This window comes from Pseudomonas sp. S4_EA_1b (assembly GCF_016307435.1).
GTDB classification, from domain to species: domain Bacteria; phylum Pseudomonadota; class Gammaproteobacteria; order Pseudomonadales; family Pseudomonadaceae; genus Aquipseudomonas; species Aquipseudomonas rhodesiae.
The window spans coordinates 1-57671 of sequence record NZ_JAEILC010000009.1 but is presented as its reverse complement, the minus strand read 5'-3'; the positions used below and the strand labels follow the sequence as shown (position 1 = coordinate 57671).

45 protein-coding genes and 4 pseudogenes (1 of these 49 running past the window's edge) are annotated in these 57671 nt (G+C 56.4%); 21 read left to right on the top strand and 28 right to left on the bottom strand.

Annotation, left to right across the window (positions count from 1 at the left end; genetic code table 11):
• Positions 1-241: the beginning of an NAD(P)H-dependent oxidoreductase gene (locus tag YA0848_RS02535; protein ID WP_033981973.1), read on the bottom strand. The gene continues 518 nt to the left of window position 1, outside the view; only the first 241 of its 759 coding nucleotides appear in the window; its start codon is at positions 239-241; its stop codon lies beyond the left edge, outside the window.
• Between the two features lie 79 nt (positions 242-320).
• Between YA0848_RS02535 and YA0848_RS02530 the strand changes: the two genes are divergently transcribed.
• Positions 321-692, top strand: coding sequence for a winged helix-turn-helix transcriptional regulator (locus YA0848_RS02530; RefSeq protein ID WP_033981971.1), 372 nt, complete (start codon positions 321-323; stop codon positions 690-692).
• A 140-nt stretch (positions 693-832) separates the two neighbouring features.
• Here YA0848_RS02530 and YA0848_RS02525 read toward each other — a convergent pair whose 3' ends face one another.
• Entirely contained in the window at positions 833-1504 is a 672-nt protein-coding gene (locus YA0848_RS02525) for a LysR substrate-binding domain-containing protein (protein ID WP_232910609.1), read from the bottom strand.
• On the opposite strand from YA0848_RS02525, the gene YA0848_RS02520 reads away from it, so the two are divergent.
• A complete protein-coding gene (locus tag YA0848_RS02520; RefSeq protein ID WP_198712515.1) occupies positions 1499-1861 on the top strand; it encodes an MFS transporter in 363 nt (120 codons plus the stop codon). The two genes, YA0848_RS02525 and YA0848_RS02520, sit on opposite strands and share 6 nt — an antisense overlap.
• 186 nt (positions 1862-2047) lie before the next feature.
• On the opposite strand, the gene YA0848_RS02515 is transcribed toward YA0848_RS02520, so the two are convergent.
• The 10 genes and pseudogenes from YA0848_RS02515 to YA0848_RS02470 form a co-directional block, all read right to left on the bottom strand.
• The gene (locus YA0848_RS02515; protein ID WP_074197237.1) at positions 2048-2959 is read right to left on the bottom strand and encodes a XamI family restriction endonuclease; all 912 of its coding nucleotides are present in this window, start codon (positions 2957-2959) and stop codon (positions 2048-2050) included.
• On the bottom strand, positions 2956-4554 hold the full coding sequence (locus YA0848_RS02510; RefSeq protein ID WP_074197236.1) for an N-6 DNA methylase: 1599 nt from the start codon (positions 4552-4554) through the stop codon (positions 2956-2958). The genes YA0848_RS02515 and YA0848_RS02510 overlap by 4 nt, the downstream gene beginning before the upstream one ends.
• Positions 4555-5044: 490 nt before the next feature.
• Entirely contained in the window at positions 5045-6247 is a 1203-nt protein-coding gene (locus YA0848_RS02505; protein WP_033981968.1) for a tyrosine-type recombinase/integrase, read from the bottom strand.
• A gap of 210 nt (positions 6248-6457) precedes the next feature.
• A pseudogene (locus tag YA0848_RS02500) lies at positions 6458-6919 on the bottom strand (type I secretion system permease/ATPase); the annotation flags it as partial.
• A gap of 104 nt (positions 6920-7023) precedes the next feature.
• The gene (locus tag YA0848_RS02495; protein ID WP_034113656.1) at positions 7024-7395 is read right to left on the bottom strand and encodes an AprI/Inh family metalloprotease inhibitor; all 372 of its coding nucleotides are present in this window, start codon (positions 7393-7395) and stop codon (positions 7024-7026) included.
• A gap of 49 nt (positions 7396-7444) precedes the next feature.
• Positions 7445-8878, bottom strand: a complete 1434-nt coding sequence (locus tag YA0848_RS02490) for a serralysin family metalloprotease (RefSeq protein ID WP_034097789.1) — start codon at positions 8876-8878, stop codon at positions 7445-7447.
• A gap of 427 nt (positions 8879-9305) precedes the next feature.
• Complete coding sequence (locus YA0848_RS02485) at positions 9306-10385, bottom strand: polyamine ABC transporter substrate-binding protein (RefSeq protein ID WP_169902534.1); 1080 nt, start codon at positions 10383-10385, stop codon at positions 9306-9308.
• A 60-nt stretch (positions 10386-10445) separates the two neighbouring features.
• Positions 10446-10787, bottom strand: coding sequence for a cupin domain-containing protein (locus YA0848_RS02480; protein ID WP_040268299.1), 342 nt, complete (start codon positions 10785-10787; stop codon positions 10446-10448).
• Between the two features lie 26 nt (positions 10788-10813).
• Entirely contained in the window at positions 10814-12220 is a 1407-nt protein-coding gene (locus YA0848_RS02475; protein WP_169902533.1) for an NAD(P)/FAD-dependent oxidoreductase, read from the bottom strand.
• Positions 12221-12268: 48 nt separating this feature from the next.
• Positions 12269-13078: a helix-turn-helix domain-containing protein gene (locus YA0848_RS02470; protein ID WP_034097782.1), complete on the bottom strand. Its 810-nt coding sequence runs from the start codon at positions 13076-13078 to the stop codon at positions 12269-12271.
• Positions 13079-13335: 257 nt separating this feature from the next.
• Between YA0848_RS02470 and YA0848_RS02465 the strand changes: the two genes are divergently transcribed.
• Positions 13336-13608: a DUF1652 domain-containing protein gene (locus YA0848_RS02465; protein WP_034097780.1), complete on the top strand. Its 273-nt coding sequence runs from the start codon at positions 13336-13338 to the stop codon at positions 13606-13608.
• A 58-nt stretch (positions 13609-13666) separates the two neighbouring features.
• Here YA0848_RS02465 and YA0848_RS02460 read toward each other — a convergent pair whose 3' ends face one another.
• On the bottom strand, positions 13667-16114 hold the full coding sequence (locus tag YA0848_RS02460; RefSeq protein WP_198731219.1) for a UvrD-helicase domain-containing protein: 2448 nt from the start codon (positions 16112-16114) through the stop codon (positions 13667-13669).
• Between the two features lie 219 nt (positions 16115-16333).
• On the opposite strand from YA0848_RS02460, the gene YA0848_RS02455 reads away from it, so the two are divergent.
• The gene (locus tag YA0848_RS02455) at positions 16334-17029 is read left to right on the top strand and encodes a pirin family protein (RefSeq protein ID WP_169902531.1); all 696 of its coding nucleotides are present in this window, start codon (positions 16334-16336) and stop codon (positions 17027-17029) included.
• A 109-nt stretch (positions 17030-17138) separates the two neighbouring features.
• Here the strand turns inward: YA0848_RS02455 and pgm are convergent, their stop codons facing one another.
• The 4 genes from pgm to YA0848_RS02435 form a co-directional block, all read right to left on the bottom strand.
• Positions 17139-18782 carry a phosphoglucomutase (alpha-D-glucose-1,6-bisphosphate-dependent) gene (gene pgm / locus YA0848_RS02450; protein ID WP_034113645.1) on the bottom strand — a complete coding sequence of 548 codons (1644 nt, stop codon included), beginning with the start codon at positions 18780-18782 and terminating at the stop codon, positions 17139-17141.
• Positions 18783-18880: 98 nt separating this feature from the next.
• Positions 18881-20287, bottom strand: a complete 1407-nt coding sequence (locus YA0848_RS02445; protein ID WP_034097772.1) for an aminotransferase-like domain-containing protein — start codon at positions 20285-20287, stop codon at positions 18881-18883.
• Positions 20284-21708: a hypothetical protein gene (locus YA0848_RS02440; protein WP_169902530.1), complete on the bottom strand. Its 1425-nt coding sequence runs from the start codon at positions 21706-21708 to the stop codon at positions 20284-20286. The genes YA0848_RS02445 and YA0848_RS02440 overlap by 4 nt, the downstream gene beginning before the upstream one ends.
• Positions 21709-22415: 707 nt before the next feature.
• Positions 22416-23438 carry a zinc-dependent alcohol dehydrogenase family protein gene (locus YA0848_RS02435; protein WP_034097770.1) on the bottom strand — a complete coding sequence of 341 codons (1023 nt, stop codon included), beginning with the start codon at positions 23436-23438 and terminating at the stop codon, positions 22416-22418.
• A gap of 266 nt (positions 23439-23704) precedes the next feature.
• Between YA0848_RS02435 and YA0848_RS02430 the strand changes: the two genes are divergently transcribed.
• Both YA0848_RS02430 and YA0848_RS02425 read left to right on the top strand, forming a co-directional pair.
• A complete protein-coding gene (locus tag YA0848_RS02430; protein ID WP_034097768.1) occupies positions 23705-24619 on the top strand; it encodes a LysR substrate-binding domain-containing protein in 915 nt (304 codons plus the stop codon).
• Positions 24620-24772: 153 nt separating this feature from the next.
• The gene (locus tag YA0848_RS02425) at positions 24773-26041 is read left to right on the top strand and encodes a tyrosine-type recombinase/integrase (protein WP_169902529.1); all 1269 of its coding nucleotides are present in this window, start codon (positions 24773-24775) and stop codon (positions 26039-26041) included.
• 374 nt (positions 26042-26415) lie between these two features.
• On the opposite strand, the pseudogene YA0848_RS02420 reads toward YA0848_RS02425, so the two are convergent.
• The 4 genes and pseudogenes from YA0848_RS02420 to YA0848_RS02405 all read right to left on the bottom strand — a co-directional run bounded on the left by YA0848_RS02420 (position 26416) and on the right by YA0848_RS02405 (position 31136).
• Positions 26416-26715, bottom strand: a pseudogene (locus YA0848_RS02420) (hypothetical protein).
• Positions 26716-26839: 124 nt separating this feature from the next.
• Positions 26840-28159 (bottom strand): annotated as a pseudogene (locus YA0848_RS02415) (N,N-dimethylformamidase beta subunit family domain-containing protein); the annotation flags it as partial.
• Positions 28160-28488: 329 nt separating this feature from the next.
• A complete protein-coding gene (locus YA0848_RS02410) occupies positions 28489-29838 on the bottom strand; it encodes an MFS transporter (RefSeq protein ID WP_034097761.1) in 1350 nt (449 codons plus the stop codon).
• Positions 29839-29885: 47 nt separating this feature from the next.
• Positions 29886-31136 carry an MFS transporter gene (locus YA0848_RS02405; RefSeq protein WP_198712517.1) on the bottom strand — a complete coding sequence of 417 codons (1251 nt, stop codon included), beginning with the start codon at positions 31134-31136 and terminating at the stop codon, positions 29886-29888.
• A gap of 101 nt (positions 31137-31237) precedes the next feature.
• Here YA0848_RS02405 and YA0848_RS02400 point away from each other — a divergent pair, with 101 nt between their 5' ends.
• Entirely contained in the window at positions 31238-32206 is a 969-nt protein-coding gene (locus YA0848_RS02400; protein WP_034097758.1) for an AraC family transcriptional regulator, read from the top strand.
• A 21-nt stretch (positions 32207-32227) separates the two neighbouring features.
• Here YA0848_RS02400 and YA0848_RS02395 read toward each other — a convergent pair whose 3' ends face one another.
• From YA0848_RS02395 to YA0848_RS02375, 5 genes and pseudogenes are all read right to left on the bottom strand, one after another.
• Positions 32228-32989, bottom strand: a complete 762-nt coding sequence (locus YA0848_RS02395; protein WP_198712518.1) for an SDR family oxidoreductase — start codon at positions 32987-32989, stop codon at positions 32228-32230.
• Between the two features lie 29 nt (positions 32990-33018).
• Positions 33019-33417, bottom strand: a pseudogene (locus YA0848_RS02390) (EamA family transporter); the annotation flags it as partial.
• 71 nt (positions 33418-33488) lie between these two features.
• Complete coding sequence (locus YA0848_RS02385; RefSeq protein ID WP_034097756.1) at positions 33489-35525, bottom strand: M3 family metallopeptidase; 2037 nt, start codon at positions 35523-35525, stop codon at positions 33489-33491.
• A gap of 26 nt (positions 35526-35551) precedes the next feature.
• Positions 35552-36550, bottom strand: coding sequence for a DUF2891 domain-containing protein (locus YA0848_RS02380; protein ID WP_198712519.1), 999 nt, complete (start codon positions 36548-36550; stop codon positions 35552-35554).
• Between the two features lie 13 nt (positions 36551-36563).
• Complete coding sequence (locus YA0848_RS02375) at positions 36564-38969, bottom strand: TonB-dependent siderophore receptor (RefSeq protein WP_198712520.1); 2406 nt, start codon at positions 38967-38969, stop codon at positions 36564-36566.
• A 427-nt stretch (positions 38970-39396) separates the two neighbouring features.
• Between YA0848_RS02375 and YA0848_RS02370 the strand changes: the two genes are divergently transcribed.
• The 13 genes from YA0848_RS02370 (at position 39397) to YA0848_RS02310 (ending at position 53793) form a co-directional block, all read left to right on the top strand.
• Complete coding sequence (locus YA0848_RS02370) at positions 39397-39909, top strand: sigma-70 family RNA polymerase sigma factor (RefSeq protein ID WP_034097755.1); 513 nt, start codon at positions 39397-39399, stop codon at positions 39907-39909.
• 12 nt (positions 39910-39921) lie between these two features.
• Positions 39922-40863 carry a FecR domain-containing protein gene (locus YA0848_RS02365; protein WP_198712521.1) on the top strand — a complete coding sequence of 314 codons (942 nt, stop codon included), beginning with the start codon at positions 39922-39924 and terminating at the stop codon, positions 40861-40863.
• A gap of 99 nt (positions 40864-40962) precedes the next feature.
• On the top strand, positions 40963-41334 hold the full coding sequence (locus YA0848_RS02360; protein WP_152331819.1) for an STN domain-containing protein: 372 nt from the start codon (positions 40963-40965) through the stop codon (positions 41332-41334).
• Positions 41335-41348: 14 nt separating this feature from the next.
• Positions 41349-42143 carry an energy transducer TonB gene (locus tag YA0848_RS02355; RefSeq protein ID WP_198712522.1) on the top strand — a complete coding sequence of 265 codons (795 nt, stop codon included), beginning with the start codon at positions 41349-41351 and terminating at the stop codon, positions 42141-42143.
• A 23-nt stretch (positions 42144-42166) separates the two neighbouring features.
• On the top strand, positions 42167-42913 hold the full coding sequence (locus YA0848_RS36355; RefSeq protein ID WP_052202208.1) for a MotA/TolQ/ExbB proton channel family protein: 747 nt from the start codon (positions 42167-42169) through the stop codon (positions 42911-42913).
• On the top strand, positions 42913-43338 hold the full coding sequence (locus YA0848_RS02345; protein ID WP_198712523.1) for an ExbD/TolR family protein: 426 nt from the start codon (positions 42913-42915) through the stop codon (positions 43336-43338). The genes YA0848_RS36355 and YA0848_RS02345 overlap by 1 nt, the downstream gene beginning before the upstream one ends.
• 33 nt (positions 43339-43371) lie before the next feature.
• Positions 43372-45108 (top strand): ABC transporter ATP-binding protein/permease, encoded by a 1737-nt coding sequence (locus YA0848_RS02340; protein ID WP_198712524.1) that lies wholly within the window; start codon positions 43372-43374, stop codon positions 45106-45108.
• A 12-nt stretch (positions 45109-45120) separates the two neighbouring features.
• On the top strand, positions 45121-46368 hold the full coding sequence (locus tag YA0848_RS02335; protein WP_052202206.1) for a thioredoxin family protein: 1248 nt from the start codon (positions 45121-45123) through the stop codon (positions 46366-46368).
• A gap of 18 nt (positions 46369-46386) precedes the next feature.
• Positions 46387-47733 (top strand): TldD/PmbA family protein, encoded by a 1347-nt coding sequence (locus tag YA0848_RS02330; protein ID WP_034097751.1) that lies wholly within the window; start codon positions 46387-46389, stop codon positions 47731-47733.
• An 18-nt stretch (positions 47734-47751) separates the two neighbouring features.
• Positions 47752-49200: a metalloprotease TldD gene (tldD, locus tag YA0848_RS02325; RefSeq protein ID WP_034097749.1), complete on the top strand. Its 1449-nt coding sequence runs from the start codon at positions 47752-47754 to the stop codon at positions 49198-49200.
• Positions 49201-49417: 217 nt separating this feature from the next.
• A complete protein-coding gene (locus tag YA0848_RS02320) occupies positions 49418-51082 on the top strand; it encodes a GMC family oxidoreductase (protein WP_198712525.1) in 1665 nt (554 codons plus the stop codon).
• Between the two features lie 133 nt (positions 51083-51215).
• Positions 51216-52703, top strand: a complete 1488-nt coding sequence (locus tag YA0848_RS02315; protein ID WP_034097747.1) for an aldehyde dehydrogenase family protein — start codon at positions 51216-51218, stop codon at positions 52701-52703.
• Positions 52704-52764: 61 nt separating this feature from the next.
• A complete protein-coding gene (locus tag YA0848_RS02310) occupies positions 52765-53793 on the top strand; it encodes an MsnO8 family LLM class oxidoreductase (protein WP_198712526.1) in 1029 nt (342 codons plus the stop codon).
• Between the two features lie 123 nt (positions 53794-53916).
• On the opposite strand, the gene YA0848_RS02305 is transcribed toward YA0848_RS02310, so the two are convergent.
• On the bottom strand, positions 53917-54321 hold the full coding sequence (locus tag YA0848_RS02305) for a (R)-mandelonitrile lyase (protein ID WP_034097743.1): 405 nt from the start codon (positions 54319-54321) through the stop codon (positions 53917-53919).
• 555 nt (positions 54322-54876) lie between these two features.
• Here YA0848_RS02305 and YA0848_RS02300 point away from each other — a divergent pair.
• Entirely contained in the window at positions 54877-56301 is a 1425-nt protein-coding gene (locus YA0848_RS02300) for an MFS transporter (RefSeq protein ID WP_034097741.1), read from the top strand.
• A gap of 28 nt (positions 56302-56329) precedes the next feature.
• Here the strand turns inward: YA0848_RS02300 and YA0848_RS02295 are convergent, their stop codons facing one another.
• Positions 56330-57577 (bottom strand): OprD family outer membrane porin, encoded by a 1248-nt coding sequence (locus YA0848_RS02295; RefSeq protein WP_198731218.1) that lies wholly within the window; start codon positions 57575-57577, stop codon positions 56330-56332.
• Positions 57578-57671 lie beyond the last annotated feature (94 nt).

The window sequence follows — 57671 nt, the reverse complement described above, 5'->3', positions numbered from 1 at the left end:
CTGTGCTGGGCAGCTTGTTCATGTGCCAGTGATGACGCTGTTCCTGCATCGCGTCGAACTTGTCCACATCTTTTCTGGCAGAGTAGTGCCAATCGGCCTCGCGGGGGTCGAAGTCTTCACCATATAGATTGATCAAGGTGGCCTCATGACCTAGATCAATCCACGTTTGGCGCGTTTCCTCGGCAAGATGGGCATTGAAGGATTGCTTCTCTGGATGTGCTAGAACGATCAGTACATGCATGACGGGGCTCCTTATGAACATGCCGCGATGCTGTACTTGAACGTTCCTTCTGACAATTACGCACTTTGAGGTAACCACGATGGCTTTTCCGGGCGATGTCTATGCGAGCAACTGCTCGGCGCGCGATGCGCTTGCATTGATCTCGGGGAAATGGGTGATGCTGATCCTACCGGCGCTAGCTCCCCGGCCCATGCGAAACGGGGAGTTGCTTCGGCGTATCGAAGGCATCTCGCAGAAGGTGTTGACCCAGACACTTAGGCAATTAGAACGCAATGGCCTGATCGAGCGATTAGAGGTGGCGGCGAAACCAGCCCATGTCGAGTATCGGCTGACCCCGGTAGCCTGCTCTTTGGTCGACACTCTGGCGGCACTTGATCGGTGGGCAGAACACCATTTTCCAGAGCTGGACGCAGCCTGGGAGCGCTATGACGACGTGCACTCGGCGGAGTAGCCATTACGTCAGTGCTGGCAACGTGGGCGGTGCGCACTGTTAGCCGGACCTGTCCAGTAGGAACGTCGACCTCTTGGAAAACGGCAGCTTGTCTTCATATCATCCAAGACGTTGTGCCCAGCACCAAATGGCAAGCCCAGTCAGAAAGGAAACAAGTTCTCAGCAACGAAGTCCACAAATGCCCTGATTTTCGGAGAGAGGTGACGGCTTGAAGGCCACAGCACATGGAAGACCATGCTTTCGTGGTTGTACTCGTCGAGCACGGTAATTAGCTTGCCGTCTTGCAATTGCTGACGCACGGCAATCTCTGGAAGGCAAGCGATGCCCAACCCTTGCTCGGCAAAACATACCTGCGGATCGAGCGTGTTGGTCACCATGCTGATCGGCAATTCAATCGCCGGCATGTCAGTAGTGCGTGTGACAGGCCACGTGTCCAATTTTCCCGTGCTTGGGAAGCGATACAGCAAACAGCCGTGACGGGTTAGATCGGCAGGCTCGTGCGGGACACCGGCCTGACTGAAATAGCTCGGTGCGCCGACGATCACTCTGCGGCAGGAGCCAAGACGCCGCGACATCAATCGGGAATCACTAGGCTCACCGGTCCGAATCACGGCGTCGAAGCCTTCTTCAATGACGTCTACCAAGCGATCCGAATAGTCGAAGTCCAGCTCGATGTCTGGGTAGAGCCGCTTGAACGTAGCGAGCTTCGGCATAAACAACGTACCGACCGAGGGCAGGCTAATGCGCAGCTTGCCCCTCGGTCGATCGTTGGCCTCTGGTGTGTCGGTGCGTGGGTCGATCGCCAGTTGCAACGGCTTGCCGTGGCAAGCATTACCGTCTTCGCCTTCGCCACTCTGTTGCTCGGCCTTTGGGGCTATAGCCCACAAATGGTTTATCTATCCGTTATGACTTGGGGATTTGCTTTTGGCGGATTCGCCACGATCACACAGACGGCATTGTCCCGTTTCGCAGGCGACTCGGTGGATGTCGCGCAGTCCGTATATACAACGGGTTGGAATACTGCTGTTGCCAGCGGCGGCGTAGTTGGAGGACTTCTGCTTGAGCGCACGGGCGTCGCGTCGTTTGCCTGGATCGTCATCGGCATTCTTGCCATTTCTCTATTAGGCACGGTGTTTGCCATGAACAAAGTCCTGAAAGGCAATCGTTAGAGCCAAGGTTGATTTAGGTAAGTCGCCTGTCGAGCGTCACCGAGCGCGGCTTGGACAAGGAGCTGCGTGTCGTCCTTGCCTACACAAAAAACTACTCCTGCCCCACTTGTACTAGAGACCAGTTCACCTAGATAGGGCTGGGGCAGGAGAAAATGCAGGTTGGATAGACTAGCTCGCTTGACCGAGCTATCGCTTAGTACTAGATATCCAATTGGTCAAAGAATTAAGGTCATGCGCCCAGAAAAGGGAAAGACCACGGCGCTGAGCGTCTTGAAGGTTATGCAGTTTATACACACCGCCAAGAACTGCGGACGGCACCATTTGAAGCTGTCCGAAGTCTTTTCGCCAAGTCTCGGCTTTTACTGCCGCATCGTTATTTAACCGCTTTACTGAGTTGGTAGAAGAATTTGAAACCTTGCACTCAATGGGCATCACCCGACGATCCCATAAGCCTACAAGCACGTCCGCCTTGCGTCCTCCAAGATCACTTTCTGCACAGAATTCACCTGGGGCAGGGGCATCGCTGAGAACAGAGACCTTACGCGATGCAACCTGTGTAAATCCCATTTCTCGTAGGGCTGCATGCACGGAGGCTTCTTGCTCACGCTTTCCATCGCTACGCCGCCTCGTCTCCAACCGGCGAGTTGCTATCAAAGCAGCGGACGCGACAATCGCTGCTTCACGCTCACTTTCTGTCGGTTCACGCCCCTCAATTACCCATGGAAACCGTCGACGATCCAGTCCACTCAAAACAACTTGTTTGATCCTCCCGACCATTTCCGGGTCACGCAAGATTCGCTGTCGGGACAAGACTGCTTCCGCAACCACCTTCAGGTCGTCATCCGAGATGGGCGGGCCTGCAAGATAGCGAAAGGCTTCCAATAGCTTTGGTGCCGTCAGGACATCGACAAGACGACTGTCTATATCGGATAGATCAAGGGTGGACTCAAGAAGCTCTTCGATTACACCCTGATACTCATCAAAGTTGGCAATGTATTGTTCTAACGGTTCTTCCATGCGACGACGCCGGAATATTTCAATAGCGGCTAATCGTTGCTCTTCTAATTGCTCTTCAGTCCAATGCGCAGGAAGCGTCATGCAGTTACCTCGGCCAACAGGGCAGGAGACGGAATAAAAAGACGCTCCATCTCACCGGGCTCAAACTTGGTCAGCCCCCCTGCATACGTACGTCCATCCAAAACGCTGATCCCAGTAGACAAATAATCTACCAGTCGAAGCATTTGGGCCTCTGTAAGAAACTCTCGTGGATACAAGCCGTGAGCGATATTGATGTGTCTCGCTTCAGCAGCATTCCGTACAAATGACGGGGCTCTGCGTGCCATGTAGGTTGCCAGGATGGGAGCCGGCGCTCGCATTCCAACAGACCACCAGGCGCGCCGATTCCTCGCCACGTACCCCTCGTGAGCACCTCTTGCTCTTGCGCGAGCCAAAAACCGCTCCACCCCAACACGCTCCTCGGCCATCAGTTCATCTAAGTCATCCGGTAGATCGACAACGCAGCGTAAACTAGAAGTGTCAGTAAGGACACGGCCAGCTGCTATGAGCTCGCGTGCCTTGGTGATACTCTTGAGCTTGTAGCGGTCTGGAATATCTGATTCATCCAGAGTAGCGATAAATGTGGCGTTTGCCCCAGTGACAGTGCCTCGGTGAACCCGGCACAATTCGCCTAGTTCAATAAATCCTTCAGGGCATCCACGACCAGCATGCGTAAGGCGTGACCATCTGGTTTCTGCCTCAAGTCGTTCTCTACGTACTGGACGCCCCCCGTTCAGGTCTGTCAGATCAGCCATTTTTTTAACACGGCGAAGCTTGACTGAAGAAGGCTTCTCTCCAACTTGGAACGTCGTAATAGCGGCCGTCGTAGCAGCATCAGGGAAGGGGGTCGCGGTGGGCTCGACGACGATGATTCTCTGTCCCCCAAGCGGGCCAAGGAAAAGATCTCGCACCAACTGGCCATAGTTCACATCCAGCCACTCGGATGCAGTGATGAATGCGCCGGAATCGCCGGGAGCCGCATGCAAAACGGTCGCGAGGAAAAAATACACATGCAGACCTGCCAACTGGCTTGCCTTCAGGTTATGGCGAGCTGCGGACTCAACCAACCAGCGCTTCCATTCCGGAGAAATCAGATGATGGCGCACATAAGGCGGATTCCCGATGAATAAAGTTCGTCCTTTGAATTCCGACCGGGGGCTTCTGTAGTCTACGAGTTCGATGCACGATCTATCCGCAAACCCTCCCGCCGCTAGATTGGCCCGGGCCATCAGCGCCGCCAATGGGTCAACTTCCAATCCAAGAAGTTGTGCTTTAGCAAATCGACGACCTGCCGCACAAAGGAATCTTGCCGAACCAACGCCAGGGTCGACTATGCGATCTGGCAAAGGCTGTTTTACAGCCCAAGCCATCATCGCCTTGACAATGCCATCAGGGGTATAGGTAGCTCCAGACTCTCTACGCTGGTCAGCATTACGGATTATCGAAAAGGCCGCACCCAAAGGGTCGCCACCCGCACGAATCTCCTTTTTGAGTTTCTGCGCGTGTGTTTTCCCGAGGGGCTGGACGTCATTGATTAGATCAATCTCTGCGGAGGAGATACCTGAGATATCAGTGGCACCCAGGGCAATTGCCGCCGCAATGAGGTCGGACTCTGTGGTCATTGATTGATTGGCCATTTGCCATCACCCCAAAAGTTCAGTTTGTTGCGGTTTAGTCCGGGTTCGCTTTAGCGCCTCAGACCTATCAGGTCTCGGTGGGCGAATGCGGCCTGGAGCATAGTGCTGGGCATCGACTACAAAGCCAGAAACGCCCAGCCCCTTCAAAAATGTGGCGAGGCTGGTCAGATTCGAGAACATGCGAACACCCCCACGCGTACTACCCAAAACGCGTGTTGTTTTCCCGCAGTGAACCGCTATGGTGAAACCACCTTCTTGACCTATCGCTGATATCGAACTGACGGATCGAGTATCAACAAGCTCTCTTAGCGTCGTCTCGCGAATCGCGTCTGTAGCCATCATCTGATGCGCCTCCACTCAGACGGACGATTGTAGACGCAAAGATTGTTCTTCGTCTATCAGTTAACGTTTTCTGCTGGCGAAAAACGTGCTACCCAATCCTGTCTAAAAGTGCCAGATTAGTCGCGTCGCTACGCCAATGATTCTCTCCTCAGTGGCCCTCGGCGTCACTAAGGTACGCGCACCATGCCTGCAGGATTTCTCGCCTCACATCCAGCAACAGAGCCTTGTTGTAGGTCGCCCGCACCTTGTTGCTTTCCACATGGGCAAGCTGCCGCTCGATTGCATCAGGCCGATATCCGTTCTCATTGGCCCAGGTTGAAAAGGTCGTTCGCCAGCAATGCGGCGTCGTACCCCGGCCCAGATTCATGTCGCGCATCGCGTAGGTCAACCGGTTGGGTGTGGTGAAGCCCTTACCGCTCCGGTGTGGGAACAGATAGCGGCCACCGCCCGTGATGCACTGCAAATCCTTCAGCACGGCAATGGCCAGCGTGGACAACGGACTGACATGGTCACGCCGCGCCTTCATCTTCGCCGCAGGCCGACGCCACAGCGCATCCTCAAAGTCGAACTCGTCCCACTCGGCATCCGCCGCTTCCCCTGGACGGCAGGCGGTCAGCGCAATCAACCGCAGGCACAATGAAGTTTCCGGATAGCCACGGTAGCCGCGCAACTCCTGATAGAACTTCTGGATCTGCTCGCGCGTCATCGCCGCCTTGCTTTCGCTGAACGGCACGCGCAGCAGCCCACGAAGGCTGGGAATTGGATTTGCCTCGACCAGCCCCCGCACCACCGCGAACTCGAAGATGGCCGACAGATCGCCTTTGACGTGAATCGCCGCCCAGGCTCCGTGGGACTTGCATTCCTCCAGCAGCGGACGAATCTGCTTGACGCCAATGTCGCTCATCGGCATCCCGTCGAGCTTAGGTGACAGGTACTTCCTGATGCGTGACTCTTTCGTCCGGTAAGAACTGAGCGCAAAGACTGGCTTGATCTCGGCCAGGTAAGCCTGTGCCACCTTGGCAAAAGAGCTTTCACGAGCGCGTTTGCGTTCCTCCAGCACTTCCAGGTTGCGCTGCTTGACCTGCTGCCGTTCATGGGCAGGATGGATGCCTTGCTTGACGAGAGTTCGCGCTTTCTCGCGAGCTGCGCGTGCCTCCGCAAGGCTTACTTGAGGAAAACCGCCGATAGCAAAGAGGTTCTCCTTGCCTTGCAGGCGGTACTTCCACCGCCAGAGCTTGCCGCCGGTGGACTTGACCAGCAGGAACAAGCCCCCGCCGTCTGAAAGTTTCCAATCTCGATCAGTCGGTTTGGCCGACCTGATCTTGGCATCGGTGAGTAGATTCTCGGGCATCGTTGGACTCCACTGCGGGGAGATGTACCCCCACGGTTGAACACGAGTACCCCCAACGCTACCCCCGAAATTTTCAGACCTCGATGAACAATAGGAACGCTCAGTAGACCGTATTGTTTGCGCAACCCATTGATTTCAAATGGGCCAGCCTGTCCACCAAGCGCTACTGAGCGCCACCGAGATCCAGCAAAAATCGTCAGACGTTGATCACACGTTGAACAGGAAAATCACAAACAAGTAGATGGGAAACCACGGCGCATCGAAAAACGCGAACAGCGCCGGCCCGGTGATGAACTGGCGGATATGGGTCAAATCCCCCAGGGATTGCCCGGCATGCCCCTGGCCACGTTGCAGGTTGCGTTCGAACGCAGCTTTATACACGCGTAAGTTGAAACGCCGCTCTAACTGGCTGCCGATGCGGACCACGATAAAACTGCGGATGACTTCCAGGGTGCCAATAAACGCGAAGAAGCCGACGACCATCAACGTCAACATCACCAGAGTGGTTTCATTCTGGGAGGACAGCACCCGGTCATACACTTGCAGCATATAAATCGACGGCACCAGCATCAGCAGATTAATCAACGCGGTGAAACAGCCGATGCTGATCAGAATGCTCTTGTATTCACCCAGCGCTTTGAATAACGGCGCGACGGCATGGGGCTTTGCCATATCTTCTGCTCTTCCTTGAACCAAACGAGACGCAATAGTTGCCCCAACCCCTTATATAAGGAGTGGCCAACTAATAAGTACGGGTTATAGCGTTATAACTGCAACTAAGGTTTACGGTGCAGTCTCACTACAGCGCCGGTTGCTGTCTTAGCCTGATACTCGCCTTCTTTCTGCCGGTTCAGGTGAGTGATGCCCGTGCCTTCGGCGTTCATCAGCCAGATCCCGTCGGGGGTCGGCGACCAGCTCAAGGGCTTATCGCCCAACCATTGCGCCACACAGTCAACGTCGCCGCTCAAGGCGTTGGCCTGTTCGATCAGGTCCAGGGCGCATACCTGATCCTGTTGCTGCATCTGCCAATGCCCGGCCAGCTGGGCGCTGGAAGGTAAAACAAGACTGCTCGCCATGGCGTGGGCTCCTGCCGATACGCACGTCGCCTGCACCACGCAGGCGACTAAAAATAGGGAAAAACGCTGCATCTTTATGCTCCATCCTGGAGGCGCGGCGCCGGAACGCCGCGCCCGTGCATCACGCCACGATGTCGCTGACCGCTGCCTGGCCAACGGTGGTGACGAGGAAATCCGCCACGCCGTGCCCGGAGAAGTCGACCGCCAGAGTACCCAGGTTGGTGCCTGAGGCGTAGCTCAACACGGCGTCGCCGGCATGCCCAGTGAACGCATTGACGAAGGTCAGGCCCGCGCCTTTGGTGATGCCGCTGAGGTCGATCTTGTCCGCACCGGAGGTGAAGTCAAAGATTTTGTCCGCCGCACCGGGCTTGGAATCGGAACTGGCACCGAACACAAAGGTGTCGCTGCCCGCACCGCCCCACAGCTGATCCGCCCCGCCACCACCGTAGATCAGGTCGTTGCCGGCCCCGCCTTTGATGGTATTGGCCGCGTTATTGCCGATGATCAGGTCGTTACCCGCGCCACCGAACGCGTTTTCCACGGTCACGCCCTTGGCGATGGACACGTTGCCCACCAAGCCACCCACGTCGGAGAACGAGGTTTCATTGAGGTTGATTTTCTGGTTCTGGGTAAAACCGGAGAAGTCCAGGGTGTCGTTGCCGCCACCGTCCCATACCGAGAACACCAGTTTGTCGGCGTTGGAGGTGGCGCTGAGGAAATCACGCCCGGTGTTGGAGTTGAACCCGTAGGTGGTGTCGCCGGCACGGGTGCTGTAGTTGGCGCCGTAGAGCTTCTGGATCGCGGCGATGTCGTCGATCAGCGGGCCGGAGGCGTAGGCTTCCACGCCGCCTTTGCTGAAGTTCTGGTTGGTGTTGCTTTCGCTCCAGTAACTCATGACGCTGTAGCCACGCGTGTCCTGTCCATAGGACGCGTCGTTGTAGGTCGGGTTGCCATTCCCGGCGTTGTAGTCGCCAGGGTGAGCCAGGCCCAGGGTGTGGCCGATTTCGTGGGTCAGGGTCTGCCGGCCATAGTTGTTCAGGTCCGGGGTTTTGTTCGGCGTGTAGCTGCTGTTGGTCAGGTACCACGAGGTGCCGTCGTAACCTGCGCCGGTGCCGGGCAGGTAGGCGAAGGCCGCCGCGCCGTCCTGGCCACCGCTGTAGTTGCCGAAGGTCATGTGGGCATCACCGCCGCTGGCTTTCTCGGTGAAGGTGACATTGGCCACATCCGCCCAGGATTGCATGGCCAGTACGGCCTGTGCTTTCTGCTGCGCGTTGAACTGGCTGAACCCCGAGATGCCATGTTTGTTCATGGTGCTCGAAGAGGCCGAGGTCAGGAAGGTGTAGGTCAGATCGATCTTGCCGTTACCGTCGAAGTCCCGATACGCGGCACCGTCGCGCAGCAGCTGGGTGGCTGCCTGATCGACGGTGTAGGACGGTTTGCCATTGACCGTGAGGTTGCCGCCACGGTCATACAGATGGCTGAAGCTATCGATTTGCGAGTAAGCGGTGCTGGCTTGCGCCAGTGACACGATAGCTTTGTCTTTTACTTTTGACATAAACGTACTTCCTTGTTTGCAAGTGCATCAGTCTTTGGTCGATAGGAACCCCGCTGGCGAGATCGTCCTATCACTCGCCTCTTTTGAAGGCGTAAGAAAACTGACACAACTTGAAATCTTCCGTCTACATCTATTTGCCGGCTGAATAAGTGCAACGCAAACAACACTTGGAAGTCTCAGGCCGTATTCATTGGGCGTGGTGGTTGTCGTCCGACAAAAAACACAGCGCTCCTATTTAAATATTAAATAACCTTAACGCTGCTCAATTTGAACAGCGTCACACAAGAGGCTGGCGATTATATTGTCACGGTGTCATTGGCAACATTAAACCGCCACTACTTAAATGAATTAACCCGCTTGTCCCCCAATACCGGGACATAAGCAGAAGAGTACTTGTGGTGAGCGGGATTTCCCGCTCCACAGTGGCTCAGCGCCCGGTGCGAATGGTGTTCCACACCCGCGTACGAACACGGTCGATATTCAGCGGCATCGCTTCAAGGGCGAACAACTTGCCCATCATGTCCGAGCTTGGGTAAACCTTGGTATCGGCCTTGATGGCCGGGTCCACCAGGCTATCCGCCGCCTGATTGCCGTTGGCGTAGTGCACGTAGTTGGTGATGCTGGCCATCACCTCCGGGCGCAGCAGGTAGTTCATAAACGCGTAGCCGGCCGCTTCATTGGGGGCGTCGGCGGGCATGGCGACCATGTCGAACCAGATCGCGGCGCCTTCCTTAGGGATGTTGTAGCCGATATTCACCCCGTTCTTGGCTTCTTTGGCGCGGCTTTCGGCCTGCAGGATGTCGCCGGAGAAACCGACGGCCACGCAGATATCGCCATTGGCCAGGTCGGCGGTGTATTTCGAGGAGTGAAAGTAAGCCACGTAAGGGCGCACTTTCATCAGGAGGGCTTCGGCCTTTTTGTAGTCCTCAGGCTTTTTACTGTGGTGCGGCAAGCCCAGGTAGTTGAGCGCCGCCGGCAGCAGTTCCGGGCCGTTGTCGAGGATCGCCACGCCGCATTTCTGCAATTTGGCCATGTTTTCGGCTTTGAAGATCAAGTCCCAGGAATCCACCGGGGCATTGTCTCCCAGCACGGCTTTGACCTTGTCGATGTTGTAACCGATACCGGTACTGCCCCACAGGTACGGGAAGCCATGGGCATTGCCGGGGTCGTTGTTTTCCAGGGCATTGAGCAGCACCGGGTTGAGGTTTTTCCAGTTGGGCAACTGGCTCTTATCGAGTTTTTTCAGCGCACCGCCTTGGATCTGCCGGGCCATAAAGTGGTTGGATGGAAACACCACGTCATACCCGGATTTACCGGTCATCAACTTGCCATCCAGGGTTTCGTTGCTGTCGTAGACGTCGTAGGTAAAACCGATGCCGGTCTCTTTCTGGAAGTTTTTGGTGGTGTCCGGCGCGATGTAGTCCGACCAGTTGTAGATTTTCACCGTTTCGGCGGCCTGGCTGACGCAGGCCACCCACATCAAGGGCAACAGGGCAATGGCTTTCATGGTTCGATTTCCTGGCGGTTTTAGGGCTGTTGTTATGGCAGGCGATCAAGGATCAAAGCGTTACAGCATCAAGACGTAGGTCTTGCGCACCGTTTCCTGGATGTCCCAGATTCCGGTGCTGTTGGCCGGCAACATCAGTGCATCGCCGGCTTGGATGTGCAGGGTTTCACCGTTGTCGGGGGTGAAGGTGCAGCGGCCCTGTATAAAGTGGCAAAACTCCTGGGCGCGGATCTGGCGCCGCCAGCGGCCTGGGGTGCATTGCCAGATGCCTGTCTCGACGCCGTCGTTGCGCTCGACGCTCAAGGTGGACGCCACCGCGATCGGCTCGCCCAAGGGCACGGCGACCGGGGACGAATCCGGCAAATGCGCATTCAGCGCGTCTTTGAACTGAGTGATGCTCATGGGGGCTCCCGTGTGTATGAAACGACTTAGCGCATAAAACCTTCCATGAACCCCGCCACGCCCATGGCGAGCTTGCGCCGCCAGGGCGCGGTGTTGGGGTTGGCCAACACCTGGTCTTCATGGACAAAACTGCGGATGATCGCGTTGTAACCCAGCCAGCGACACGGCTCGGGCTCCCAGGACTTGAGGGCGTCCAGACCACCCTCGCGGATCACCCAGGGTTGGTAAGTCAGCGGCGTGTCACGGCCCAGAATCAGGTCGGCCAAGGTGCGCCCGCCCAGGTTGGTGGCACCGACGCCCTCCCCGCCGTAGCCGCCGGACAACGCGACACCGGTGCGCTGATCACACAGCATGTGTGGTCGGAAATGTCGCGACATGCCCAGGTTGCCGCCCCAGGAATGGGTAATCCGTACGGTCTTGAGCTGTGGGAAGAGTTCGCCAAACAGGTAGCGACGCAGTTGCACTTCGCTGTCGGTCAAATCGAAGTCATGGCGCAGCTTCCCGGCGAACTGGTACCCGCCCCGTGCACCGAACACCAAGCGGTTGTCGGCGGAGCGCTGGCCGTAGGTGACTTGGCGGCTGCTCTCACCGAACGCTTGGCCCTGACTGAGGCCGATCTCATCCCAAGTGCTGTTCGGCAGCGGCTCGGTGGCGACGATCAAACTTTGCACCGGCAGTTGGTAACGGCCCAGAGGTGGCAAGGTGTTGGCATAGCCCTCCACAGCCGGCACCACCCAGGTGGCGCGTACGCTGGCCTTATCAGTGCGCAGGCTGCCGGACTGCCAATGTGTGACGGGGCTGTTTTCATAGAGGGTGACCCCCATGCCTTCGACCACCCGCGCCAGGCCGCGCACTAGCCTGGCCGGTTGGATGGTCGCCACATGGGGGGCGTAGATCGCGCCATAGGGTTTGGCGATGCGAAGTTGCTCGGCCAGTTGCTGCGGGCTCAGCCAGCGATAGTCGGCTTCGGTCAGGCCCTGGGCGTAGAGTTTGTCCAGATAGCGGCGCAGGCTGGTTTCCTGCTCGGGGTAACGCGCGGCGCAATACAGCGCGCCGCCCTTGCGGTAGTCGCAGTCGATGCCTTCGCGGGCCAGTACCTGGGCCACCTCGTCGGGGATGCCGTGCAGCAAATCAAAGGAAGCACGGCGCTGCTCAGCAGACAGCCCGGCCAGCAGACGGTCTTCGCCCAACAGGTTGCCCATCAACCAGCCACCATTGCGGCCCGATGCGCCGAAGCCGGCGGTTTGCGCCTCGATGATTGCGATGTTCAGCTGCGGCGCCTGGCGCTTGAGGTAATAGGCCGTCCACAACCCGGTGTAACCGGCGCCGATAATGGCCACGTCGACATCCAGGTCGTGCGTCAGGGATGGCCGCGCCACCAGCGGCTCGCCCACCTGATCCATCCATAAACTGATATTGCGCCATGCCGACATGCCCTTCCCTCTACCGCGGTTCGATAGACGGGATCCTAGAGGGCGGTGTCAGGGGCTGTCTTGCGCGCGTGCACGCAGAGAAATTTGTTTGACGTAGGCCTTGGGCGACTGGCCGGTGTGCTGCCGAAAGGCATTGTAGAACGCTGAGAGAGAATTGAAGCCCGCGGCAAAGGCCAGTTCGTCGACCTTGATCGGCGCCTGGGCGGTGTTCAGCGCGGCCAGCAAATGCTGGAGGCGTGCCTGGTTGACGTAGCGGTAGAAGCTCTGCCCCAGCACCTGATTGAGCAAGTAGGAAATCTGGTTGCGGCTGTAGCCACATTCCTTGGCCACCCGCTGCAAGTCCAGTTCCGGGTCGAGATAGGGTTGCTTGCTGTCGAAATACTGCTGCAAGTCGTTGGCCATATGCCCCAGTTGTTGGGGCGACAGGCCCAGGCGGCTGACCGTGGGCCGCAGGGCTTGGGCCGGTTGCTCATGCACCAGCGAGGCGTATTCATTGACGCGCCAGATCAGCCCATCACGCACGGTAATCGCCTCGCTGGTGCGGAAGGACACCAGCCCCTGCCCCCCACGCAGCGTGATGCGGTACTGGATAAACGCCGTGTCGCCATCGGCACGGATGCGGTCGGTGTGCTCGATCGCCTCGTCCGCCGCACGCGGCATGCTCGCCTGTAGGTATTCGCGTAGCTCTGCGTAACCGATCACACGGTTCTGGAAAAAGTCGTGGTATTGGATATCCGGATGGTAGTAGGCCATTACTCCGTCCAGGTCGCGATGACGCCAGCAAAGGTGATGACGCAGCACCAGTTCGCCCGTGGCGTGGGTGAGCTGGCTGTCGGCGTCGGGGGCGATGTCGGGCATAAAGGGCTCTGGGGGTGGATAAAGCGTGGAGATTGCCGAAATTCCGCCCTGCCTTCAATGTGCAGGCACTGCAGGCGAATAATGGCCTTTAGCCAACTTTTGGACAGGGCATGATCCATGTCAAGGGAAAGGTAAACAACCGCCGAACGGGGCGAAAAAAGTCACATTGGCGTTGCGAACGAATGCTATTTTTAAGTCCTACACGCCTCGACCAGTGACGGTCCTGGCCCCCTGCCGCGAGCTAAAGGAAGCGCTCAATGAACAAGGTGGGCAACATGAACAAAGTGACGTTCCCCAACGCCTGCCAGCTGATGCGCTGGCATTTTCATCCGATGGGTTTTGAAGGCAGCATGGATGCGCCGGGCAGCATGGTCGCCCGCCTGTTCGACCGCGCCAGCGGCGAAACCCTGATCGCCATCGCCGGTATCCCCTGCGCCACGGTGATGAACGCCGCCGATGTCGAGCGGATTATCGAGGCGGTGGAGGATGAGTTGGAATCCTTTGTGCCGCCGCTCTCGTTGCAAGCCTGAACCGATTCACAGCACCGGGAGGGCATGCACCCTCCCGCAGGGCCACTGCATCAGGCCTTCAGTGACGGTGATCGTCGAAAAACGCCTTTTTGCCATCCACCCGCTCCGAGGCCCTGGGCATATTCGCCGCCTGGCCTTCGGGCTTCTCCACGTACCAATAGCAATGGCTGACCGCCCGCGTGATGCCGACGTACGCCAAGCGCAGCACCTCTTCCTTCTGCGCCGTGTCATAAGGTTCGTTGTCGCCATCCTTACCCAAGCCTGCCATGCGATACACCTGGTTTTTATACGGCGAGCGGGTGACGTGCTGACAATCCCCCAACAGGAAAACCGTGTCCGCTTGTAGGCCCTTGGCACTGTGAAAGGTCAGTTGCTTGAGCCGACGCGAGTTAGCGGGCAAGCTAGAATCCAGATTAACTACAGACTGAATATGCTCTTGAATCAATAACTTATCGCTACTTTTTCGATACAGCATCAACACTGTTTCGCCACGCTGATAATGCTCCAGCAAGCGTCGCCCCAATGCTGCATCGTCACGCTCAAGCACATTGACCGGCACCAGAGCCTTGGGCGCACCGCTGGCCTTGGCCTTCTTACCCGGGATCGACGGCGCGGCACGCACGATGTGCTCTGCCGCGTCGATGATGTGCTGGTGGCTGCGGTAATTCTCGCTCAGCATCACCCGGGTGGTGCTCGGTGACGGGAATTCCTGGTCGAAGGCCATAAAGTACTTGGGCGAACTGCCCCGCCAGCCGTAGATCGATTGCCAGTCATCACCCACACACAGCAACGACGAGTATTGCGCGCCGCGCCCCACGTGCATGGCCGGGCCGCGACTGCGGATCTCCCGCAGGCTGGCGCGAATCCATCCAACGATTTGCGGTGATACGTCTTGAAATTCGTCGATCATCAAGTGGGACAACGGTCTTAACAGCGGGTCGCTGAGCAGCTTGAGGTTTTCCGGGGTGTTTTCGCCGAACAGCGAGAACATGCGGTTGTAGGTCATGATCGGTGGCTTCTGGTCGAGCAAATGGTCTTCCAACGCCTTCCAGAAAATACTCAACGCTTCGAAGAACAAGCGGTCCGGGTCATCTTTGGCGAAGCTCATGCGACCTACGGCGCTGGGCACGTCCAGTCCGAGGTTCTCGATAAAGCCTGCGGCCGTGACAAAACAGTCCAGCAGCGGCGCCGATGTCAGCTCACCCTTGACCTTGTAATCAAACCCTGGCCCGGCACTGGCATCGTCGGCCAGGCAACTGAGCATGCGTTTGGACGATTCATAACTATCTAGCCATATCAATGGTTTACGACAGAAAGCTTGAAACAGGGTGCGCTTTACCGCCCACTCTGCGCGCACTGACAGCTTGGCATTGGGGCGGCTGACCTGGGGGTTTTCCCGTGGGTCGAAGCCCAGTACTACCCACGCGTCCAATTCGGCAATGTAGCCATGGCAGTGGAAATGCGCGCCATTGATTTCAACAGTTTGGCGATTCGGCTCAATGCCCTTGATCGGCCAGGCCCCGGCGCGAAACCACAGGTCCTCGATGAAATCGCACAGCTCTTCGTCACGCTGGGCGGCCAGCTCAGTCACTGCCACGCGTTTCTGCACGTCCGGATGGTCGCGCTCCAGTTCTTTGAGTTGTAACCCGTGGCGCGCCAGCGGCGCGATCAACTCGCGAAAACGCGGATGCTGGCGATGTAGACGCTGGTAGCAGGCGTTCAGGTGCTGGCACTGGGCATCGTTGATACGCAGATCGAACGGGTTGCTGTCGGTATCGTCGAAGCCCGCATTGAGGTTTTCGAACGCCTGCAAACGCTCGAAGCCCGGCAGGCTGTGCACCATCGGCAGGATGCGCGAGTGGAAGGTGCGCACCACCGCCTGTGCCTCTTTGGGATCAAGGGGTTGGCCCCACAGGCTCATAATTTCCATAAGCTTGCGAATGAAATCCTGGCGTGACTCGCGGGTAAACGTCACCACGGTCATCGAGCTGAGCTCGAAGCCCAGGTAATGGGTCAGCAGCAGAATACGCAACACCAATGACGTGGATTTGCCCGCGCCAGCCCCGGCGATCACCGAGGTTGAGGGGGTCTCGCTGAAGATCATCTTCCACTGCGCGGTACTCGGTTGAGCGTGGAGCGGTAGGAGACGGGCGACGTCGGCCTTGATGCGCTTCTTGATATCGGCGGTCAGCGGCAGGCGCCAGTCATCGAACAGGCTGTCGTCTATCCCGGGAGCTGTGTGCTCGTCCGGGCGGAAATCGCGGATCAGCAATACTTGTCGCCCCTCCTCGATGCCATCGGCCTTGCCCTCGCGATAACCGTATTCCACGCCTGCTTCATGCCCACTGCGAAAACCATCGGCTTGCCCGTGCAGCCAGGAAAACCGGTGCTGGGCGCGCAGACGGGTCAGGCCATGACCAAACAGGCGCGCCGCCAGGCGTTTGAACAACGGCATCTGAGCCAGGGGTAGCAGTTCTGGGGGCAGATCAGGCTTTTGTTGCGACACGCGGACTCCTGCAATGGGCTGGGCTGTGAGCAGTGCCCCATGGTCGCCGGAATCGCCGCGCAGTACCAGCCAATTGCTGTGCCATCAGGCAGTTAGGCGATGAAGTGAAAGTTGAAACGCGGCAATCCAATCGAATCAGTCGATAAGAATGGAGCGTTTTTTACGCTTTTTCTCGATCAAGCGCTGCTGGATGATAGGCACCATCCATAGGAGACGATCATGCTTGAACTGCGACCTTTCAGCGCCCTGGGCGGCGCCCACCACGGCTGGCTCGACGCCCATCATCACTTTTCCTTCGCCGACTACCACGACCCCAAGCGCATGCACTGGGGCAACCTGCGGGTATGGAACGACGACATTATTGCCCCGGGCACGGGCTTTCCCCAGCACTCGCACCGCGATATGGAAATCATCACTTATGTCCGCGAAGGCGCCATCAGCCACGCCGACAACTTGGGCAACAAAGGCCGCACCGAGGCAGGCGATGTACAGGTCATGAGCGCTGGCACGGGGATCGCCCACAGCGAATACAACCTGGAAGCCACACCGACCAAGATTTTCCAGATCTGGATTATCCCCAATGAAGCAGGCCTGCCCCCATCCTGGGGCGCCAAGCCGTTTCCACAGGGTGAGCGCGAAGGCTTCGTCACCTTGGCCAGTGGCAAGGCCGGCGATAGCGAGAGCCTGCGCATTCGTGCGGATGCGCGCCTGGTGGCGGCGAACCTGAAAGCCGGTGAAGTTGCTGAGTACCGCCTGGAGGGCGGGCGCCGAGCGTATCTGGTGCCGGCCACCGGGGTGATTGAGGTTAATGGTGTACGGGCGCACGCCCGCGATGGCTTAGCGATTGAGGATGAACAGCTGCTACGGGTTACGGCCATTGAGGACAGTGAGATCGTGCTGGTCGATCTCGCTTGACCTGACGCCTCACAGCCAAAATCGGCGGCGACGCCTGCCCCGATGGCGGTATTTCAGTCCTGAAATACCGCCATCGGGGGCAAGCCCCCTCCTACAAAGCGTTTCAGTGTTATTCGGCGATGGCGCCGTCTACCAACACCTGCGCCTCTTGCACCAAGCGCTTGAGGTGTTCTTCACCCACAAAGCTCTCGGCATAGATCTTGTAGATGTCCTCGGTGCCCGATGGGCGTGCGGCGAACCAGCCGTTTTCGGTCATCACTTTCAGGCCGCCAATGGCCTGGTTGTTGCCCGGCGCATGGCTGAGGATCTGCTGGATGCGCTCGCCGGCCAGTTCGGTGGAGGTCACCTGTTCCGGCGACAGTTTGCCCAGCAGGGCTTTTTGCGCTGGGGTGGCCTTGGCGTCGACACGAATGGCAAACGGTTCGCCCAGGGCATCGGTCAGGCCACGGTACAGCTGGCTGGGGTCCTGGCCTTTGCGCGAGGTCATTTCCGCCGCCAGCAACGCCGGGATCAAGCCGTCTTTGTCGGTGCTCCACACCGTGCCGTCTTTGCGCAGGAACGATGCACCGGCGCTTTCTTCACCGCCGAAGCCCAGGGAGCCTTCGAACAGGCCGTCGGCAAACCACTTGAAGCCCACCGGCACTTCGTACAAACGCCGGCCGATGCGCGCGGCCACGCGATCGATCAGGCCACTGCTAACCACGGTCTTGCCGACGGCCGCATCGGCGCGCCAGTCAGGACGGTTCTGGAACAGGTAATCGATGGACACGGCCAGGTAGTTGTTCGGCGCCAAGAGGCCGCCGGACGGGGTGACGATGCCGTGGCGATCGTGGTCCGGATCGCACGCGAAGGCCACGTCGAAACGCTCCTTGAGGCCGATCAAGCCTTGCATGGCGTAGCTGGAGGACGGGTCCATGCGGATCTGGCCATCCCAGTCGACGCTCATGAAGCGGAAGGTGGCGTCGACTTCGGTGTTCACCACCTCCAGGTTCAGACGGTAGTGCTCGGCAATCGCCGACCAATAGCGCACCCCTGCTCCGCCCAACGGATCGACGCCCAGGCGCAGGTCGGCGCTGCGGATGGCGTCCATATCGATCACGTTGATCAGGTCGGCCACGTAGCTATTGAGGTAGTCATGGCGATGGGTGGTGTCGGCTTTGAGCGCCTGGGCGTGGGTGATGCGTTTGACCCCAGCAAGCCGGTTGGCCAATAGCTCATTGGCCTTGGCTTCGATCCACTTGGTGACGTGGGTGTCCGCCGGACCACCGTTAGGCGGGTTGTACTTGTAGCCGCCACTTTGCGGCGGGTTATGGGACGGCGTGATCACAATGCCGTCAGCCAAGCCGCTGGTCCGCCCGCGGTTATAGCAAATGATCGCGTGGGAAATGGCCGGGGTCGGTGTGTATTCGTCGCCTTCGGCCAGCATGACGTGGACGCCGTTGGCGGCCAGTACTTCCAGTGCGCTGGCACCCGCGGGCGTGGACAACGCGTGGGTATCCAGGCCGACGAACAGCGGGCCGTTGATGCCCTGGGCTTCGCGGTACAGGCAGATGGCCTGGCTGATGGCCAGAACATGCCATTCGTTGAAGCTCAGCTCGAACGAATTGCCACGGTGCCCGGAGGTCCCAAACGCCACGCGCTGGGTGGAGATCGCTGCATCAGGCTGGCCGGTGTAGTAAGCCGTGACCAGTCGCGGGATATCCACCAGCAATTGGGCCGGCGCCGGTTTGCCCGCAAAAGGACTGATAGTCATGCATAAACCTCGGAAAGGAAGAATTCGGAAAAAATGCCAGTTTACTGAGAGTTGGACTACCGCGCGACGGTATCGATCCTACACACTCAACAGAATTTTCAACCCGTTTGCGCCTGGCGCAATGCGTCACTCAATGCCGCCAGCGCACTCTCCAGGCTCGGCTGTCCGTGAAAGGTATGGTTCAGGCGCAGATTTTGATGATGCAACCCGCTGACACTGAACAGCTCCCCCGGGGCGATCACCACCTGCCGCGCCAACAGATATTGGAATACCTTGCGCATGTCCACCGCGCGGGTCGAACCCAGCCAAAACGTGGCCCCGGCCGCAGGCACGCGGTACGTCACTTGTTCCCCCAGGTGCAGCGTCAGACGCTGCCCCATGTGCGCGGCTTGCTCGCGCAATTGCTGACGCAAATCACACAGGTGCTGGTCGATGCGAGTGCTCTGATATAGACGGGCGATGGCGCGCTGCCGGATCGACGATAAACGGAAAGATCGCAACAGGAACTGGCGCTGCAACTCTCGGCTCATGCGTCGACTCAATAAGTAGCCGTAGGGCGCTTCCGATCCAAGGATTTTCTCGAACGACGAAAACACGATCAGCCGTTCCGGGTTGACCAGGTCGCGCAATGGCGTATGCGGCACCTCCAGGCTCAACTCGCCGAGACTGTCGTTTTCCAGCAGCCAGCATCCGTAGTGGTCCAAGCGTCGCGCCACGGCCAGGCGATCCTCGGCCGACATCGCCACGCCTGAAGGCAGGCTGACCGCCGACGAGAGTAATACCAGGTGCACCGGCTCATCACGCAACAGTCGCTCCAGGTTTTCGCTGTCCAAGCGCGCTTGCGCGGTCCAGGGCAGCTCGATAACGCGCACACCGGCGTCCTGCAGCAGCCGCAGAATCAGCCAATCACAGGGCGACTCGACGATCACCGTGGTGCCTTTGAGCCCCAGCACTTCGATCAGAATATCCAGCACGCCACGCAAGTCGGCACCGATGTATACGTCGTCGGCATGCCAGCACCGCGTGGGTGACGAGGTATAACGCGCGGCCAGCGCCGCCCGCAGCTCCCACACCCCGCACGGTTGGGACCAGGGTTGCAGCTGGCCGGGATACTGGCGCACCAGTTCGCGCTCCAGGCGCAGCAAAGTGGCATTCAACGAAGCCTCTAGCGCAGGCTCATCGCCGCTGAGCACTAGCATTCCAGGGCGCCGGGCAGCGGCATAGAGCCGGTCGAGCAAGTCTCCACCCAGCCAGGCTGTCGGATTGGCCGACATCGGCCACGCGTAATAACCGGACTTGGCTACCGAATACACTCGCCCCTCCTTCTCCAGCAACGAGTAGGCGTATTGGATCGTTGAGATCGACACGTTCAGGCGAGCGGCCAACTGGCGCAGCGACGGTAACTTGACTCGGGTGTCCGTGCTGACTTCGTTGATCAGGTTGATCATGTAGCGATACACCGCCTGATACGCGAAATCCGCCTGGCGCTCGCCGCGAAGGGTCATCGCCCGGACAATTGAAAGGCCGGTGTCGCGCCATGAGACACGGCACGGGCAGTGCGCAGCTGACCATTGGCGCAGGTCAAGGGGCGTTTGCGATACAGATGTTGCAACAATGGCAGGGGTAAACCGCTGGTGTCGGTGAACCATTGTTGCAGCATCTCGGCCGATGGTTTGCCCTGCAACGCTTTGTGCAGTTCAGGCAGTGCTACCAGCATGCCGGGATGACATTGGCGCAAATAACCTTCCAGCCGCTGACCGTGATGAATGAACGGTGAAAACAACAGACAGATCAATTGAGTTTCATCCAGGCCGAAGAATTGCTGAGCGAAGGTACTGGCCAATAAACGACCTTCACGGGAACTGGCCTCGGCGAACAGCTCCTCAGGCATGTGCAGGCGTCGCATGTACTGGGCCGACTGTTGGATGAAGCCGTCGACGCCATCTTCATAATCGAGATCGCGCAGACATTCGGCCTGCAGGCCGCGCAGGTGGGCCATCAGCAACGGGTTGGAATAGCTTGGATGGCTGAAGTGAAAACCCAGCGGGTCGGGCGTATAGGCCATGAAATCGGACAACAGCGTCGCGGATTGCAAGTCGACGTCCTTGAGCAGATCGTCAATGCCGATGTAAGCCAGATGGCGGTGTCCCGAAGGGCTAGGGTTCTCATGGGCCACGTAGTGTTCGCCATAAACATCGCGGTAGTAACCGGTGCTCCACTCGTCCATGCGTGCGAACAATTCGGTGAGCGACCGCGCGCGCCCCTTGGCGGGGGGGACGCCAGCGCCTTCGGCGGTTCTTTTCAGCCAGGCGAGAAACTGGCTTTGCTTGCGTGGGGAGTCACCGCTGACCAACGCGTGAACGCCGCCGTTCCAAGTCGTGACGCGCTGGTAGAAATCGCCGAGGGCCAGGTAGGTTTCATTGCACAATGTCGCGCGACAATCACCGGAGCTCAGATGGCCCACCATCAGCATATTGCGCTGGCTGTTCGCACGCCCGACCGCAGATGCGGGGCGCAGGTGATTGAAGGGATGCACCTCCTGGTTTTCCACCATGAGCAATTCGACACGCGGATCATCATGGAGAAACAGGCGGCTGTAACCCTGATTGAGCGTTTCGAGCTGCCCCTCGGTCATACCGGCATGACGCAGCGTCGCCACGCGCAAATCGAAAGTCCGGGGTGCGCGGCCGGCGATGGTCAACTGCGCGGCGCGCAACAGCGCCAGGGTGTAACTGCTGACCTCGCCTGCGCCGTGAGCCACCAGCACTTTGTAATCCCCGACCTGCTCCATGCCTCCTGCGGCCACCACAATGCGTTGGACCAACAACTGGAGTGCCGTCCTGCCCGAACGAGTAAAGTGCCCGATCAAACGTTGCAGAACTTGCTGATAAACATGATTCATAGCCTGTTCGTGAATAGTGCTCATAGTTGTACTACCTGAGTTGAAATATCAGTTTCAAGCTACTGCTAAGAGTGTCTGCTTGATCCATTGCGCGTGTAGGAAATTCGCGCTTCGCACCGTGCGCCAATGAATAGACACTAGCACCGAGTCACGGGATGACTGGGATTACCCACTGCACAAAACGGCCAATGAAACACACGCAAGCCAATGATATAGATGGGTAAAACGCTTCTATCGACCACCCCTAGGAAGCCTCTGACAATGTCCTACACACTTCTAACCAATTATTTAAAGAAGCATCCGACAAATACACTCAAACAACTTTCCAGGTCCTGGCGCTGTGACTTTCCCTCAAAGCGTCTTACACCAAAAGTCCAGTTGATTGACGCACCCATAGTTCGGGTGACCATCGGTAGCCGCATCATGAATTCAATCATTGCTCAATCCTTGAGATGAATGTGAAGTCGCAATTATCAGTGCTGGATTAATGATTAATAGATACAGAAGTTGGTCGAAAACCAGTGCAGATGAACAGCCGAGGAGGTACCGAAGGGGCATACACGACGACGCCGCACTGGGTTTCAGTGCGGCGTCAGGGGACCAGGGCAGGATTCAGGGGCTGAAGGGCGTGATCGGCACCTCATGGGGGGCGAGGCTTAAGCCCTGTCAAATGGCGCATTTGCCCCATGCGCCATTGGATCGAACCAGCTGATTACGAATCTTCCTACGCGCTAAACAGCTTCAACCTGCAACGCTACACGTTCCCGGCACGGGCATTCGTCCATGTAGCGGTGCGCTTCCACGAACTGATTGAACGGAAACACCGTGGTTTTCAGCGGCACCAGCACGCGGTCGGCGGTCAGCTGGTTGATGTCACGCAAGGCCCGTTGCAAAGCGACCTGATCCTGGACAATGCCCAGTTCCGGCTTGCCGGTGAAATTGCCGATGCAGTGCACAAAGAACTGAATGTTTTTCTGGAATGCCGCACACGCAGGGAACGGCGTCTGGTTGCCGCCTTGCAGCCCGTACAGAACCAGACTGCCGCGCGGCGCCAGCACATCGCCTAGCAACGACATCTGCGGGCCACCTAAACCATCGAACACCACGTCGACGCCGCGATTGTCGGTGAACTTGTTGATCTGCATAAGCAGGTCCTGCTCCTCGGTGGCGATCACCTTCTCGGCCCCGAGGGACAGTAGGTACTCACGCTCGGCGCTGTCCTTGGTCGCAGCGATCACTCGCACACCCAGCGCCTTGCCCAGTTGCACAAAGGACGGACCGGCGCAGTGGCTAGCATCCGTGACTAACGCAAACTGCCCGGGTTTGACCCGTGCCAGATCCACGTAAGCAAAATAGGCAATCAACAGCGGCGTGTAATGCACGCTCGCTTCGATGGGGGTCAAGACGTCCGGGTAGCGCGTCAGGGCCGAACGAGGCAGGACGATCTGCTCGCCATACACCGGATAGTCATTGGGGCTCTCGGCCGGAAAACTGGCCACTTTATCGCCCACGGCCAAATCCTCCACGCCATCGCCCAAAGCGACGACCACCCCTGCCATCTCATGGCCCAGGCCAGAGGGAAGACGTGCATGGGAAGACGCCAGGTTCTGACGCCACAAAATGTCATACCAACTGATGCCAATCGCTTCGACACGCACCTGCACTTCGCCCGGTGCGGGCAGCGCGGCTGCATGCTCTTCGCATTTGAGCACCTCGGCCGGACCAAACTTGTGAAAACGGATCGTGCGGGACATCGCAAACCTCGCCAAATTAACCTCTAATGCCATGAACTTTATCTGGGCTTTCCTGGCAAGACCATCGGTCACCATTAATAGTCGACATGCCTGTCATTGATTCCGCGTCTGATGAATAGACCCTAAGTATCGTAGGAAAACTCAATTAGCCGGTGCAGAGTACCAGTCTTTCCCCGTAAGATTCATGCCGGTCATGCTTCAAGAGGGAACCCGAGGGCTCCCTGTGACTGCTCTCGTCAAGTTTGCTGACTCTTCCAGGACACAAGATGAACCGTAACGACCTGCGTCGTGTCGACCTGAACCTCTTGATCGTATTCGAAACCTTGATGCACGAGCGCAGTGTGACCCGCGCCGCCGAGAAATTGTTCCTCGGCCAGCCGGCCATCAGCGCCGCGTTGTCGCGCCTGCGCGGTTTGTTCGACGACCCGTTGTTCGTACGCACCGGCCGCAGCATGGAACCTTCGGCCCGCGCAGTAGAAATCTTTGCCCTGCTCTCGCCCGCCCTGGACTCGATCTCCACTGCGGTCAGCCGCGCCGCCGAATTCGACCCGGCGACCAGCAATGCGGTATTCCGCATCGGCCTGTCCGACGACGTTGAATTCGCCCTGCTACCCCAGTTACTCAAGCGCCTGCGCGCCGAAGCCCCCGGCATCGTGCTGGTGGTGCGCCGCGTCAATTACATCCTGATGCCGAGCCTGCTGGCCTCCGGCGAAATCTCCATCGGCGTCAGCTACACCGCCGACCTGCCGGCCAACGCCAAGCGCAAAGTGCTGCGCCGCAGCCTACCCAAACTCCTGCGTGCCGACAGCGTGCCCGGTTCCTTGAGCCTGGACGACTTCTGCGCCCGCCCCCATGCCCTGGTGTCGTTCGCTGGCGACCTGAGCGGTTTTATCGATGAAGAGCTGGAAAAACTCGGGCGCAAGCGCCACGTCGTACTCGCCGTGCCGCAATTCAACGGCCTGGGCACCTTGCTGGCCGGCACCGACATCCTCGCCACCGTGCCGGACTACGCGGCCGAAGCATTGACCTCGGCCGGCGGCTTGCGCGCAGAAGACCCGCCGCTGCCGGTGCGCAGTTTTGAACTGCACATGGCGTGGCGCGGTTCACAGGATAACGATCCGGGGGAGCGCTGGTTGCGGTCGCGTATTCAGATGTTCTTCGGGGACCCCGATAGCCTGTAATGGAGTTCCAGTAAATTCCATAAAACCGTTTTATAACAATAGGTTAATGGTAATTTTAGTCCATTGCCGCCTGTCTAAATCCAGTGGATTCCACGACTCATGGGGGCATAATTGGGGGCAAATTTCGGTTCCTTAAAAAGGATGCCCCCACCGATGCCCCTAGATAATGTGGTCGTTTTCAAACGAAAACTCAGCGATGCCTTGATCCGCTCGCTGACCGAACCTGGCAAACACGCCGATGGCGAAGTTCCTGGCCTCTACTTGGAGGTGAGGGCGTCGAGTAAGGTCGGCAAATCCCCTTCCAAGGTTTGGCGATTGAAGTATCGGCTGCATGGGAAGGAAAACCGCTTCTCCATCGGCGCTTACCCCGACATTGGTCTCAAGGAGGCGCGCGACATTGCCCGCGGCGCGCGCCGCGACGTGGCTAACCACACCGCACCGCTCAAGGCCAAGACCGCCAAGATCGAAGCACACCTGCTAAACGAGGTGCGCACCTTCGAATACGTAGCCAAGCAATGGTTGGCGTTCAAGTCTGCCGAATTGGTGACCAAGTCCATCTCGGGGGTTAACGGAGCGCTGAACAACCACATCTTGCCCGCAATTGGTAAAAAACCGGTCAGCGAGATCAAGCTGGAGCACATCACCACAATCATTACGGAGTTGCGCCGCCAGCGCACCATGGCCATGGCCCGGCGCATACGTACCATCATCCGTGCCGTCCTGGGCTTTGCCGAGGGGCGCGGATGGGTGGAACGCAATGTGGCGCTCAGCAACATTGAGGAGTTGAAGATCCGGCATGTCGTGACCAGCAACCCCGCGATCGAAAGGCCATCCGACCTGGGCAGGTTTCTTCTACGCCTTGATGACTGCAACGACGGCAGCGTTGCCACCGCAATGCGCCTGCTGGTCATGTTGCCGGTCCGCCCAGGCGAACTGGTGCAAATGCGCTGGGAAGATGTCGACTTGGTGGGCGCCGATTGGCGTTATGTGGTGAGCAAGACCAAGCATCTGGACAAGAGCAAACACATCGTGCCGTTGCCTGAACAAGCCTTGGTTCTGTTACGCGAGCTAAGTAAAACCCGCGTGGTGGATGAAGAAGGCAAAGGCTGGGTGTTCGTCTCGCCGTTCTATCCGGGTCGCCCTATCAATCCGACCTCCATGCTCAAGTCCTTTCAGCGTATCTGGCCGGAGTATGACATCACTGCTCACGGCTTTCGCGCGACCTACAGGACCATTGCCCACGAGCACTTGGGCATCGATCCAATTGTGCTCGAACTGTCGTTATCCCACCGGATGCCGGGGTCGCTAGGGGCTGTATACGCGCGCGCACAACTGCTGGTACAGCGCCGGGAAGCGGCTCAACAATGGGCTGACTACTTAGATCAGTTACGGCAAAACGCTCCGCGAATAACCGCAGATTGACGATACAGGGAATACAAACCAGGAGATTGGAGCGGGAAACGGGACGCACCAGAAGTGACTCGCTTGTCCTAACCCGGAGGTCATCATGACCAGTTGCGCGCATGCCCCGGGTGTAGCGGGTTTGGTGCAAGTCATCGAGCGAGAATAGCGGTTTAAAGCCTGGGTGCGACTCAGCAATCCTGAGATGGGCTTCGGCCAGCTCGTCAAAGCGGATAATCCCGCTTACGCCGTACTCATCGCATGTACCTACAGACGGGTCTCGCGCATGCCCTTACCGCGAAATTCGATATCCATAAACTGTGGTCTGCTCCGTCTTGTTATAGAAATGAGTTAGTAATCCCAAAAGCTCCCCACGCATGGCCAGTACTGCTTTGCTATTGACGAGAGTTGGTCTCCTCAGCGGGATAAAACTCGCCCGCCTTCCCAATTTTTTCAGTTGTTCGCGCACCATTATCTCAACACGGGCCACTGTGGCCTGATTGTCAGGATTGACCAACTGCCCGCATAGGCGTCGGACATTCTGATCGTGGGTGCCCCTCGCTCATCATCTAGTGAGTGAAGACCTGCTCGCCACGCCATAGGCACAGTTTGGTATGAGTTTCGCCAAACCCTATTTCGTTGATTGATCCAAGGTCGGTGGTATCCAATTGATCCACGGTGATGGTCTTATCCATGGCGCTATACCTTACTAAATGAGTAGGTAGAGATAGACTTGCACGCATTGGCGGCCGTTCCAAACGTCTGCAGCTCAACAACGCCAACGGTGGTTAAGCACGCTCCGGATCCAGCTCTCGATAGCTACATATTGCGCAAGAAACGCTCAAGCACATTTTTGGTGATCATCACGGTGTAAATGTCTGCTTGCATGAGCCCATGTACCCATTCACACGTGGCGGCAGTAAAGACCTCACCTCGACCTTTGTGGAAGTGCACCACCATGCCGGCCCCGCGGCTATGCAAATCGATGCTGGCGTCGCTAAGGTCGGGCGCCAGGATGGAAGCACGAAACCGGGCGTCGCCATCGCCGAGCATGAATGAATAGGCATCCTCGGACCGGCCATGCTCGGCATTCGTCGCCCAGCCCATTGCGAGGATTTGCAATCCGCAGGGCGCACCGTCTGTGTAGAGCGGTTCCGGGAGGCCGTCGACGAACGTGTATTCCAGGCCATCCACCTCATAGCCAAAGATGTTGGCCTCGCCTCCAAACATGTCCGCGTAACCCAGGCCCGTCTCCATGAACGCCCAGTGCTTAGGCCTGAAGACGGTATACCCGCGAGGACTGCGCGGAGCCATTCCTACAAAGCTGGCGTATATCCCGCGCAGAGCATTTACCCCGAACGTAGTTGCCCCGGGGTGATTTACCCGCGGATCTTCCCGGGCCCCCGTTAGCCGATGAGGCTCGGTAGCGGCCACAGGATCGAGCGCGCCGGCGTCGTACTTGTAGGCCACCTGCCGCCGTCCTTCATCTTCCAAGCGGATCTGCCACATGAAATTGCCGGCGAAGCGCGCCACCTTGCCGCCCTCCTCTACAAAGGCGTCGACATGGTCACGCATTTCCCGCGTCCAGTACTCGTCGTGCCCTACGAAGACGGCGCAGGCGTAGCCCTCAAGTGCGTGCCGGTCGTGATGCAAATCGTCCTGAGTCAGGATATGCACCGTATAACCTTGCTGTTCGGCCCAGACCAAAAAAGGTCTTTCGAAAGACGCCCACCCCGCCAGCGCGTAGTACTTGGCGTAGCCGTTTAGGCTGGCCCATTCGATGAATTCATAGCGTGCCGGCCCTGGCTTGCGAGGCCGGGTCGCGTTGATGCAACGTGGTGCGCCTTCCGGCAGCCAAACCTGCCCTCGCGCCCAAGGGCGCTGCGCCGACAGCAACGGTGAGCGGCCACGCGGCGTGCCGGGGTGAAGGCCAAAGTAATGATTGGCACCGCCCCAGTCGTTATAGGCGGCCCAAGTCGAGGTGGCTGCGACGAGCACCAAGGCATCGGCACGCTTGCGCAGCGCCTTGACGATGAACAGGTGATGCCCGATGACGCTGTCAGCACCATCGAGTATTTCCACTATGTAGCCACCCTGCTCGGCATCCGCCGGGATTGACCATTGCATGAAGACAGGCCATTGGCAGCCATTCTCATAGGCACGTTAGGGTATGGGATGAAATCGCGCGTCAAGGTTGTCAGTGGTATGCAGCGTGCGGGCGATGGCGCCATCACGATAGATCCGCAGTCTCACTTGCGGGCGGTTTGACGACAGATACAGGCAAACCGAATCACCCTGCCTATAGGCGCGGCGGTCCGAGTAGCACCAGGCGGCCGCCGGGCCTGACTCGCAAGGGACTTCGACCCAAATCTCGCGTGCGGCCTGACGTGGCCCCGAAGTCTGGCTGACGGTCACGTTGGCGCCCGGTCGTTCGCCTCGTGCAGCGGAGTTTTTGAGGTCTGTTGAATTCATTGAGTCGTACTCCTTTGATCGGCTGATTCTGCGGCTCGATCAGCCAATGTGTTTACGCTGAGCCGAGCTCCAGGCGCCTCGATGTGCGCAAGGTCGATGCCAGCCGTTTCGTCGATAAGAAACCCTGCCAGCACAGTGACTACGCCCAACCCGATGACGTAGCTGACGTACAAATAGCCAAGGTCGGCGCCGCCAAGATAGTTGTGCAGATAAGGAGCGGTGCCGCCAAAGATCGCCACCGAAACCGACGAGACCAAACCGACGCCCTGTGCCCGAGCCTGAGTTGGCACCTGCTCGGAGAGCACAGCGGGGAAAATCGCCGCGATCAACGACCAGGCGCCGAGCCCCAGCACCTGGGCCAGGAACAGCGTGTAGGGCTCAATGGTCACCATTATCGAAATGGGATAGGTCAGCACGATCACACCCAGGCCCCAGGCGATAACCATGGGCCGGCGCCCTACCCGATCGGACAACATCCCGCAGACCGGCAACCAGCACACACAGAGGATCTGCGCGAGAAGACTCGCCACATAGGCACCCGTGGCGTCCATGCCCTGGGCAATCGCCGTCGAAGCGCCGAACGTGACCCAGGCGTAATAAGTGACATTGGCGGCCGCTGCAAGCATCACGATGTTACGTGCAACGCGCACCATCTCCCCCCTGGACAGCTTGCGCGGCGGCCGCGCCAGACCCTGCTGCGCTACGAACACATGAGACTCCTTGGCACCACGGCGCAAAAACAGCGCATAAATACCGAGTACTCCACCGATGGCGAAGCCAATCCTCCAGCCGTAGTCACCCATGGCCTGCGCGCCCAGCAGCCAGGTCAGCACTGCCGCCACGGCCGTTGCCGCCATCACGCCCAGCGTCACCCCCACATACACGGAACTCGACCATAAGCCACGGTGCTTGCTTGGGGCGATCTCGGCGACATAGGTGTAGGACACCCCCGTCTCGCCACCATGGGCGAGCCCCTGCATCAGCTGGAAAAACAGCAGCGCGCCCGAGGCATACAAGCCGATGCTCTGGTAGTCAGGGATAAGCGCGATGCCCAGGCTGCTGATCGCAAGCAGCAGCATGGTGAGCACCATGATGGTCCGGCGCCCCAGTCGGTCGCTCAATCGGCCAAACAACCATCCGCCGACAGGGCGTGCGACAAAGCCAACCGCAAACACCGCAAGGGTCGCGAGCATCGCCGAGCGCGCATCGGTCTTGTCGAACAGATTGCTTGCCAGGTACACCGAAAAGGTTGCGTACAGGGTCCAGTCAAACCATTCAAGCGCATTGCCGATACCGGCTGCGCGCAACGATTTGAGGCGTCCTTGGTGGGACGTCGTATTGTTCATGGGTATCTCCTGTTGACGGACGGATCGAGACGGTTTGGCCAACCGGATCAGAGGTGCAACGCGGGCTTGGGCTGGCGAACGCCATGGGCAGAAGGGACGCGGACACGCAGCGCAATCAGCAATGCGGCCAGCAGCATCAGCACGGCCGCCGCTACGAATACGCCTGCGCTGCCACCGAGGCTGAACATTGCACCGCCCGCGGCGGCGCCGGTGGCGATGGCTGACTGCACAGAGGCCACTACCATGCCTCCGGCGCTTTCCGCCTGATCAGGTACCGCGCTGGCGACCCAGTTCGACCACGCCACCGGCACACCACCAAAAGCCAGACCCCAGACCGCCAGCAGTACCGCCTGCCCCGGCAACGAGGCCGGCAACAGCACCAACGCCAGTGCTGCAACGCCGACCAGCGCGGGCATCAGCACCAGAGTGGCCAGCGGGTGGCGCTCCAGCAGCCTGCCGGCCAACAGCGTGCCGACGAAGTTCGCCACACCAAAGCCCAGCAACATCAGTGACAGCCCTTGCGAGCCGATGCCGGTAGTCCCTTCAAGGAATGGCCGAACATAGGTGAACATCGCGAAGTGGCCGCTGTGCACCAGCACACATCCGAACATCCCGATGGCAATGCCCGGACGCTGCAACACCTCGACAACGGTGCGCAGACGTGCAGGCCGGCGCGGTGCAAGGCGCGGCAGAGTGAACGACTGGAACGCCAGGGTCACCAGGCCGACCGCCGCTGCGGCGAAGAATGCGCTGCGCCAGCCATATAACCCGCCCAGATAGCTGCCCAGCGTCACTGCGACGACCGTGCCGATGGCAATGCCGCTGAAAATGATCGACAGCGCCCGGGGCAACAAAGCACTCGGCACCAAGCGCATCGCTACCGCCGCCGCCATGCTCCAGAACCCGCCAAGGGCAATGCCCAGCAAGATGCGCATCAACAGCAGCACCGCGAAGCTGGAGGAAACGGCGACCAACAGATTGGAGGCGACCATTAGCGTGGAAAAACCCAGCAGCACCCAACGTCGGTCGATGCTGCGGGTCAGGCCTGGCACCAACAGGCCGGCGAACAGCGCCACTACGGCAGTCACCGTTACCGCTTGGCCAGCCAGCGATTCAGACACTCCCAGGTCGGTAGCCATCAGCGTTAATAAACTGGCCGGAAGGTACTCAGCGGTGAGCAATCCGAACACACCCATTGCCAACGAGAAAACGGCCATCCACGCAGGCGTCGCAGGCTCTACATCCGCGCCGACGCCAGGATGGCGGTCGGATACGGCATTACATACACAGTCAGTCATTGCACGAATCTCCCAATCTTCATTGCGAGCCGAGTCTAGGCGCGGAAAACTGGATGATCTATGATCCAAAGTCTCTACTTTTTGACTAAAACACCTGAACGATGCCTGCAGATCAGTTTGCTCTCTCCTCGGATCTCATCAACGAGCTGTTGCGCGGCATGCGCCTGCGTGGCGTCGAATACCGGCGTATCCAGGCGGGTCCGACCTTCGGTTTGGGCTTCGCGGAAAAACCTGGGCACGCCTGGTTCCACTTCATGGCCGTCGGCAATGCGTTACTGCGAATGGAGGACGGCAGCACCTACGCGCTGTCTGCCGGCAACGCTGTGTTCATCTCCCATGGCGCAGCCCATCAACTGTCGTCCCATTCGGACGTGCCTGTTGAAGACATCGAGCGTCTGGACGGCGCGCCCTTGGGTGACACCGTTAGCGCGGTGAATACCGGAATCGATGCCAGCCCCACGCCGAGCACTATTTTGTTCAGTGGTTGCATGGAGTTCGAACTGGGCAGCATCCATGGTCTTGGTCGGCTGATGCCGGGACTGATGCTGATTGATGCCGGCGGCCAGCGTTACCCCGGACTGGTGCCGATCCTGACCACCATGGAGCGCGAGGTCGGCGCCGCGCGTATCGGCTTCGCCGGTATCCTCGCGCGGTTGGCCGACGTGGTGGCCGCCATGGTCGTTCGCGGGTGGGTGGAGTGCGCCTGCGGGAATGCCTCTGGCCTGGTCGCCGCCTTGCGCGATCCGCGCTTGGCCGGTGCACTGCTGGCGCTCCATCAACAACCGGGCCGCGACTGGACTGTTGCGCAGCTGGCCGAGCACTGCAATACCTCGCGCTCGGTCTTCGCGGACCGCTTTCAGGTGACGATTGGCACGACCCCGCTGCGCTACGTCACCGAACTGCGAATGCGGCTGGCAAGCCAGTGGCTGACGCTCGAAAGGCTGCCGATTGAAGAGGTGGCGCAGCGCTTGGGCTATACATCCCAGGCTGCTTTCAGTCGTGCATTCAAGCGCATTACCGGCCAGACACCGGGTTTGAGTCGTAAGGCGAGGCAAGCCGAACGCAGGTAGCCGATGATCCGTGCCTTTGACTCATTTACCGCCCGTTACGTCGAGGAATGTACCGGTAACGAATGATGCCTCCGCGCTGGCCAGCCATAGAATCGCGCGCGCCACTTCCTCCGGCTGACCGCCCCGCCCCATGGGGATCGAGTCCTTGACACGATCGACCCGCCCCGGCTCACCGCCACTGGCATGCATGTCGGTATAGATATGTCCGGGGCGAATACAGTTAACGCGTATGCCTTCCCGGGCCACCTCCTTTGCAAACCCGATGGTGAAAGTCTCCAAGGCGCCCTTTGACGCCGCGTAGTCGACGTACTCATTCGGGCTGCCAAGGCGCGCCGAGGCCGAAGAGACATTGATCACCACGCCGCCCGGGCCGTCGTGACGGTAAGACATGCGCTTCACTGCCTGCTTGGCACAGAGTATTGGCCCGATGGCATTGACCGCAAAGATGCGCTGCATCCGCTCGTAGCCTAGGTCCTCCAAGCGTGACTGAGGCGCCAGCATGCCCGCGTTATTGACCAGTACGTCGATGCGTCCGAATGTGCGGTCGATGGCCGCGAACAAATCGGCGACCTGTTGGGGGTCCGCACTGTCGGCCCGCATCGCCAACGCCCTGCGCCCCAATGCTTCTACATCCGCAGCCACGGCCAGCGCTGCGGACTCGTTAACAACGTAGCTGATAGCGACGTCATAACCTCTTTCGGCGGCGAGCCGGGCAGTTGCCGCCCCCACTCCACGACTTCCCCCCGTGATAAGAATCAGCGGTGCCTGCGAGACGTTGACCATTAAACATAGCTCCTGAGCCGTTGGCTGTATCAGCCGATGATGAGGGTGCCGCTGGCGATCACTACGCACGCCAGTATTCGGCGGGCGGTGAGCGTCTCGCCAAGGAACACATAGCCGATCAACGCCGCAAACAGCACGCTGGTTTCGCGCAATGCCGATACCGCGCCCAAGGGCGCTTCGTTCATGGCGTAGATCACCATTCCATACGCGAGCAAAGAGACCAGCCCACCGACCAACGCGGTCACTGTTCCGGGACGGATGGAGAACAAGCTGCGGGCGTCACGCAGGCCAATGTAGACCACCGGCATCAGCACGCCCCACAGCGCGCACATCCACACCGTGTAGGCAAGCGGCGCACCGGAGAGCCTGGCGCCGATGCCGTCGACCACGCTGTAGGCCGCGATAAAGCCGCCCGTCCCCAACGCATAAATATGCGCCCATCAACACGCTAGCGCTCAGCGAGCTGCTCTAATTAAGATATGAAAATCGCTCAGCGAATTTACAAGCTCAGCCCATTCTGTTTCAGCAAAGCATTGATCCGAGGCTCACGTCCCCGAAAACGACGGAACAGATCAAGTGCAGGCTCCGCGCCCCCCATTGCTAATACCGTATCTCGGAACGCTTCGCCCACTACGGGATTGAATAACCCTTCCTCGGTAAACCGAGAAAACGCGTCCGCCGCGAGTACTTCAGCCCACTTGTAACTGTAGTAACCCGCCGCATAACCGCCCGCAAATATGTGAGAAAAGCTGTTTGCGAAACGGTTATAGTCTGGCGGAATGATCAGTGATACCTCCTTGCGAACAGTCATCAACAGGGCAGTAGGGTCCTGAGGTTGGATGCTGGCATGCAGTTCGAAATCGAAGAGAGAAAATTCGACTTGGCGCAGCGTCGCCAACCCAGCTTGAAATTTTCGGGAATCGGTCAGCCGCACCAATAGATCCTCGGGCAATGGCTCCTTACTGTCGACATGGCAGCTCAGGCGACGCAACACTTCCGGCTGCCAGCACCAATTTTCCAGATACTGACTCGGTAACTCCACCGCATCCCACGCCACGCCATTAACGCCCGCTACCCCTGCCTGCTCCACACAAGTCAATAGATGATGAAGGACATGCCCGAACTCGTGAAACAGCGCTGTGACCTCGTCATGGGTCAGTAGCGCTGGCTCGTCGCCCATACCCGGCGTGAAGTTGCATACCAAATTAGCAACGGGTAGATGCAGGGCCCCTTGTGCGTCTCGACGGCGGCTACGACAGCCGTCCATCCAGGCGCCCCCGCGCTTATTTGGGCGCGCATAAAGGTCCAGAAAAAAGCGTCCCAGCCGCTCTCCATGCTCTACTACCTCAAAGAGGCGAACGTCAGGATGCCACCGATCGAAGTTCTTTAGTTCATTGATCTGGACATCATGTAGACGCTCAGTGAGCTCAAATAAGCCGTTAAGTACATGGTCGACGGGAAAGTAGCTCCGCACTGCCTCTTGGGATAGCGCGAGATGCTGTTGTTGGTATAACTCGGTAAAATAGCCGATGTCCCAAGCACACAAACTATCAGTACCCATTTGCGAGGCAAAACTAGCGAGTTTCTGCAACTCATGGTCAGCACGTTCACGACTGTGTGCGGCCAACTCATGTAAAAAATCCAAAACCTGCGGCACAAGATCGACCATCTTAGTGGCCAAACTCAGCTGAGCGTAATTGTCATAGCCCAGCAATAATGCCAACTCGGCGCGACGCTCGAGGATCTGATGCATTATTGGGCCATTGTCGAACACGCCGGCATTGGGGCCCAATTCGGATGCCCGTGTAACATTGTTGAAGTACAGCTCCTCACGCAGGCTCCGGTCGTGAGCGTAAGTGAGAATAGCCTGCACGCAGGGTGTCTCCAGTGTCAGCAACCAGCCTACCAGTCCTCGCGTGTGCGCAGATTGAGCCATGAACGCCTTTGCCGCCGTCGGAACACCCGCCAGTTCTGCTTCATCCACAAGCAAGCGGCTCCAACACTGCGTGGCATCCAGAACGTTGCTTGCAAAGCGGCTCTCCAACCCACTCAGCTCCAGGCTCAATTGGCAAAACAGCTTTTGTGCAGCTGGGCCCAGGTGTACGCCTGACAGTTTGAAATCACGGATAGCGTGATCAATTACTGTACGTTGCGCTGTATCAAAACGAACATAATCTCGACTATTCAATAACGATTGGAAGCCGTTATATAGGGCCTTGTTTTGCCTCAGTTCGTTGCTGTAAACAGAGAGCTTCGCCAGTGCGTTGTCATAGGCTTCCCGCCATTGGGCATTACTGCAGACCGCGTTCAAATGGCTGACTGGGCTCCAGACCTCTTCTAGCGCAGCGTGGAGCTCATCCAGCTTGAGCACAAAGCTATTCCAATCCAAACCAGCAGCTATGCAGTCAGACAATTGAGAGAGCGCATTACGATTATCTGCCAGTACCTTATCAATGGCGGGGCCGACATGCTCCGGTCTGATCTTTGAGTAGGCTGGCAAATCATCGTTGGAAAGAAGTGGATTCGCATCGCACATCCAGATTTCCTCTTTAGAGATAACAATCAGATATCAAGGGCTAAAAACAAATAGGTAGCGAGCCAATGCCCACCCATATAGTGGTCGTAGATATGCGGCTGGCTGGCTTGCACATGCTGTCGGGCCGAGTGGGTCAATAGGTGATATTCCTGACTGTTCGATGGAAAGCTACGGGCGATTTCGCGCATACACCAAGCACGGCTGAAATTGAGTCCGTCCAAATGTGCCAGCCGCTCATCTCTACGATCAGTAACCTGCACAGGTATGAACAGCCGAGGGTGTCGCGCCTGTTCTGACAAGGGCAGCAACGACGAAAGCCAGGCGTGATAATCCGCTGGTTCTAGAACACGTTGCATCAACAACGCCCGCTGCCAGGTTGGGGAAAGAAAGTCTTCTCCACCAGGCTCATACTCTGGGTAGACCGGGCCTTGGGCGAAATATGAAATCGCGTGTTCGCTGAGTATTCTTTCCAGCGGGTCATCACCGAGTGCCCTTGCATAATCGAGCCCGAGTAACAACGTGAATGCCGTGTTGTTGTGTTGGCCGGTCTGAATCGGATACGCGAGCTTAGGCAAATAATCGACCAGGCGTCGCACGACCAATTCTGCCAGTGGCGCCAGGGTCGCGTACCACCTACCCGCCTGCGGCAACGACGAGGTTTTGAGTTGTGCCGAGAGCCTGAGTAACCAGGCCCACCCATAAGGTCGCTCAAAGCCCGCTTGGTCGGAGCGACGGAAGAACGCACACTCCCCTTCTACAGCTACCGGGGTAAAATGGTCGTTGAAGTGTTTTACGATCGTTCGTGCATGCGCGCCATCAGGCACGCGATCTAAGGCCCGAAGCAATAACCAGTGGCTATGCACGGAAGAGTGCCAGTCAAAACTACCGTAGAACACAGGATGCACCTGTCGCGGTGATTGTAAGTCCTCAACAGACTCAAATACGCGGCTCAAAAAATGCGGATACTCCCGGCACAGATGCAGCAGAGTCCCCGAGACGATATGCTCGATTGCTATGTCATTCATCGAATGGGTAGGCTCAAAAGTTGTAAGTGAATGTCAGGCGAGCATTGCGCTCTTCTCGCAAAGGGACAAAGGCCCCCGTAGACCACGAATTATAGAGAGTTCGGCCAAACACATTTTTTACGCCCAGTGTGAGCGAATAATCTTGTGCATGATAGAAAAGTGAAATATCGGTACTGGCTCCCCCAGGAACAGCATAGGACTCATAAGAAGTGGACCCTGTGGTTCCACTAAAGGCATCAACACCTACGCCTGCACCTAAACCCTTATACATACCCTCCTGCAATTCATAAGACGTCCAAACGTTGATTGATTGTTCCGGCTCCCCAGAAAAAAGAGGAGGATTTCCATCCAATTGAGCCGGCTCTTCAAATTTCACATGAGTGTAACTGCCTTGCACGTTCCACCCAGGCAGAATCTCACCTGCCAGATTGAGGTCGTATCCTTTGCTAGATCGAGATTGACTGCCGATGGGTTGCCGCGTGAACGGGTCTTCGACAGGGACATTGTCCTCTTCCAGCTCAAAGTAGGCGTAGGTAAGCGTGAGGCTATCGTTTAACAAGTTAAACTTCACGCCGGCCTCCTTCGATTTGCTGGTCAGTGGCTTTAATGGCTCTCCCGTTGCACTATTTAAGCTACTGGTCCCACTAAAGCCGTGAAGTAAGTTGGCGTAGATAGTCATCTGCGGAGTAACGTCGAAGCTGATGCCATAATTAGGCACCCATTTTTCCGATTCATCACCAGCGCGGGCAATCGAAGTGCCGTCTTCAGCATAAACCTGCACGTCACTGATCCACTCTGCCTTTTTAGCGGCAAGTAATACGTGAGTTCGATCGCCGATTTCCAATTGATCCTGCAAAATCAAACCTCGCTGCTGAACACGGGATTTATTCCAGCGATAGTTTGGGCTGCCTATTCCAGGCAACAAATCGATGGAATGAGGATCATAGATATTCACTTGAGGATAAGCGCCAGCCGAATCGATCACGTTGAGATCATCTTCGGTACTGTCAATGTGTTGATAATCAACACCCAGTAACAGCTTATGGGTGATAAATCCTGTATTTACCTTGCCGCGTACATCGTTCTGCATGCTCCACGACTTAGTATCAATTCTAGCGGCATAGGGCGAGGCAAACCCCACAGAACCATCCGGTTCGACTTCAACGTTTTGCCACACCTTCAGGTTTTCTGTGCCGTCGACATAGGTGGCCTTGCTGTTGAATGACCAGCCGCCGAGCAATTCCTGGGAAAACTCGTAATAACCGGTTTTGCTAGTATTTTGAAATCCATTATCTCTGGGAAACAGACGCTCACTTGGTAGCTTCTGGAGCTTGCCCCCCATGACAATGGTGGAGCGAGGCGCTGCGGTTCTGGTATTGCTGGATTCAGCGCCAACGGTCAACCGACGACCGTCGTTTTGCCAAGTCAAAGCAGGTGCTACATAAGTCTCACGCTCACCATCAAAGTCCGGAGCCGATTTGTCGGATTTCATATTCGACATATTCAACCGATAGCTGAGGGACCGATCCTCATTGAGCGCACCTCCCAAATCCAGACCCTCTTTCAACTCCCCGTATCTGGCTACTTCCACGCTCACGGCTCTCAGTTCCTCAGTCACCGGAGCTTTTCGTACCATGTTGATGGTGCCTCCCGGCGTGGAACTGCCTGACATGATCGAGTCCGGCCCCTTGACGACTTCAACACGTTCAATGCCTTGCACCGGTATGCTGTTGACCCCCGGGTTCGGAATACCATTGGTAGACGTCTGCTGAACCGAGAACCCTCGAATCGTAAAACTTGAACCGCCTGTAGCGCTTGGGGTTTGCTGCACCCCTGCTGAACTCTTAAGCGCATCAGCAAGATCCGTGGCTTGACGATCCTTAAGCGCCTTCGCAGAAATAACTTCAACTGACTGGGCTGTTTCTTTCAGGGGCGTGTCTGTCCTCGATACCGTGCTGGAATTGGAAGGGTTGTAGTACAACTCATCATCGCTCAGCGAACCTCCCCTTACCGAGATTTCAGGCAGTTGTGCGTCATTGCCAACAATAGTTGTCGGACCTACAACTAATGGCTCCGCGGAGCGCGTTACGGTCAACGTACCATTTTCCGTGACGTCAAGGACTAAATCGGTCCCCTGCAAACAGGCAGCAGTGGCCTGCTCAACCGTCATATTGCCGTTGACGGCACTCCCCCTGTAGTTGTAGACAAGGGCCGGGTCAAACGAAATAGTTCGCCCACTCTGCCTCGCTACTTTTAACAACATATCATTCAAAGCGCCGGCCGGAACGGTATAAACGTTACGAGCCACAGTCACATTTTCGTCTGACTGACCAAAGACTAACGCGGGCATTCCGCTCATGGCGAATGCGACGGCCAAATGCAAAGGCGTGAGCGCACAGCAGTGGATAGTACTTTTCATCAGCATCCTCGACGGCAAAGCAAGTTTTTTGGTGTTAATACCTACTTTGTGCAACGAGAATATAAAAGTGACAGTCCAAACCATGAAAAAGTCATCGCCCTACCGTGCGGCTGAACAGGTTCTAACGATAGATCCTAAAAATCTTAGGACTGAGCCAATCTCCTATTCATAATCGCCCGTTTTTGGAGCGTGTAATCAGGCAGACCAATTTTGGCGCACTGTTAGTGCACAAAACACGCTGCTCAGCCCTGGCGCTACAAAGAACTGCCAGCGCCGAAAGAAAAGAGATGACAGTCGACCAACCATTCACTCAACAGTCTTTATTAGAATGGCACTCACTTTGCATCATCTATAGCGCTGTCGCATCACTAACCGCAGTGCTCGCGCGCTCAAAGTAACCAGCCAAGGTTTACGGAAAACATACGTCATGTCCATTGCAGTGATTGGCAAGCCAGATTTGCTGACTGAGATATTCCGCAGTGACTACCGCTGGCTGGCAGAGCGCCTGCGCTACCGTTTGGGCTGCAGATACAACGCTGAGGACGTCGCTTCAGAATCCTTTCTTCAGCTGTCAACCTTGCCGGCCTTGGAGAGCGTACGCGAGCCAAGAGCGATGCTAACGACCATCGCTAATCGTGTTCTCTACGAGGTTTCTCGACGAAAAACACTTGAAAAAGCCTACTTGTTGGCGCTGGCTTCTGCGCCTGAAAAAGTCCACCCATCACCTGAAGAGCAGCACATGCTTCTGGAGTCCTTGGTTGCCATCGACAAGGTGCTTGATGGACTATCGAGCAAAGCGCGCCAAGCCTTTCTATATAGCCAGCTTGACGGCATGACCTACGCACAGATCGCAGATAAGCTTGGCGTCTCCGCCAGTATGGTACGGCAGTACATGACCAAGGCGTTGACCCAATGCTATCTCGTAACAGCTCAACGCTGATTGATGACTCCGATGTCCAAGACCATTGCCCCAGACCCTGCCGCGCAACAAGCCATTGAGTGGATGGTGCATCAGCAGTCGGGGGAAATGACAGATGCGCAGCGCGCGGCATTCGAACGGTGGCGTGCCGAAGATATTCGTCACGATTTAGCGTGCAGACGCATTGAGCAAGCATTGGGCAGCATGCCGCAAATCGCCGCAGAACCGTCTTTGCGAAACACCCTGAACAAGAACGGCAGTCGCCGGCAATTTTTGCAAAATACCCTTGCTATCGCCGCAGTCGCCTCGACCAGTGGGTGGCTGTACGACCGCCAAACGCCCTTATCGGGTTGGTTTGCTGATCTACACACTGGCACCAGTGAGCGCCGCACTACTCGATTGGCGGATAGCAGCATCATCACCTTGAACGCTCGAAGCAGTATTGACGTTAATGTGAACGTCACTCAACGTCATATTCAGTTAATCAAGGGGCAAATATATATCGATGCGCCGTCCGCGCAGATGCCTCTGCGGATCACCACCCGCGACGGACAGGTCAACCTGAACAGCGGGATCTTTACAGTCTCGGTGCGTTCCGAGGGAACTCGTATTACAGCGCTTTCACAGCCCGCCCAAATCAATGCGCATCGCAGCACCGGCAAGCTATTACAGAGGGGTCAGGGCGCGCTTATAAATGATGAACAGATCGCCATTCACCCAATCGTCATCAATGCGGAAAGCGCTTGGCTAGACGGACTGATCGAAGTCAACGATCAGCCTCTAGAGCAATTAGTCGAGGCTTTGCGAGACTATCGCACCGGTATTATTCGCTTGTCGCCCGACGCAGCAAAACTTAAGGTTAGTGGCATTTTCCCCCTCGACAATACCGACTACGCCCTCGATGCACTGATGCAAACATTACCTGTCGTAGTAAGCCGTACCACGGGTTATTGGATCAGTATTTCCAAAGCCTGAGCCTCCCTAAAACCCGTCACCAAAAAATAACGCCCACTCACTGTCACTTTTCTTTTCTGGTTGCACAAACCTTATAGAAAAGAACGAGAGTGTGCCGCCGTGAAACCTGTTGAACGCATAAGCCTTCACCTCCAAGCGCGATCGTTAAGTACGGTGCTGACCGTCTCGCTGCTGTGCTTTGGCCGTACAGGCTCGTCCTGTGAGCTGAATGATGCCCATTTGTTTCGAATCGATGCCAACAACCTCAGTGAAACTCTATTGCTGATCGGTCGTATCAGTGGCTGCACGGTGGTTTTTAAACCTGAGAGCGCTCGCGATTATCACAGCCATCCCATTCAAGGGCTGTTGAATGTACGCGAGGCGATGCGCCAGGCACTGATAGGCAGCAACCTTGAAATGCTGCAGACCCGAAACGGCTCACTGACCGTTCAGATGCTCAGTGCTAATCGCCGCTCATTGGTAAAAGAATGAGAAGAGAAACCGTAATGACCAATCTCAACATTGCGTTTACTGATGGCATCAATTGCCCAGTCTGGACCGTGGAATCCAAGGGCCCCCAAGAGCGTCGACGCTTGCCGTTTCATATACTCCCAATCGCTGGCGCGGTCCTCCTGGCACATTTGTGCCTGCTGACCTTACTGGCCGCGCAAACGAGCCACCGCGAAATCACCCTCGCGAATTCATCGCCGCCTTCCAGCGTGCGTATCTCGATGATCAGTCCCCCTGCCCCCCCTGAACCACCAGCAGCCATCATTTCTGAGCTAACCCCGCAAGTCATGACCAGCGAAACGGCGCAGCACCTCGTTGCGCAGGAAAAACCTAAGATCATTGAGCAACCCAAATCGCGGCCCAAACCTGCCCCCAAACCTGCAGCAAAGCCAGCGCCAACTCTCCCGCTAGTCGAGGCTCCGCCGCGACCTCCGACGCCCGCACCGGCCCGACCGCAAACACTGCCGGCTGACAGTAACAATGCACCACTGCTCGACCTGCCTTCAGCCGGCGCCAAAGACGTGCAAACCATCGGCTGCCGAGTGCCAGCCCCCAGCTACCCGCGCCAGGCACGCCGTCAAAGGATTGAGGGCAATGTGCTCGTGCGACTGCAAATCAATGCGCAAGGCCAGGTCCAGTCAGCCGTGGTGGCCCGGAGCAGCGGCAATCAGGAACTTGATGAGGCGGCGCGCGCCACGGTGATGAGTGCGTCGTGCGCCCCCTACATGGAAAACGGTCACGCGATATCCGTACGAGCCGTGCAGCCCGTGAACTTTAGTTTGAATCGATAAATCAGCCTGGGAGGTAATAAAACATGCAGGAATTAGGATTGGCTTACGCCTGGCAGCAGGCCGATTACGTGACCAAATCAATTGCGATCGTATTGGTAATCATGTCGGTTTTGTCCTGGAGCGTCATGCTCGTGAAAGCGTTTCATCTCTCACATCTTGCCGGGATGAAAAAGCGCGCACTGTGCTTCTGGCATGCCAGTGGGTTTGTTGAAGGTGTCGAGAGCCTGGGGCATTACAAACACAACCCGTTCAAGGAGCTTGCCATTGCTGGGCATGCAGCGAATGCACACCAGAATCAGCGCAGTTCGCAACTACACCAGCGCTTTGACTTAAGCGACTGGCTCGCCCGGTGTCTGAAAGACGTGCTTGACGACCATATCACCAAGTTACAGGCAGGCCTCGCCATTCTCGCCTCTATTGGAAGCACTGCACCTTTCGTGGGATTGTTCGGTACGGTGTGGGGTATCTATCACGCCCTCAAAGTCATTGCGATGAGCGGTGACGCTTCGCTGACGCAGGTCGCTGGGCCGGTTGGCGAGTCGTTGATCATGACGGCCTTTGGACTATTCGTCGCCATCCCGGCAGTACTCGGTTACAACGCTATCGCTCGGCATAACAAAGGTGCCGTTCATCAACTAAGTCGATTCGCCCATGATCTGCATGCCTTCTTCCTGACGGGAGCCCGAGTCAATCCCGGCCAGGCCAACGAACCATCGGCTGGCGATACCCAGGTCACGTTGGTGAGAGTCAAACAGGGAGGAAATGCTTGATGAGTATGTCCCGAGGTACTCCCTTTGACAGTGAAGATGCCCTGGTCAACGACATCAATATGACGCCATTGATCGACGTCATGCTTGTGCTGTTGATCATCTTCATCATTACCCTTCCTGTGATCAACCAAGCGGTGAAGATTGAACTGCCCAAGGGCGAAGCTCAGGCCATCGTGGCCCAAGACGAAACTGTCGATGTATCCATCACTGCCGATGGAGCCGTGCTCTGGAATAAAGAACCGTTGAACGAGCAACAACTGGCACAACGGGTCGCGGTCACGGCCGTCCATCAACCGCTGCCGATTCTAAGAGTTTACGCCGACAAGTCGGTGCGCTATGAACAGGTACTACACGTCATGGCCACCGCTCAAAAAGGTGGTCTAACCAGAATAGATTTAGTTACAGACGCAACTCCGAGCCCCTGAGTTCCAGCTGCGATTCACGAAGAGTAAGTACCTATGACTCCTTATACGTCCATTGTGGATGGGAGCACCCGCCCCTTGCCGTCAGAAACGCTTATACACTCGAAAGCAAATCGACCGACTATTGGTGAATTGTTATTTCCATTTTGGAAATCCAATGAAAGCTGGCGTGCAGTCGGCCTACTTTTTGTTGTTGTCTCTATCAGCCTTTCCAGCGCTTATGGCTTTGTTAGTCTTAATGGTATCCAGGGAAAATTAACCGATGCCCTGATAGCTCTTAACTGGGAAGCTACCAAGCCGCTATTTATATGGAGTCTCCTGCTCGGCACACTAACCCTGCTTCTGCCAATAGTGAGTACTTACTGCGTCGGGTATCTAGGTATTCGCTGGCGCACGTGGATGACTCAAATGTACTTAGAGCGTTGGACACGAAGCGCTCACTTCTACGCCTTAGAGCGAGATGGTGCTATTACTAACGCCGATCAGCGTATCGCTGAAGACATCAGCATGTTCACTGAGCGATCGTTGATGCTTTTGACTGCTGTTATCGATGTGGTCGTGAACACAGTGACTTACACCCTGCTGCTGTGGACGATTGCGGGCTCCCTGAACCTGTATTTTTTTTCGTATTCATTCAGCCTGACAGGATATATGGTTTACGCCGCTTATTTGTACTGCATTGGCAACATATTGCTGTCGCATTGGCTGGGCAAAACATTGATTGGTTTGAATATGCATCGACAAACCGTCGAGGCAAATTTCAGATACCAAGGGATGCAAGTTCGCGAATACGCAGAGCAGATCGCGTTTTACCGTGGAGGTGAACGTGAAAAACACCACCTTTTAGAACTGTTTGCACGCATCCGGGCTAACAGCATGATCTTATTGGCGCGTACCTCTAAGGTTATGTTTGGTCAAAATTTCTACACCAACGCATTTACCTTGCTCCCTACCCTTCTCGCTTTGCCACTCTTGCTGGAAGGGAAAATCACCTATGGCGACATGATTACCATTGTGGGCGCGTACGGCATGTTGTCAGGCGCGCTTTCATTTTTCCCTCAGGCATACATCAGCTTCACAGATTGGATGGCATTGACTAACCGCCTGCGTGATTTTCAATGGGCAATTAATAAAGTAGAGAGCCAGGAAAGTTCACTAGAATATATAAGCGACCATCACCAAGCCCTGTGCTGTGAACAACTCACGCTATTCACACCCTTGGGCGAAAAGCTCGTACAGCTTGACAGCTGGATCGTGGAACGAGGCCAACGCTGGCTGATTACGGGGCGTTCAGGTAGTGGCAAGAGCACGTTGCTGCGCGCCTGCGCAGGCTTATGGCCCTACGGTACGGGGAGGCTCTATTTACCCGATTCTCGCCGCTCGCTGTTTATTCCTCAAAAGAGCTATATACCGACAGGTAGCTTAAAAGAAGCGTTGTGCTACCCCCAGTCCAAGGACCAATTCGCAGACGAAGAATGCCGTCGGGTGCTTACCGATTGTTACCTGCCTCACTTGAGCGGCTCCCTGAGTGTGCATCAACGTTGGAATCAAACACTGTCGGGAGGTGAGCAACAACGCCTGGCCCTGGCGCGCGCTTTGCTACAACGCCCTGAATATATCTTCCTAGACGAAGCCACCAGCGCTATGGACCGAGAAACTGAATTTAATATTTACACCACGCTAATTGCGCAGTTGTCGAACAGCACATTCATTAGCGTCGCTCACCACGAGTCTCTGGCGCGATTCCACTCTCACACCCTCGACCTGAATTGATAAGGAATTATCATGCCGTCAATAGTTACAATCACCGAAGAAAACTTCAAACAAGAAATATATGAAGCCCTTGACGTGGTTTTGCTCGACCTCTGGGCACCTTGGTGCGCGCCCTGCAAAACACTTTCGCCGATTATTGACAAATTAGCCGCCTTGCCGAGTATAAATTTGAAAGTAGCGAAGCTTGATGTCGAACAGTATCCGGAAATGATGAGACGCCTGGGCTTACGTGGAATTCCGGCCTTGTTAGTATTTAAAGACGGACAAGAAATCGCACGCGAACTGGGTACTAAGACGCTGTATCAGCTTAAAGAATGGCTCACATCCTATGGTATTCAGTTTATCGAACCAAGTGTGCCAGCCGTCGACACTCCGTCATTTGACGCATTTTACGGCGACCTACAACTCAAGCAGTTTCTATTCGATCGATTAAAGACCCATGCACGACGATTAGAATTGCGAGCCAGCCCTGAACCGTTTTGGGAAAACGGCGTCGGCACACCCAGTGCGGCGATGGTTCACGCTGCGGACCCGTTGATTTTCGAGCGTATTACAGGTTTACCAACAGCCCTTGCATGGGCGCTGGATTTCGTCGGCCCCTACCGGCCAGAGGATATTCAGCAACTCTCTGATCACTTGAAACCAGGTAAAAATTTAAGTTTTGTTCCACTCAAACTGATCGAGTCCTTTTTACACGAGACTACATTCGACTGGGCAGGCCTGCTTAGCCTTTCACCATCACTTGAAGGTTTGCGCAAGGAGTGGTTAAGCCTGGTTAAACACCAACTCGGATCAAGTCCGTCCATCGAACAGAATTACATCAACCTGGTCGCTCGATTGAACCAACTATCGGCCACACAAGACCCAGCGGTCGCCGAAGTGGCCAAACTCATACACGCGGTGTCGCCGCCTCCACATGTAAGTGATACCGATGCCTGGACGCATATTTTCATACTCGCCAGTGATCTTCTATTTCCCATAGCCCAGCACTGTTGCGGCTGGTCTTTCGAGGATCGTCAGGGTGAAGAACGTCGCTTTAATTGGCTCACAGAGCAAGAACAACGAACCCCATCTGGCACCTTCACTGACGAAGAGTATCGCGTCTTCAATGAGTTATGGAGCAGCCAAAACGAGGCATACCAAATCAAAGGTGCAGCTTTTTTCGGCGACCAAACTCAAAGCCTGAGACCCATTCAGGACTGCATGCGCGAGCACTTGGTACGCATTCTGAACAGCGCCCCGCACCTCAATCTAGGCTAAACGTATCGGAGTGTTGTCATGACAGATGTGTTTTCTTATACCCCCGAGCATCTTGCGGCGCTGGCTGAACAAGTCCTCACGTTGGCTCGGGAGCACGGAGCGAGCCAAGCTCAGGTCAGCGTTTCACAGAGCAAGGGGCTGTCGCTGCAGTTGCGTCAAAACCGTGTACTTTCTCGAGTCAGAGAGACACATAGCCGCTTCTCGCTAACAGTGTTCAATGGCAACAAACAAGGTTCGGTCTTTTCGACCAACTTGGGGTTTGATGCACTCGAAGAGTCGGTCAAGGCCGCTTGTGCAATTGCTCGCTACACCGACGAAGATCCTGCTGCAGGTCTGGCCAGCGCTGAGCTTTTGTGCGATGCGCCGCGTGACCTGGATTTATTCCATCGATGGGATCTGCGAGAAGACCAGGCCGTATCGATTGCCCAACGCATAGAGTCAGGACTGACCAGTATAGGGGGCTGCGTCCAAAGCGAAGGTGCCTGGGTAAGCAGCAATCACTCTTTCCAACTGATCGCAACCAGCGAAGGTTTTAGTCATGGGGTTGCTAAGACACTCCACAGTTTGAGTGCAATGGCGCTGGCACGAAACGACACCCACAGTGAACTGGATTACTGGTCTGAGTCCGCCACAGATCCGACACAACTGCCGTCAGCTGAGGACATTGGCAGAAAAGCCGGCTTAGGTGCTGGTGCTTACCTCGACCAACGCCCTCTTGGTAGCCGGCGTAGCGCGATTTTATTTGATCCGCTGAGCGCCATTAGTTTGTTGGATCATCTCACACAGGCCATCAGTAGTGACGCGCTGTATACCGACAGCAGCTTTTTGAAAGATCAGCTGGGTAAGGCCGTCATGCCAGAACATTTGAGTGTCTATGAGGACCCCTTTATAGCGAAAGGAACCGCCAGCTTTTCCTTCGACAACGACGGTATCGCACCACAACAGCGATACCTTGTTGAGGACGGCGTACTCAGGGGATACCTCCTTTCTCTATATGGTGCTCGCCGGTTGAATTCAGCCCCTACGGGTAACGGATCCGGTCCAGGCAATCTGCTATGGCGCAGCAGTCTCACCCATCCAACAGATGACCTGACTGCAATGCTGCGCAAACTCGGGACGGGTCTGTTCGTCACCAGCCTGGCAGGTAATGGCGTACGTTTATTTTCCGGTGATTACTCCCGAGGTGTCCGAGGTTTCTGGGTCGAAAACGGCCAAATTCAGTATGCAGTCACCGGCGCCACTATTGCGGGCAATCTCAAACAGATGCTGCACGGAATTGTCGCTGTGGGTAGCGACTTGATTACTCAGGGCCCCTTCTGTGCTGGCTCGGTATTGATTGACCAGATGCAGATCTCCGGCCAGTAACCCCATGGGAAAACACTTATGTCATCACATGAACTGACGCACTTTACTATTGCCAATGAGACCCTGCTGGTGCCCAACGGGCTGGATATTTCCGACTTGCAGAATGTATTCAAAAGCGTGCACAAGCATCAAATCGATTACGCCGATCTTTACTTGCAATCGACCCGCCAGGAATATTGGTCGATGGAAAACGGCGTGGTCAAATCCGGAGAGTTTTCAGTCGATCAGGGCTTTGGTTTGCGCGCTTTGAACATGGACGAAACTGCACTGGCTTACTCCCAGCATATCAATCGCAAGCAACTGACAGAGGCAGCACACTCGGTTCGTACCGTTGCCAGCTATGGAAACGCGACTATCAAGCTGGACGGGAAGCCAGTCAACTGCACAGGTCTTTACGCATCTGATGATCCGCTGCAAGCATGTGCCGTAGCGGAAAAAATAGCCCTTCTCCAATCGTTGGATAGCAAGGCACGCGCGCTCGACCCCAGAGTATTCCAGGTAATGGCTTATCTGGAGCTAACGCATTCGATCGTGATGATCATGCGCCATGACGGTCGGTTATCGACGGATGTGCGCCCCATGCTCGTACTGCAATTGCGGGTATTCGTTAAACAGAACGGACGCATAGAGAGCGGCTCGGGTCGTCTCGGTGGTCGGTCGGACTTCAGTCTGTTCAGTGACGCACGCGTGGATGAAGAAGTCCGTAAAGTCGTGCAATCGGCTCTTATAAATCTGGACGCTGAGGCCGCCCCCACGGGTACTATGCCTGTGGTAATCGGCCCTGGCTGGCCGGGAATGCTGCTCCATGAAGCTATGGGCCATGGTTTCGAGGGTGACTTTGCCCGAATGGGCACCTCGATATATTCAGGCAAAGTGGGTGAACGGATTGCCGCACCGGGTGTGAACATCGTTGACGATGCCACGTTGCCAGGAAAGCGTGGTTCTTTACATATTGACGATGAGGGTGAACCCGGGCAGCGCACGATGTTGATAGAGGGTGGTGTTTTGGCGGGTTACATGCACGACAGCCTGAGCGCCCGCCTAATGAAACAACAGAGTACCGGCAATGGACGCCGTGAATCCTATTCGCAACTGCCCATGCCTCGTATGACAAACACCTACATGCTTGCAGGTGAATATTGTCCGGAGGAGATCATCAGCAGTGTCAAACGAGGATTGTATTTGGCCGATCTAGGCAGTGGCGAGGTGGATATTGCCAGCGGTCAGTTCACCTTTGAAAGTGAATTGGCGTATTTGATTGAAGATGGAAAAATCACGCGGCCGGTAAAGGGAGTAACACTCACCGGTAGCGGTCCTCAAACCATGCGGTTGATCAGCATGGTGGGCAATGATCTGGCACTCGACAACGGGGGAGCAACTTGCGGGAAGCTCGGCCAAAGCGTGCCCGTATGTGTCGGGCAGCCGACACTTAAGGTCGATCATTTGATTATTGGGGGAACAAACTGATTAATACGCTGGCGCCATCGTTTAAGGCGATGGTTGCCGCTTAACCTAACGCTCCTGAAGGGAAGGCAAAACCTCCCGAAAAGTGCAATTGAACACGGGTAAAACACATACCCCCCTGCGCCATTACGTCGCACCATTAATATTCCCTCACACTTCAGCGGTCCACGCCGGATATTTCCAGGGTGTGAAGGCCCGTATTCAATGCTGAGGAGTGAAGATGAGCAACAACACTTACGACTACATCATTGTCGGTGCGGGATCTGCGGGTTGCGTGATCGCAGCCCGGCTCATGCAGGCTACCGACGCCAAAGTACTCCTGTTGGAAGCTGGTGGCTCAGACGAAAACTTGTTCGTTCGCATGCCCGCTGGTGTCGCAAAAGTAATTCCGACCAAGACCTGGGATTACACCACTGAACCCGATCCGCAAACCGCTAACCGCCGAATGACAATCGCCCAAGGAAAGATTCTGGGAGGTAGCAGTTCGGTAAACGGCATGATTTATATACGCGGCCAGCGGCAAGACTATGACGCATGGGCAACCGATTATGGCTGCCACGGCTGGGGCTACGATGATTTGCTGCCTTGGTTCAAAAAAGCGGAGGGTAATGAAAGTCTGAGTGATGTGTTCCATGGCAGTAAGGGGCCGTTACCAGTCAGCGAAAACCGTTACCGTCACCCGCTTTCAATGGCTTTCGTTCGCGCCGGACAGGAGATGGGGCTTCCCTATGTCAACGATTTCAACGGCGCGAGCCAGGAAGGGGTGGGTTATTACCAGACCACGACACGTAATGGCTCTCGCGCCAGCACTGCGCAAGCGTATTTGAAGTCGGTTCGTGACAACCCGAATCTGCAGGTGATCACCAATGCATTGGTGCACCGCGTGTTAATCGAAGACGCCGCCGCGACAGGGGTTGCCTTCAGCGTCAACGATGGCACGGAACTCATCGCCTATGCGCGCCGCGAAGTGATTGTCAGCAGCGGGGCCAACGGCTCGCCAAAGGTGCTGATGCTGTCCGGAATCGGCCCGGCGGTACATTTAAACGCGTTGGGGATCAAGGTAGTGGCTGATCTTCCAGTGGGGCAGAACCTTCACGATCATTTGCACTTGTCGATCAACGCAAGCCTTAAACGACCTAGCTCGCTTTACGGCCAGGACAAAGGTCTCAAGGCAATCCTAAACGGCGTGCAGTGGCTAGCGTTCAAGTCCGGGGTGGTCACCTCTAATATTCTCGAAGGAGCTGCCTTTATCGACACCACCGGCAGCGGCCGGCCGGATGTTCAAGTACATTTCTTGCCTGTATTGGATACCTGGGACGATCCTGACGGCCTTGGTAAAGGACAGACACACGGCATCACCCTGAAAGTTGGCCATCTGCAGCCCAAATCGCGCGGGCGGGTATTGTTGCGTAGCACCGACCCCAGAGACTTACCCATTATTGAAGGCAACCTTCTTCACCATCCCGACGATGTTGCCGGTCAGGTCAGAGCCGTCAAAGCAGGCTTGAAACTGTTACAGGCCCCATCACTACGACGCCAAATAAAATCGATTTTCTCCCCAAATCAAAGTAGTCAGCACGAAGCGCTCGATGACGATGCTCGGCTCGAAGAGTTCGTCCGCAAGACATGCAAGACGGTTTACCACCCAGTCGGCAGTTGCCGCATGGGACAAGACCCGCTTACATCAGTTGTTGACCTCTCGTTGCGGGTGCACGGAATAAACAACTTGCGTGTCATCGATTGCTCGATATTTCCACTGATTCCAAGTGGCAATACCAACGCCCCCACCATTGCAGTGGCCGAACGAGCGGTCGATCTTTTGCTCAACACCCCGTCGGCGAAATCACTCGCTGACGCGAAAGCTCGATTACCGCTGCCGGCGTGACACACGAATTTCGTGGCAGCCACAGTCATGTCACTGACAGCCTCAGTCAAGAACGAGCGCTTGTCACGGAGTAACGTCGCCGTCATGCCCCGCCCTACCAACCGGCCACCCGTATGTTGAGGAGCTTGTAACTATGAGCGATATTTCCCTACTTCCCGTCGTCAGCGACTTTTTAGCACGCGACCACGGTTTGTATATTGATGGCGGCTATGTCGCCAGCACTACTTCTAACAAAATTAAGGTAATCAATCCTGCCAACGGTGAAGCTATTTCGCATGTCAGCGATGCTGCGCAGGCGGACATCGATCACGCGGTAGCGAGCGCCAATCAAGGGTTTAAAGTCTGGTCGAAGACCAGCCCAGCCGCGAGAGCGGTTGTCCTGTTAAAGTTGGCCGATTTGCTGGAACGCAACCGTGAGGAGTTGGCCCAGATCGAAACCTGCCAGTCTGGCAAGATCATCCAGATCTCCCGTGCCTTCGAAGTGGATCAGGCGGCGCACTTCCTGCGCTACTACGCTGGCTGGGCGACCAAGATCACCGGAGAGACCATCACACCGTCTCTGCCCTCTTTCGCTGGCGAGCGCTATACAGCGTTCACACTTCGCGAGCCGGTAGGAGTGGTGGTCGGAATCGTGCCGTGGAATTTCTCGACCATGATCGCCATCTGGAAACTGGCCTCGGCGCTCACAACCGGTTGTAGCGTCATCATCAAACCCAGTGAGTTCACGCCTCTGACCATCTTGCGCATTGCCGAACTGGCCACTGAGGCCGGATTGCCGCAGGGCGCCCTGAATGTGTTAACGGGCAGTGGAGCGGTCGGCCGAGCACTGATCGAGCATCCTGGTACGGACAAGGTCTCGTTTACGGGCTCCGTACCGACGGGCATCGCTGTCGGCAAAGGCGCAATGAACGCCAAACTGACCAGAGCGACACTGGAGCTGGGAGGGAAAAACTCGGTAGGCTTTTTGCGCGACGTGGACATGGACAAGGCCGCCGATGGGATCATCGAAGCAGGCTTTCTGCACTCTGGCCAGATCTGCGCTGCCGCAGAGCGTTTTTTTGCGCATCGTTCACAGATCGAGCCGATCATGGAGAAGCTCGCTCAGCGCCTTGGTTCGCTGAAAATTGGATCGCCGCTGGACGAGTCGACACAGTTTGGCCCGGTGACGAACAAGCAGCATCAGCAGAAGCTGGCGCGCTTCTTTGAGACTGCCAGATCTGAGAAAAGCAGTATCGTTTACGGAGGCAAGATTATTGATGGGCCAGGTTGCTATGTAGAACCTACGATCATCTTGGCCAATTCGGTCAATGATACGTTGCTCAATGAAGAGACTTTCGGCCCAATCGCGACATTCTTTCCCTACGATACCGAAGAAGAACTGCTGCAGTTGATGAACAATACTTCTTACGGACTCAGCGCGAGTCTGTGGACCAATGATTTGTCCAAGGCGTTGCGCTTGGTTCCAGAAATTGAGGCAGGCACCGTATGGGTCAACATGCACACGATGCTCGACCCTGCCGTGCCATTCGGTGGGGTGAAGTCGTCGGGTATCGGCCGCGAATTCGGCTCGGCGTTCATCGATGATTACACCGAATTGAAGTCGGTGATGATTCGCTACTGAGCCGCCCATCAAGCGAGCTGATTGTCTAACTGATGGCCCGGCTCCGACCGGGCCTTTTGTCTTGGAGACCTCTGTGCATCTGCGGCTCACCGTTATTGATCAAACACCCATACACGGCGATCGCCCGTATGCCAAAGCGGCGCAGTCGTCTGTTGACCTAGCGCTGGCATGCGAAGGATATGGCTACCACCGATATTGGTTGGCCGAACACCACAACAGCATTCAGTTCGCCGGCCCCGCGCCCGAAATCCTACTGACGCGTATTGCCAGCGCGACGCAGCGCATGCGCGTAGGCAGCGGTGGCGTGATGCTGACCCATTACAGTCCCTACAAAGTGGCCGAAAGTTTCGCGCTATTGGGCAGCCTTTTTCCTGGCCGAATAGACTTGGGCATAGGGCGAGCCCCTGGAGGTAGCCAGCTGACCTCAATGGCGCTCGCGGAACCGGCTGAAATGTCGCACACGGATCACTTTCCGCGACAGGCCGCTGAACTTTGTGCCTTTCTCAGAGGAAATCTGCCTAACGCTCACCCATACGCTGCGTTGCAGCAGCCTGTCCCAGCAGAAGCTTTACCGTCCCTATGGATGCTTGGTTCCGGTGGGGGTAGCTCAGCGTTGGCCGGGCGGCTGGGCATGGGGCTGGCGCTGGCCAGGTTTATTGCGCCTCGGTCCTGCTCCCCCGCAATTTTCGGCCACCACACCCTAGCGCTCGAAAAGTCCGGCCACCGCACCAAGGCGCAACGCTTGTTGGCGCTGGCGGTCGTGTGTGCGCAAACCGATGACCAAGCACGGTTGATCGCCAGTACCGCTGCCTATCGCAAAATGATGTCCGGCTGTGGCCCCCGCGAGCCCTTGCTAAGTCCCGAGCAAGTACGCGAGCGGTATGTACAGATGAATCCAAGCGATCGCACCAAGTACGATATGACGCTAGACGATATGGTGGTTGGCTCCCCAGAGACCTGCCGGGACGTGATACATGCGCTGGCCAACGAGTTTGGCTGCGAAGAGGTCGGTGTCGTTACAGTCACATACCGATTCAGCGACCGTCTGGAGAGCTATCGCCTGCTCGCTGATGCGATCACCCAGTATTGAATTTCGGCCCACACCTCTTGAAAGTCGTGGCTGGCAGCGCGGCCGGCACCGAGGATCGCACTAGACAAATTACCGCAGACGCTAAAAAAGCTACCCGTTTAACGACTGTTCCAAACCAGGCAGTTACTGAGCGCTGGCATATTCGAGTTCGCTGACCTGCTCCATCCAATCCACAACTTCGCCGTCTAGCACTTCGGCAATTGCGATGTGACTCATGCTGGTAGTCGCGGTCGCGCCGTGCCAATGCTTTACGTTGGGAGCAATCCAAACGGTGTCTCCGGGCATGATAGTACGCACCGGTTTCTTCCACTCTTGAACCCAGCCGCAACCTGCGGTAACCAGTAGCATCTGCCCCAGTGGATGTGTGTGCCACGCTGTCCTAGCCCCCGGTTCGAAGGTGACTGTGGCACCACTGATCCTGGCCGGTTCAGTGCCTTTGAATGGTGCGTCAACGCGCACGGTACCCGTGAAATAATCAGCCGGGCCTTTCACTGAAGGTTGCGAGCCGTTTGGGGTAACAGTCAGCATAGGAAACTCCATGATCTTTGGGGCAAGCAGCGCAATCGAGTGATATATGGCCGTGTCTTTTAAATACCCACGTCACTCAACGGTTGAGGTGCTGATCACTCTATCGGTCAGGTGCTGATGGAGTTAGCCCCTAAATCGGCAAAGACCTTTGAAACACACTCATCAATCCAGAACGTATGCCTTGGGTCGCGTATCAACGCCCGCCACGTGTTGCGTATCGCCCCTGAACCACGCCAAGAATGGATGTAAATCGCCGGTGCGAACGCTCTCATATCAATGTTGATTCATGAACCCCATTCAGTGGTTTCATCGCCTCAGGCAGACTAATCAAAACGAGATTAATCTCGTATGATTTAACGGTAGGTATCAGCACGCAAACCCATTGATGCCGAACTCCTCGGTGCGATAAACCGGCGCCTGACGCGCAATATGCAACTCTCAGACCCACACGCTCATTTCTTCAACTGGCTCGCCGCACAGGTTAGTACAGTACTGGTGACAGTGCTGAGCACCAGCTTTTGCATCGAACATCGATAACCGAGAAACTGAATTTCTATGTGCACTTGCGCCGACGCCAACCTCACTGCACGGCAAATTGCTGTACTCATAATCATCCTGTGCAGCTACTTAATGATCGTGCTGGATATATCCATTGTCATCACTGCCCTGCCCCAGCTGCGGCAAACGTTCGAGATGTCCATGATCGGACTATCGTGGGTGCAAAATGCCTATACCTTGGCTTTCGGTGGCTTGTTGCTATTGGGGGCGCGCATGGGAGATATCCTCGGCCGACGCCGCATGTTCATTTGCGGCCTAGGGGTTTTCACCGCAGCCTCTTTATTTGTTGCATTAGCACAAAGTGCAGAATTGTTGTTATCCGCTCGTACGTTACAAGGCATCGGAGCAGCTATCCTGGCACCGTCAACTCTGGCCTTATTACTGAGCAACTTTCCAGAAGGAAACCAGCGTACGCGTGCGATTTCCTACTACGGTGCTGCAGCTGGAATAGGTGCCAGTGTCGGTCTATTACTCGGTGGGTTGTTGACCCAATGGCTGTCGTGGCGCGCGGGCTTTCTGATCAATTTACCCATTGGGGTTACGTTGATACTGGGAGCCCGCCGCTACCTCAGTGAACCCCCTCTGCATGCCGGTAAATTCGATCTTTCGGGCGCTGTTCTCTCAACATTAGGTATGACCGCGCTGGTATTCGGGATCGTTGAGTCAACCACGCTTGGCTGGACAGACCCGATCACCCTGGGCGCCATATTCGGCGGCCTGACATCGCTGGCAATGTTTATTGCCCATGAAGCCCGGGCTGAGCAGCCTATCTTGCCTCTGCATCTTTTCACTCATCGGATTCGCGCTGGCGCCTATGCAGCTCGGATGCTGTTTTTGGGTGGGTTGATCGGGTTCTGGTTTTTCACAACTCAGTACCTTCAAGAGGTCCTGGGCTTCAGTGCCAGTAAAGCGGGTTTGGCGTTTCTCCCTACAACGCTTATGACACTGGCCGTTGCGTTAACCGTTCCGTTTCTGACCAAACGTTTCGGAAACTTCAGGCTGTTGGCTGGAGGGGTCTCGTTCGCAATGGTCGGTATGATTTGGCTCAGTCGCGTCACAATCCACAGCCACTATTTAGTGGATATTGCGCTGCCCATGGTTTTGATTGGCGTGGGCCAAGGTGCCAGCCTTAGTCCGTTGACTGCTGCAGGCATGGCCGATGTGCCCCCCCGCGATGCCGGCGCGGCATCCGGGTTGGTCAATGTCGCACACCAGTTGGGCGGTTCGCTCGGGCTGGGGATTCTTAGCGTAGTATTCGCCCACGGGGCGGCATCGAATGTCGGCGCAACTGCCATTTCATCTGGTATCTCAGCAGCGTTCATCGGCAGCTGTGTAATGCTGGGACTTGCACTGATCGTCATTCTCACGCTGGTTATGATCCCGGCAACCAAAGCTCCTGGCCCAAACGCCACCCGCACCTAGGCCTTTTCCTAGGTGGCGGGCGCACTTGTCAGAATATACTTATAGGGTATTCGACATACAGTCGCCATTCATTGAGTTCGACACTATAGCCCGAGTCGTTGCGCGTATTCCGATAAACCGAGTTACGCGCTTTGAAGGACAAATCTTTAGCTGCGCCGCTCTGAATGGTGTATTTGACTTGATTGAAAAACTCGCTTTCTCGCGCTTCCCCTCCGGCGCCGGCATCAATATCGTATCCGTATATATAAGCGATTCTCCATGTCAGCCCAGGTACACCATCGGCGGCGAAATCCCATTCATGATAGGCCTGAATTGATTTTTCATCCTTCTGGCTAAAATCGGCGTAATAACCGTTCGCCAAATAGATGGTACTGCCGCCATCACCCAAATCGTATGCATATCCAACGTCACCACTACTCTGCTCGTAGGACAACGAAAACGTGTGCCCGTTGTGCATGTACTTGGTGGCCAGACTCCAAATGTTGTTGCTATCTCCTTGGATACCCTGTGCAAAAAATCTATCGGAGACGGTATCGTTAGCATATTTAGTACTGTACCAATTGAGGTCAAAATTTAACGCATCCTGTGCCGACAGGTGCAACGTATAGTTAACATTGACATAGCTCTTTTTATACACATCCTCGACATCGGAGATATAAACAGCGCCGCTCAGACTGTCCGAAGCCTGATAACTTGCACCCAGCACATTGATCGACTTCAGTCGGGCACTGTCGCGTGCGCCAGACTGCATTGAGCTTTCGGCAGTAAAGCGACCTGCGTTCACCTCCAACCTATCGACTTCTCGACTCGTCAATAAAACGCCACTAAAACTTTGCGGCAGCAAACGCGAGTCACCATAGTTAAGTACTGGCAAAGCTGGCATCTGATCGCCAAGACTCAGCGTCGTTTTAGAGATATTGAGTTTCACCGCCACGCCAAACTGCGAAGTATCATCAGCCCAGTGTTTGCGCTCGCCTGGGAACATATCCGGCTGCCCACCATCCAAGCGAACACCTAACAGCCCGAAGGCATCCAACCCCACACCAACCAAGCCTTTGGTAAAACCCGACTCGTAATGCCCGATGACGCCTTGAGCCCATGTATTTCGATCATACACGCCACGATTATAGTCTCTGTTCCAATAGGTATTCCGCAGAAGAACATCTAACTTGCCGCCCTCTACAACCCCATTAGCATCAGACTGCTCCACAGCAAAAGCGCAACTTACACAGCTTGCGAAAAAGGACACACCTAACAACCGCGAGCGGAACCCCATGATACATCTCCGAATTAATTTAAGTATAGGTAGAGGCAGACAGTCATTTGGTTAAAACTTTATAATTATTAATTGAACACACAATGCTTAGTGA

Excerpts from the sequence above, each read along its gene's own strand:
- YA0848_RS02345 (WP_198712523.1), top strand. The coding sequence starts at position 42,913 with ATGAGTATGTCCCGAGGTACTCCCTTTGACAGTGAAGATGCCCTGGTC.
- YA0848_RS02440 (WP_169902530.1), bottom strand. The coding sequence starts at position 21,708 with ATGAGCACTATTCACGAACAGGCTATGAATCATGTTTATCAGCAAGTT.
- YA0848_RS02465 (WP_034097780.1), top strand. The coding sequence starts at position 13,336 with ATGAACAAGGTGGGCAACATGAACAAAGTGACGTTCCCCAACGCCTGC.
- YA0848_RS02335 (WP_052202206.1), top strand. The coding sequence starts at position 45,121 with ATGCCGTCAATAGTTACAATCACCGAAGAAAACTTCAAACAAGAAATA.
- YA0848_RS36355 (WP_052202208.1), top strand. The coding sequence starts at position 42,167 with ATGCAGGAATTAGGATTGGCTTACGCCTGGCAGCAGGCCGATTACGTG.
- YA0848_RS02515 (WP_074197237.1), bottom strand. The coding sequence starts at position 2,959 with ATGACGCTTCCTGCGCATTGGACTGAAGAGCAATTAGAAGAGCAACGA.
- YA0848_RS02300 (WP_034097741.1), top strand. The coding sequence starts at position 54,877 with ATGTGCACTTGCGCCGACGCCAACCTCACTGCACGGCAAATTGCTGTA.
- YA0848_RS02510 (WP_074197236.1), bottom strand. The coding sequence starts at position 4,554 with ATGGCCAATCAATCAATGACCACAGAGTCCGACCTCATTGCGGCGGCA.
- YA0848_RS02295 (WP_198731218.1), bottom strand. The coding sequence starts at position 57,577 with ATGGGGTTCCGCTCGCGGTTGTTAGGTGTGTCCTTTTTCGCAAGCTGT.
- YA0848_RS02385 (WP_034097756.1), bottom strand. The coding sequence starts at position 35,525 with ATGTGCGATGCGAATCCACTTCTTTCCAACGATGATTTGCCAGCCTAC.
- YA0848_RS02505 (WP_033981968.1), bottom strand. The coding sequence starts at position 6,247 with ATGCCCGAGAATCTACTCACCGATGCCAAGATCAGGTCGGCCAAACCG.
- YA0848_RS02355 (WP_198712522.1), top strand. The coding sequence starts at position 41,349 with ATGACCAATCTCAACATTGCGTTTACTGATGGCATCAATTGCCCAGTC.
- YA0848_RS02485 (WP_169902534.1), bottom strand. The coding sequence starts at position 10,385 with ATGAAAGCCATTGCCCTGTTGCCCTTGATGTGGGTGGCCTGCGTCAGC.
- YA0848_RS02470 (WP_034097782.1), bottom strand. The coding sequence starts at position 13,078 with ATGCCCGACATCGCCCCCGACGCCGACAGCCAGCTCACCCACGCCACG.
- YA0848_RS02495 (WP_034113656.1), bottom strand. The coding sequence starts at position 7,395 with ATGCAGCGTTTTTCCCTATTTTTAGTCGCCTGCGTGGTGCAGGCGACG.
- YA0848_RS02315 (WP_034097747.1), top strand. The coding sequence starts at position 51,216 with ATGAGCGATATTTCCCTACTTCCCGTCGTCAGCGACTTTTTAGCACGC.
- tldD (WP_034097749.1), top strand. The coding sequence starts at position 47,752 with ATGTCATCACATGAACTGACGCACTTTACTATTGCCAATGAGACCCTG.
- YA0848_RS02370 (WP_034097755.1), top strand. The coding sequence starts at position 39,397 with ATGTCCATTGCAGTGATTGGCAAGCCAGATTTGCTGACTGAGATATTC.
- YA0848_RS02435 (WP_034097770.1), bottom strand. The coding sequence starts at position 23,438 with ATGTCCCGCACGATCCGTTTTCACAAGTTTGGTCCGGCCGAGGTGCTC.
- YA0848_RS02425 (WP_169902529.1), top strand. The coding sequence starts at position 24,773 with ATGCCCCTAGATAATGTGGTCGTTTTCAAACGAAAACTCAGCGATGCC.
- YA0848_RS02395 (WP_198712518.1), bottom strand. The coding sequence starts at position 32,989 with ATGGTCAACGTCTCGCAGGCACCGCTGATTCTTATCACGGGGGGAAGT.
- YA0848_RS02480 (WP_040268299.1), bottom strand. The coding sequence starts at position 10,787 with ATGAGCATCACTCAGTTCAAAGACGCGCTGAATGCGCATTTGCCGGAT.
- YA0848_RS02340 (WP_198712524.1), top strand. The coding sequence starts at position 43,372 with ATGACTCCTTATACGTCCATTGTGGATGGGAGCACCCGCCCCTTGCCG.
- YA0848_RS02305 (WP_034097743.1), bottom strand. The coding sequence starts at position 54,321 with ATGCTGACTGTTACCCCAAACGGCTCGCAACCTTCAGTGAAAGGCCCG.
- YA0848_RS02320 (WP_198712525.1), top strand. The coding sequence starts at position 49,418 with ATGAGCAACAACACTTACGACTACATCATTGTCGGTGCGGGATCTGCG.
- YA0848_RS02455 (WP_169902531.1), top strand. The coding sequence starts at position 16,334 with ATGCTTGAACTGCGACCTTTCAGCGCCCTGGGCGGCGCCCACCACGGC.
- YA0848_RS02445 (WP_034097772.1), bottom strand. The coding sequence starts at position 20,287 with ATGACCCTTCGCGGCGAGCGCCAGGCGGATTTCGCGTATCAGGCGGTG.
- YA0848_RS02330 (WP_034097751.1), top strand. The coding sequence starts at position 46,387 with ATGACAGATGTGTTTTCTTATACCCCCGAGCATCTTGCGGCGCTGGCT.
- YA0848_RS02475 (WP_169902533.1), bottom strand. The coding sequence starts at position 12,220 with ATGTCGGCATGGCGCAATATCAGTTTATGGATGGATCAGGTGGGCGAG.
- YA0848_RS02410 (WP_034097761.1), bottom strand. The coding sequence starts at position 29,838 with ATGAACAATACGACGTCCCACCAAGGACGCCTCAAATCGTTGCGCGCA.
- YA0848_RS02430 (WP_034097768.1), top strand. The coding sequence starts at position 23,705 with ATGAACCGTAACGACCTGCGTCGTGTCGACCTGAACCTCTTGATCGTA.
- YA0848_RS02530 (WP_033981971.1), top strand. The coding sequence starts at position 321 with ATGGCTTTTCCGGGCGATGTCTATGCGAGCAACTGCTCGGCGCGCGAT.
- YA0848_RS02375 (WP_198712520.1), bottom strand. The coding sequence starts at position 38,969 with ATGAAAAGTACTATCCACTGCTGTGCGCTCACGCCTTTGCATTTGGCC.
- YA0848_RS02380 (WP_198712519.1), bottom strand. The coding sequence starts at position 36,550 with ATGAATGACATAGCAATCGAGCATATCGTCTCGGGGACTCTGCTGCAT.
- YA0848_RS02400 (WP_034097758.1), top strand. The coding sequence starts at position 31,238 with ATGCCTGCAGATCAGTTTGCTCTCTCCTCGGATCTCATCAACGAGCTG.
- pgm (WP_034113645.1), bottom strand. The coding sequence starts at position 18,782 with ATGACTATCAGTCCTTTTGCGGGCAAACCGGCGCCGGCCCAATTGCTG.
- YA0848_RS02365 (WP_198712521.1), top strand. The coding sequence starts at position 39,922 with ATGTCCAAGACCATTGCCCCAGACCCTGCCGCGCAACAAGCCATTGAG.
- YA0848_RS02405 (WP_198712517.1), bottom strand. The coding sequence starts at position 31,136 with ATGACTGACTGTGTATGTAATGCCGTATCCGACCGCCATCCTGGCGTC.
- YA0848_RS02490 (WP_034097789.1), bottom strand. The coding sequence starts at position 8,878 with ATGTCAAAAGTAAAAGACAAAGCTATCGTGTCACTGGCGCAAGCCAGC.